This window comes from Faecalibacterium sp. OF03-6AC (assembly GCF_003478175.1).
Lineage (GTDB): Bacteria > Bacillota > Clostridia > Oscillospirales > Ruminococcaceae > Faecalibacterium > Faecalibacterium taiwanense.
In genome coordinates, this window is record NZ_QUEN01000002.1 from 53792 (window position 1) to 111462 (window position 57671).

53 protein-coding genes and 4 tRNA genes (1 of these 57 cut by a window edge) are annotated in these 57671 nt (G+C 58.5%); 45 read left to right on the top strand and 12 right to left on the bottom strand.

Annotated features, from left to right (window positions below; translation table 11 throughout):
* The 15 genes from rpsM to DXA66_RS02500 all read left to right on the top strand — a co-directional run.
* Window positions 1-360, top strand: the 3' portion of a protein-coding gene (gene rpsM, locus DXA66_RS02430; RefSeq protein ID WP_005937976.1) for a 30S ribosomal protein S13. The gene continues 12 nt to the left of window position 1, outside the view; only the last 360 of its 372 coding nucleotides appear in the window; its start codon lies beyond the left edge, outside the window; the stop codon is at window positions 358-360.
* Between the two features lie 14 nt (window positions 361-374).
* Window positions 375-785, top strand: coding sequence for a 30S ribosomal protein S11 (gene rpsK / locus DXA66_RS02435; RefSeq protein WP_005934894.1), 411 nt, complete (start codon window positions 375-377; stop codon window positions 783-785).
* Window positions 786-805: 20 nt separating this feature from the next.
* Window positions 806-1408, top strand: a complete 603-nt coding sequence (rpsD, locus tag DXA66_RS02440; protein ID WP_005937973.1) for a 30S ribosomal protein S4 — start codon at window positions 806-808, stop codon at window positions 1406-1408.
* A 113-nt stretch (window positions 1409-1521) separates the two neighbouring features.
* Entirely contained in the window at window positions 1522-2481 is a 960-nt protein-coding gene (locus DXA66_RS02445) for a DNA-directed RNA polymerase subunit alpha (RefSeq protein ID WP_044953267.1), read from the top strand.
* A 23-nt stretch (window positions 2482-2504) separates the two neighbouring features.
* The gene (gene rplQ / locus DXA66_RS02450) at window positions 2505-2846 is read left to right on the top strand and encodes a 50S ribosomal protein L17 (protein WP_005921819.1); all 342 of its coding nucleotides are present in this window, start codon (window positions 2505-2507) and stop codon (window positions 2844-2846) included.
* A 175-nt stretch (window positions 2847-3021) separates the two neighbouring features.
* Window positions 3022-4329 (top strand): hypothetical protein, encoded by a 1308-nt coding sequence (locus tag DXA66_RS02455; protein WP_223388546.1) that lies wholly within the window; start codon window positions 3022-3024, stop codon window positions 4327-4329.
* An 18-nt stretch (window positions 4330-4347) separates the two neighbouring features.
* Complete coding sequence (locus DXA66_RS02460; protein WP_005937958.1) at window positions 4348-5055, top strand: response regulator transcription factor; 708 nt, start codon at window positions 4348-4350, stop codon at window positions 5053-5055.
* Window positions 5052-6476: a HAMP domain-containing sensor histidine kinase gene (locus tag DXA66_RS02465; RefSeq protein WP_097777147.1), complete on the top strand. Its 1425-nt coding sequence runs from the start codon at window positions 5052-5054 to the stop codon at window positions 6474-6476. Before DXA66_RS02460 ends, DXA66_RS02465 begins: the two co-directional genes overlap by 4 nt.
* Before the next feature lie 62 nt (window positions 6477-6538).
* Window positions 6539-7486 carry a DUF1385 domain-containing protein gene (locus DXA66_RS02470; RefSeq protein ID WP_005937952.1) on the top strand — a complete coding sequence of 316 codons (948 nt, stop codon included), beginning with the start codon at window positions 6539-6541 and terminating at the stop codon, window positions 7484-7486.
* Complete coding sequence (locus DXA66_RS02475; protein ID WP_118526583.1) at window positions 7480-8454, top strand: HemK/PrmC family methyltransferase; 975 nt, start codon at window positions 7480-7482, stop codon at window positions 8452-8454. The genes DXA66_RS02470 and DXA66_RS02475 overlap by 7 nt, the downstream gene beginning before the upstream one ends.
* Window positions 8455-8571: 117 nt before the next feature.
* Window positions 8572-9753, top strand: coding sequence for a recombinase RecA (gene recA, locus DXA66_RS02480; protein WP_118526585.1), 1182 nt, complete (start codon window positions 8572-8574; stop codon window positions 9751-9753).
* The gene (locus DXA66_RS02485) at window positions 9754-10263 is read left to right on the top strand and encodes a regulatory protein RecX (protein WP_118526587.1); all 510 of its coding nucleotides are present in this window, start codon (window positions 9754-9756) and stop codon (window positions 10261-10263) included.
* Window positions 10264-10301: 38 nt separating this feature from the next.
* Window positions 10302-11627, top strand: a complete 1326-nt coding sequence (rimO, locus tag DXA66_RS02490) for a 30S ribosomal protein S12 methylthiotransferase RimO (protein WP_118526589.1) — start codon at window positions 10302-10304, stop codon at window positions 11625-11627.
* Between the two features lie 18 nt (window positions 11628-11645).
* Window positions 11646-12245 (top strand): CDP-diacylglycerol--glycerol-3-phosphate 3-phosphatidyltransferase, encoded by a 600-nt coding sequence (gene pgsA, locus DXA66_RS02495; RefSeq protein WP_118526591.1) that lies wholly within the window; start codon window positions 11646-11648, stop codon window positions 12243-12245.
* Between the two features lie 79 nt (window positions 12246-12324).
* Window positions 12325-12972: a hypothetical protein gene (locus DXA66_RS02500; RefSeq protein ID WP_118526593.1), complete on the top strand. Its 648-nt coding sequence runs from the start codon at window positions 12325-12327 to the stop codon at window positions 12970-12972.
* 272 nt (window positions 12973-13244) lie between these two features.
* Here the strand turns inward: DXA66_RS02500 and DXA66_RS02505 are convergent, their stop codons facing one another.
* Complete coding sequence (locus tag DXA66_RS02505; protein WP_243089014.1) at window positions 13245-14402, bottom strand: trigger factor; 1158 nt, start codon at window positions 14400-14402, stop codon at window positions 13245-13247.
* 354 nt (window positions 14403-14756) lie between these two features.
* Between DXA66_RS02505 and DXA66_RS02510 the strand changes: the two genes are divergently transcribed.
* From DXA66_RS02510 to DXA66_RS02545, 8 genes are all read left to right on the top strand, one after another.
* Complete coding sequence (locus tag DXA66_RS02510; protein ID WP_118526595.1) at window positions 14757-15929, top strand: NADP-dependent malic enzyme; 1173 nt, start codon at window positions 14757-14759, stop codon at window positions 15927-15929.
* A gap of 15 nt (window positions 15930-15944) precedes the next feature.
* Window positions 15945-16784 carry a fumarate hydratase gene (locus DXA66_RS02515; protein ID WP_005937916.1) on the top strand — a complete coding sequence of 280 codons (840 nt, stop codon included), beginning with the start codon at window positions 15945-15947 and terminating at the stop codon, window positions 16782-16784.
* Window positions 16785-16796: 12 nt separating this feature from the next.
* Window positions 16797-17351 carry a Fe-S-containing hydro-lyase gene (locus DXA66_RS02520; protein WP_118526597.1) on the top strand — a complete coding sequence of 185 codons (555 nt, stop codon included), beginning with the start codon at window positions 16797-16799 and terminating at the stop codon, window positions 17349-17351.
* 186 nt (window positions 17352-17537) lie between these two features.
* Window positions 17538-17930, top strand: a complete 393-nt coding sequence (locus DXA66_RS02525) for a metal-dependent transcriptional regulator (RefSeq protein ID WP_097774413.1) — start codon at window positions 17538-17540, stop codon at window positions 17928-17930.
* 161 nt (window positions 17931-18091) lie between these two features.
* Complete coding sequence (locus DXA66_RS02530; RefSeq protein WP_118526599.1) at window positions 18092-21394, top strand: DEAD/DEAH box helicase; 3303 nt, start codon at window positions 18092-18094, stop codon at window positions 21392-21394.
* Window positions 21395-21409: 15 nt separating this feature from the next.
* Window positions 21410-22399: a dipeptidase gene (locus tag DXA66_RS02535; RefSeq protein ID WP_118526601.1), complete on the top strand. Its 990-nt coding sequence runs from the start codon at window positions 21410-21412 to the stop codon at window positions 22397-22399.
* Window positions 22400-22421: 22 nt separating this feature from the next.
* Complete coding sequence (locus DXA66_RS02540; protein WP_118526603.1) at window positions 22422-23273, top strand: serine hydrolase; 852 nt, start codon at window positions 22422-22424, stop codon at window positions 23271-23273.
* Between the two features lie 57 nt (window positions 23274-23330).
* Window positions 23331-24104, top strand: a complete 774-nt coding sequence (locus DXA66_RS02545) for a TSUP family transporter (RefSeq protein WP_118526605.1) — start codon at window positions 23331-23333, stop codon at window positions 24102-24104.
* Between the two features lie 155 nt (window positions 24105-24259).
* Here the strand turns inward: DXA66_RS02545 and DXA66_RS02550 are convergent, their stop codons facing one another.
* Complete coding sequence (locus DXA66_RS02550) at window positions 24260-25117, bottom strand: DegV family protein (RefSeq protein WP_044953264.1); 858 nt, start codon at window positions 25115-25117, stop codon at window positions 24260-24262.
* 210 nt (window positions 25118-25327) lie between these two features.
* On the opposite strand from DXA66_RS02550, the gene DXA66_RS02555 reads away from it, so the two are divergent.
* The 7 genes from DXA66_RS02555 (at window position 25328) to DXA66_RS02585 (ending at window position 29562) form a co-directional block, all read left to right on the top strand.
* Window positions 25328-25717 (top strand): CPBP family intramembrane glutamic endopeptidase, encoded by a 390-nt coding sequence (locus tag DXA66_RS02555; protein WP_097777160.1) that lies wholly within the window; start codon window positions 25328-25330, stop codon window positions 25715-25717.
* Between the two features lie 10 nt (window positions 25718-25727).
* Window positions 25728-26210 (top strand): nucleoside deaminase, encoded by a 483-nt coding sequence (locus DXA66_RS02560; RefSeq protein WP_005937887.1) that lies wholly within the window; start codon window positions 25728-25730, stop codon window positions 26208-26210.
* A 262-nt stretch (window positions 26211-26472) separates the two neighbouring features.
* The gene (ymfI, locus tag DXA66_RS02565; protein WP_243089015.1) at window positions 26473-27432 is read left to right on the top strand and encodes an elongation factor P 5-aminopentanone reductase; all 960 of its coding nucleotides are present in this window, start codon (window positions 26473-26475) and stop codon (window positions 27430-27432) included.
* Between the two features lie 70 nt (window positions 27433-27502).
* The gene (locus tag DXA66_RS02570) at window positions 27503-28879 is read left to right on the top strand and encodes a sigma-70 family RNA polymerase sigma factor (RefSeq protein WP_118526607.1); all 1377 of its coding nucleotides are present in this window, start codon (window positions 27503-27505) and stop codon (window positions 28877-28879) included.
* 239 nt (window positions 28880-29118) lie between these two features.
* Window positions 29119-29194: transfer RNA gene (locus DXA66_RS02575), tRNA-Thr, on the top strand.
* 212 nt (window positions 29195-29406) lie between these two features.
* Window positions 29407-29483, top strand: a tRNA-Asp gene (locus DXA66_RS02580).
* Between the two features lie 3 nt (window positions 29484-29486).
* Window positions 29487-29562, top strand: a tRNA-Thr gene (locus tag DXA66_RS02585).
* Between the two features lie 132 nt (window positions 29563-29694).
* Here the strand turns inward: DXA66_RS02585 and DXA66_RS02590 are convergent.
* Both DXA66_RS02590 and DXA66_RS02595 read right to left on the bottom strand, forming a co-directional pair.
* Window positions 29695-29770, bottom strand: a tRNA-Trp gene (locus DXA66_RS02590).
* Between the two features lie 70 nt (window positions 29771-29840).
* On the bottom strand, window positions 29841-30299 hold the full coding sequence (locus DXA66_RS02595) for an Rrf2 family transcriptional regulator (protein WP_005937871.1): 459 nt from the start codon (window positions 30297-30299) through the stop codon (window positions 29841-29843).
* A 129-nt stretch (window positions 30300-30428) separates the two neighbouring features.
* Between DXA66_RS02595 and DXA66_RS02600 the strand changes: the two genes are divergently transcribed.
* From DXA66_RS02600 to DXA66_RS02635, 8 genes are all read left to right on the top strand, one after another.
* Window positions 30429-30752 carry a rhodanese-like domain-containing protein gene (locus DXA66_RS02600; RefSeq protein WP_097774419.1) on the top strand — a complete coding sequence of 108 codons (324 nt, stop codon included), beginning with the start codon at window positions 30429-30431 and terminating at the stop codon, window positions 30750-30752.
* 20 nt (window positions 30753-30772) lie between these two features.
* Window positions 30773-31213, top strand: a complete 441-nt coding sequence (locus DXA66_RS02605) for a hypothetical protein (RefSeq protein WP_097774420.1) — start codon at window positions 30773-30775, stop codon at window positions 31211-31213.
* A 133-nt stretch (window positions 31214-31346) separates the two neighbouring features.
* A complete protein-coding gene (locus DXA66_RS02610) occupies window positions 31347-32564 on the top strand; it encodes a cysteine desulfurase family protein (RefSeq protein ID WP_005937861.1) in 1218 nt (405 codons plus the stop codon).
* 2 nt (window positions 32565-32566) lie between these two features.
* Window positions 32567-33010: a Fe-S cluster assembly scaffold protein NifU gene (gene nifU / locus DXA66_RS02615; RefSeq protein WP_118526609.1), complete on the top strand. Its 444-nt coding sequence runs from the start codon at window positions 32567-32569 to the stop codon at window positions 33008-33010.
* 344 nt (window positions 33011-33354) lie between these two features.
* Complete coding sequence (locus DXA66_RS02620; protein WP_118526611.1) at window positions 33355-33936, top strand: twin-arginine translocase TatA/TatE family subunit; 582 nt, start codon at window positions 33355-33357, stop codon at window positions 33934-33936.
* Between the two features lie 91 nt (window positions 33937-34027).
* A complete protein-coding gene (gene tatA, locus DXA66_RS02625) occupies window positions 34028-34231 on the top strand; it encodes a twin-arginine translocase TatA/TatE family subunit (protein ID WP_097800908.1) in 204 nt (67 codons plus the stop codon).
* A gap of 2 nt (window positions 34232-34233) precedes the next feature.
* Window positions 34234-35034, top strand: a complete 801-nt coding sequence (tatC, locus tag DXA66_RS02630) for a twin-arginine translocase subunit TatC (RefSeq protein ID WP_118526613.1) — start codon at window positions 34234-34236, stop codon at window positions 35032-35034.
* 339 nt (window positions 35035-35373) lie between these two features.
* Window positions 35374-37143: a glycoside hydrolase family 2 protein gene (locus DXA66_RS02635; protein WP_118526615.1), complete on the top strand. Its 1770-nt coding sequence runs from the start codon at window positions 35374-35376 to the stop codon at window positions 37141-37143.
* 63 nt (window positions 37144-37206) lie between these two features.
* On the opposite strand, the gene DXA66_RS02640 is transcribed toward DXA66_RS02635, so the two are convergent.
* The 4 genes from DXA66_RS02640 to DXA66_RS02655 all read right to left on the bottom strand — a co-directional run bounded on the left by DXA66_RS02640 (window position 37207) and on the right by DXA66_RS02655 (window position 43635).
* On the bottom strand, window positions 37207-38328 hold the full coding sequence (locus DXA66_RS02640; RefSeq protein WP_118526617.1) for a foldase: 1122 nt from the start codon (window positions 38326-38328) through the stop codon (window positions 37207-37209).
* Window positions 38329-38347: 19 nt separating this feature from the next.
* On the bottom strand, window positions 38348-41821 hold the full coding sequence (mfd, locus tag DXA66_RS02645) for a transcription-repair coupling factor (RefSeq protein WP_118526619.1): 3474 nt from the start codon (window positions 41819-41821) through the stop codon (window positions 38348-38350).
* Window positions 41822-42130: 309 nt separating this feature from the next.
* Complete coding sequence (pth, locus tag DXA66_RS02650) at window positions 42131-42709, bottom strand: aminoacyl-tRNA hydrolase (protein ID WP_118526621.1); 579 nt, start codon at window positions 42707-42709, stop codon at window positions 42131-42133.
* A 167-nt stretch (window positions 42710-42876) separates the two neighbouring features.
* On the bottom strand, window positions 42877-43635 hold the full coding sequence (locus DXA66_RS02655; RefSeq protein ID WP_118526623.1) for a UDP-N-acetylglucosamine diphosphorylase: 759 nt from the start codon (window positions 43633-43635) through the stop codon (window positions 42877-42879).
* 420 nt (window positions 43636-44055) lie between these two features.
* Between DXA66_RS02655 and ppdK the strand changes: the two genes are divergently transcribed.
* From ppdK to DXA66_RS02695, 7 genes are all read left to right on the top strand, one after another.
* Entirely contained in the window at window positions 44056-46722 is a 2667-nt protein-coding gene (gene ppdK, locus DXA66_RS02665) for a pyruvate, phosphate dikinase (RefSeq protein ID WP_118526625.1), read from the top strand.
* Window positions 46723-46969: 247 nt separating this feature from the next.
* Window positions 46970-48868, top strand: coding sequence for a transcription antiterminator (locus tag DXA66_RS02670; RefSeq protein ID WP_118526627.1), 1899 nt, complete (start codon window positions 46970-46972; stop codon window positions 48866-48868).
* A complete protein-coding gene (locus DXA66_RS02675) occupies window positions 48861-49178 on the top strand; it encodes a PTS lactose/cellobiose transporter subunit IIA (RefSeq protein WP_097800916.1) in 318 nt (105 codons plus the stop codon). The genes DXA66_RS02670 and DXA66_RS02675 overlap by 8 nt, the downstream gene beginning before the upstream one ends.
* Before the next feature lie 29 nt (window positions 49179-49207).
* A complete protein-coding gene (locus DXA66_RS02680; protein ID WP_097777204.1) occupies window positions 49208-49513 on the top strand; it encodes a PTS sugar transporter subunit IIB in 306 nt (101 codons plus the stop codon).
* 35 nt (window positions 49514-49548) lie between these two features.
* A complete protein-coding gene (locus tag DXA66_RS02685; RefSeq protein WP_118526629.1) occupies window positions 49549-50841 on the top strand; it encodes a PTS sugar transporter subunit IIC in 1293 nt (430 codons plus the stop codon).
* A 16-nt stretch (window positions 50842-50857) separates the two neighbouring features.
* Complete coding sequence (locus DXA66_RS02690; RefSeq protein ID WP_118526631.1) at window positions 50858-52285, top strand: glycoside hydrolase family 1 protein; 1428 nt, start codon at window positions 50858-50860, stop codon at window positions 52283-52285.
* Window positions 52286-52398: 113 nt separating this feature from the next.
* The gene (locus DXA66_RS02695) at window positions 52399-53322 is read left to right on the top strand and encodes an AEC family transporter (protein ID WP_118526633.1); all 924 of its coding nucleotides are present in this window, start codon (window positions 52399-52401) and stop codon (window positions 53320-53322) included.
* Between the two features lie 246 nt (window positions 53323-53568).
* On the opposite strand, the gene DXA66_RS02700 is transcribed toward DXA66_RS02695, so the two are convergent.
* From DXA66_RS02700 to nagA, 4 genes are all read right to left on the bottom strand, one after another.
* Window positions 53569-54126: a LemA family protein gene (locus tag DXA66_RS02700; RefSeq protein ID WP_118526635.1), complete on the bottom strand. Its 558-nt coding sequence runs from the start codon at window positions 54124-54126 to the stop codon at window positions 53569-53571.
* A gap of 127 nt (window positions 54127-54253) precedes the next feature.
* Entirely contained in the window at window positions 54254-55543 is a 1290-nt protein-coding gene (locus tag DXA66_RS02705; RefSeq protein ID WP_118526637.1) for a sensor histidine kinase, read from the bottom strand.
* On the bottom strand, window positions 55540-56274 hold the full coding sequence (locus DXA66_RS02710; RefSeq protein WP_118526639.1) for a LytTR family DNA-binding domain-containing protein: 735 nt from the start codon (window positions 56272-56274) through the stop codon (window positions 55540-55542). Before DXA66_RS02710 ends, DXA66_RS02705 begins: the two co-directional genes overlap by 4 nt.
* A 39-nt stretch (window positions 56275-56313) precedes the next feature.
* A complete protein-coding gene (gene nagA / locus DXA66_RS02715; RefSeq protein ID WP_097777211.1) occupies window positions 56314-57450 on the bottom strand; it encodes an N-acetylglucosamine-6-phosphate deacetylase in 1137 nt (378 codons plus the stop codon).
* Between the last annotated feature and the right edge of the window lie 221 nt (window positions 57451-57671).

A 57671-nucleotide genomic window follows, 5' to 3' on the forward strand; every position in this document is an offset into this window, starting at 1 on the left:
GCCGGCGTTGACCTGCCCCGCGAGAAGCGCGTTCAGGTGGGTCTCACCTACGTTTATGGTATCGGCCAGACCACTGCTAACAAGATCCTGGAAGCAACTGGCATCAACCCCGATACCCGCGTCAAGGACCTGACTCTGGAAGAAGAGGCTAAGATCCGTGACTACATCGATCAGGCTAACATCATCGTTGAAGGCGACCTGCGCCGCAACGTTGCTCTGGACATCAAGCGCCTGGTTGAGATCCAGTCCTTCCGTGGCACCCGCCATCGCAAGAATCTGCCCTGCCGCGGCCAGCGTACCAAGACCAATGCACGTACCTGCAAGGGTCCCAAGCGCACTGTCGCTAACAAGAAGAAGTAAGGAGGATTTGAGAAATGGCAAGTGCAAATAATGCCAAGAAGGGCGCTAATGTCCGCATGAAGCGCAAAGAGCGCAAGAACATTGCTGCTGGTCAGGCTCATATCCAGTCTACCTTCAACAATACTGTTGTCACCATCACCGACCTGCAGGGTAATGCAGTGTCCTGGTGCTCCTCCGGCTCCCTGAACTTCCGCGGCAGCCGTAAGAGCACTCCGTTCGCAGCCCAGTCTGCTGCTGAGACCGCAGCCAAGGTTGCTATCGAGCATGGCATGAAGACCGTTGAGGTCTACGTCAAGGGCCCCGGCGCTGGCCGTGAGTCCGCTATTCGTGCGCTGCAGGCTACCGGCCTGGAAGTCACCCTGATCAAGGACGTGACTCCCATCCCCCACAATGGCTGCCGTCCCCCGAAGCGCCGTCGTGTCTGATCGAAGGAGGAAATTGAATTATGGCAAAGAATACGCAGCCTATCGCAAAGCGTTGCAAGGCCCTGGGCATTTCTCCTGCGGTCATGGGCTATGCAAAGAAGAATACCACCCGCAACTCCAATGGCAACATGCGCAAGAAGCAGTCTGAGTACGCATCTCAGCTGAAGGAGAAGCAGAAGGTCAAGTTTATCTACGGCGTTCTGGAAAAGCAGTTCCACAATGCTTACCTGCGTGCTGAGGCCCGCCCCGGCAAGACTGGTGAGAACCTGCTGCAGATCATGGAGTGCCGTCTGGACAACGTCGTGTTCCGTCTGGGCTTTGCTCAGACCCGCCGCGATGCTCGTCAGCTGGTGTCCCACGCTCACTTCACCGTCAACGGCAAGAAGGTCAACATTCCTTCTTATCAGGTGAAGGCTGGCGACGTGATCGAAGTGCGCGAGTCCAGCCGCAGCTCTGCAAAGTTTGCAAAGCTGACCGGCCCCGAGGCTCCCGTTGTTGCTCTGCCCGCATGGCTGAACCGTGAGACCGGTTCTCTGAAGGGTGTTGTCGCAAAGCTGCCCGAGCGCAGCGATATCGACTACGAAGTCGCAGAGCACCTCATCGTCGAGCTGTACTCCAAGTAATCCATTAAGAAGGCTGGGCCTTCCCCGTGGACGGCTCACTTTCGCATTCTTTTCTTTGAAAGAATTTAATAATGGGCCGGCGGCAGCGCCGGTTTGACAAGGAGGGCATAGATATGATGGAGATTGAACGTCCCAAAATCGAAACGGCAAGCCTGTCCCCGGACGGCCGCTACGGCAAATTCGTGGCAGAACCGCTGGAGCGTGGCTTTGGCATCACACTGGGCAATAGCCTGCGTCGTGTGCTTCTTTCCTCTCTGCCCGGTGTCGCCGTGACCAGCGTCAAGATTGATGGCGTGGTTCACGAGTTCTCCACCATTGAGGGCGTCAAGGAAGACGTTACCGAAATTGTCCTGAACCTGAAGGGTATTGCTGCAAAGCTGTACACCGATGGTCCGAAGACAGTGCGTGTTGAGGCAGTCGGCCCCTGTGAGGTCACCGCTGACAACATCAAGCAGGGCGACGACATCGAAATTCTGAACCCTGAGTGGCACATCGCAACCCTGGGCGAGGGCGGCAAGCTCGTCATGGAGCTGACCTTCGATAAGGGCCGCGGCTATGTGCCCGCAGAGCGCAACAAACAGGCTATCATCGAGAAGAACGATATCAACACTCTTCCCGTTGACAGCATTTACACCCCTGTGCTCAAGGTGAACTACAACGTCGAGAGCACCCGTGTTGGCCAGGCGATCGATTATGACAAGCTGACCATTGAGGTTTGGACCGATGGCACGATCAATGCGCAGGAAGCCGTTTCTCTGGCTGCCCGTGTGCTGACCGAGCACCTGAACCTGTTCGTCAACCTGTCCGATGAGGCAGCCGGCGCTGAGATCATGGTGGAGAAGACCAACGACGACAAGGAAAAGGCTCTGGAAATGACCATTGAAGAGCTGGATCTGAGCGTGCGTTCCTTCAACTGCCTGAAGCGCGCAGGCATCAACACGGTGGAAGATCTGGTCAGCAAGAGCGAGGACGAGATGATGAAGGTCCGCAACCTCGGTCGCAAGAGCCTGGAAGAGGTCATGGCAAAGCTGGACTCTTTGGGCTTCAAGCTGAACACGGATGACGATAACTAAAAATAATTAAGGAGTGAAACGGGATGCCCGGTACCAGAAAGCTCGGTAGAACCAGCGACAGCCGCAACGCTATGATGCGCGCTATGGTTACCTACCTGTTAGAGAATGGCAAGATTGAGACCACTGTCACTCGCGCTAAGGACGTTCGTTCCATGGCCGAGAAGATGATCAGCCTTGGCAAGGCAAGCGACCTGCACACCAAGCGTCAGGTTTATGCCTACATCACCAAGGAAGATGTTGCAAAGAAGCTGTTTGATGAGATCAGCCCCAAGTACGCTGACCGCAACGGCGGCTACACCCGCATCATCAAGATCGGCGCTCGCCGCGGCGACGCAGCTGAGATGGCAGTTCTGGAGCTGGTCTGATCTGCTCTGACTGTTTATAACAGTTTTTTAAGAGACTATCGTATTTTGTACGGTAGTCTCTTTTTTGCTTTCTCATTTTCAGGTGTTGGCATTGCGCCCGGCCCGTGGTATACTGACAATAGCATGTTTTCGGCCTTTGGCCGGACAAGTTTTCCACACAGAGGAGGCGCAGCGGTTGAAACATCCGAATCATTTTGGCCGGTGGTTGGCTTGCGTGCTGCTGTGCCTGCTTCTGGCAGGCTGCAGCATGCCCGGTGAACAGGTGCAGGTGGAAGAGCTTCTGCGTGCGCCCAAGCTTTCCGGTGATTACGGCGATGTGCAGACTGCCCTGAACGACTGGCTGGGGGAGAGCGCACAGCTCAAATATCCCATGCAGGGCGACCTGCTTTCGCCTTTCCTGCTGCAGGATCTGGACGGTGACGGCAGGCAGGATGCCGCCGTGCTTTACACCACCGCCCAAAGCTCCAACGTGTGCATTGCCATCCTGCAGAAGGATGATGCCGACATCTGGCATGTGCGCCAGAACGTAGAGGGCCTTGCAGACACGGTAGAGTCGGTGGGGCTGGCCCAGCTGCAGCCCGGCGATGCCACCCAACTGGTGGTGGGTTATACAGCGGCACAGGGCGACCATTATCTGGCTGTGTATTCCTACACCGACGGCGTGCTTTCCACGATCCTGGAGCAGCAGTACCAGCAGTATCTGGTGGAGGATATCACTGGCGGCGGCAATCAGGACCTGATCCTGATGTCTACGCTGGAGGACGGCGGCGTGCAGATCGAACTGCTGACCGTGGATAAAGAGGGCAGCTTCCAGCAGGTGGCTGTTATGGGCCTTTCCGCCAATCGGTTCGCCGGCTGCGCCTCGGTGGCGGCGGGTGTGGGTGCGGACGGCAGGCATTATCTGGTGCTGGATGGCTGGACCGGCATTTCCGGCAACAATCTGGCCAGCGTGCTGCTGCGTTTTGACGAGGACACGCAGCAGATGGTGCCTGCCGATCAGATCAGCACCGAAAAGCTTTACACCGCTTCCCTGCGCAATGTGCCCAGTCTGGTCAGTCAGGATCTGGACGGCGACGGCATCGTGGAGATCCCCACCCAGCCGGACGAAGCGGGCCTGCTGAACATGAGCCAGAGCCGCCGCATGGATTTTATCGTGTGGATGGACTATACCAGCCCGCACCCGGAAAAAAGCTTCGGGCTGCTGGACGAAGAGACCAACTGCTATATCGAGCTGCCCATGGAGTGGGAGGGCAACCTCAAACTGACCGACAGCGAACAATATGATGGCGCAGTGGAGCTGCGCACGGTGGACGAAGACCAGCTGGTAATGACCCTGCGTCTGGTGCGCACCACCTCCAGCCTGAAGGGCTGGACCCGCCTTGGCATCGTGGCATCCCGCCAGATGCAGGCGAAGCTTGCCCCGGATGTGGAGATCCGTGATAAAAATTACCGCCTGTCCAAGGCGCTGTATCTGCTCAACTAAAGAACGGAGGAACAGTTCATGGTACGAGTGCTTGTCGTTGAAGATGAAGCCAACATCCGCGAGATGATCGCGCTGAACCTGCGCCTTGCGGGCATGGAGGCTGTGGAGGCCGAAAGCGCCGAGGCGGCTCTGCCGCTGCTGGAGAAGAAGCCGGGCTGCGATGCGGCCATTCTGGATGTGATGCTGCCGGGCATGAACGGCTTCTCCCTGTGCGAGACCATCCGCCGCACCGATCAGAAGATCGGCATTATCATCCTCAGCGCCAAGGGACAGGAGCAGGACAAGATCCGCGGCCTTTCTATTGGTGCCGATGACTATATGACCAAGCCTTTCAGCGTAAGCGAACTGCTGGCCCGTGTGAAAGCGCTGTGCCGCCGCGTCGGCCGTACTGCAGGCGGGGACGAAAAAGAAAAGGAAAACCCGCTGGGGATGCTCACCAGCGGCGAATTTGTGCTGGACGAGAACCGCCGCGTGCTGCTCAAGGCAGGCCAGCCCATCGAGCTGACGCAGGTGGAATTCCAGATCATGGAGCTGTTCTTCCGCAACCCCGGCATTGCGCTGGTGCGCGAGAAGATCTTGAAGGGTGTCTGGGGCGAGAACTATTTTGGTGACGTGAAGATCGTGGATGTGAACATCCGCCGTCTGCGCATGAAGGTGGAGGATGAACCCAGCCATCCCACCCATATCCTTACTGTGTGGGGCTACGGCTACAGATGGGAAGAATGAGAAGCGGGATCACCCGCCGGTGGCTGCGGGGCAATCTGCTCATCACCGTGCTGCTGGTGCTGCTGGCCGAAACCATGTTCCTGTACAACTACACACGCAGCTATTATAACAGCGTGCAGCAGACCATGTACCGGCGGTTCTCTTCGGTGTCCGGCCAGCTGAAAATGTACACCGGCGATACGGTGCAGAGCACGGCGGCTACCCGCAGCGTGGCCCTGCGCCGCATGGTGGAGCAGTTTGCCGATAAGGACAAATACGAGTTCATGCTGCTGGACAGCTATGGCGGGGTCATTGCGTCCTCCAGCGGCACAAATGCGGACGGCATTGTGACCGGCACCGACTTTGAGCAGGCGCAGGAGGCTTCTGACGGCCTTGGTGTGGCGGTCTACCGCACCCAGTCCGGCGAGCTGGTGATGGCGGCCTGTTATCTGGTGCCCTATGCCGCCGAGGATGTGGCGGCGATGCGTCTTGTCACCAGCCTGACCCTTGTGGGAGCGCAGATCAAGAACGCCATCGCGGTAAGTGTTGTGATCGCGGCGGTGATCCTTGCTTTCACCGTGATGTCCGGCCTGTACTTCATCCGCAGCATCGTGGTGCCGCTGGGGCAGGTAGAGCGCACCGCAGCCAGCATCGCCCGGGGTGAGCTGGATGTGCGCCTGCCGGTCACTGGCAACGAGCACGACGAGGTGGACCGCCTGCGCGGCACCATCAACCAGATGGCCGAAGGGCTGGAAGAGACCGAGAAGATGAAGAACGAGTTCATCAGTTCCGTCTCTCACGAGCTGCGCACGCCGCTCACCTCCATCCGGGGCTGGGTGGAGACCCTGCGCACACTGGACGACCCGGCAGATGAGAACTACCGCAAGGGCCTTGAGATCATCAACAATGAGACGGGCCGCCTGTACAACATGGTGGAAGAGCTGCTGGATTTCAGCCGTCTGCAGAACGGCCGCATCCGTATGGACTGCCGCCCGCTGGACCTTGTGGCAGAGCTGACCGATGCGGTGCTGTTCTGTGAAGCACGCATCCAGCGCGAGGGCCTTGTGCTCAGCTACACCGAGCCGGAGGAGATGATCCCGGTCTATGCCGACCCGGACCGTCTGCGGCAGGTGTTCATCAATATCATGGACAACGCCATCAAGTACTCGGCCCCCGGCGGGCGCATCACGGTCAAACTGTGGGCGGGCGAATACAAGGCTTTTGCGGAGATCATCGATCAGGGCCGCGGCATCCCGCCGGAAGACCTTGAGAATGTCAAGACCAAGTTCTACAAGGGCAGTAATTCGGTGCGGGGCAGCGGCATCGGCCTTGCGCTGGTGGATTCCATCATGACTGCACTGGACGGCACCATGGACATCAAGAGCACGCTGGGCCGCGGCACAGTGGTCACACTGGGCTTGCCGCTGTACCATAAGGCGTGAAGATTTTGTCACAATTCTGTGGTAAAATAACCGGGAAAAATATGATCCGATAGGAGAACCCAATGAATCAACCCAAAAAGGAACGTTTCAAGACCAGCGTCGGCGGGCAGGCGCTGATGGAAGGCATCATGATGCGCGGCCCGAAGCTCATCTGCTGCGCCGTGCGCAAGCCGGACGGCACCATTGAGACCAAGATCGACCCTGTGAAGAACCACGGCATCTGGACAAAGATCCCGCTGGTGCGCGGTGCCATCTCCATGATCGAAAGCCTGATCGTGGGCTACCGCTACATGATGTACTCGGCTCAGGTGAGCATGGGTGACGACTACGACCCCGAAGAGGAAGAGACTGCCTTTGAAAAATGGGTGGGCGACCACTTGGGCAAAAAGGCAGAGGACGCACTGCTGGCCTGTGCTGCCGTACTGGGCGGCCTGCTGGCGATTTTGCTGTTCACCGTGCTGCCCACCCTCATCGTGGGCGGCGTGAACCACTTTGTGACATTGGGTCGCTGGGCCAAGGTGGTGCTGGAAGCGGTGCTGAAAGTTGGCATCTTCCTCACCTATATGGTGGCCATCTCCAAGATGAAGGAGATCCACCGCGTGTTTGAGTACCACGGTGCCGAGCACAAGACCATTGCCTGCTATGAGGCCGGTGATGAGCTGACCGTGGAGAATGTGCGCAAGTACACTCGGTTCCATCCGCGCTGCGGCACCAGTTTCCTCATTCTGGTGGTCATCGTCAGCGTGTTCCTCTACAGCGTGCTGCCGTGGGGCAGCATCGGTCTGCGGGTGCTGTTCAAGCTGCTGCTTCTGCCGCTGGTCATGGGCATCAGCTATGAGCTGCTCAAGTGGTGCGGCCGGTCGGACAACATCGCCACCCGCATCATCCGCCAGCCCGGTATCTGGGTGCAGCACCTGACCGTGTTTGAACCGGACGACAGCATGATCGAGGTGGCCATTGCCGCTGTGACCCCTGTGCTGCCCGAGGACCCGGAGGATGGAAGATGGTAATTGCTGGTTTGCCCCCGCGCGAAGCGGTGCGGGCCGTGGAAGCCCGGCTTTCCGCTGCAGGGTGTCCGGATGCCGATTACGATGCACGGGAGCTGTTCCGCGTGGCAGCCGGGCGGGATGCCCGCCTTTCCGACCGGGTGCTGACCACGGAGGAAGCGGAAAAGCTGGAAGCCCTCTGCACGCGCCGTGAGCAGCGGGAACCGCTGCAATACCTGTGCGGGATCTGGAGCTTTCTGGATTTTGACCTTGCCGTTGGCCCCGGTGTGCTTTGCCCCCGGGCAGACACTGAGGTGGTAGCGGAAGCGGCTGCCAATTCCCTGACGGGCATTGCCGCGCCCCGGGTGCTGGATCTCTGCGCGGGGACCGGCTGTCTGGGGCTGGGCGTCAAGCGCTTCTGCCCGGCGGCGCAGGTGACCTGCGTGGAAAAAAGCCCGGAAGCCTTTGTTTATCTGGAAAAGAACTGCCGCTGCGCCCTGAAAGGGCAGGGCGGGCAGACGGAGGACTTGCTGGAGCCTACCGCGTTTGAGCAGGCAGATGTCCCGGCCTTTGACTGGGGGCCGGCGCTGAACGCTCTGCGCGCAAAGGCAAAGCCAGCCTATGCGGTGCAGCCGGTGGAAGGCGACCTGTTCACCTACTGGCAGGGCCTGCCGGAAGGGCAGCTTGATCTGATCGTATCCAACCCGCCCTACCTCACCGCCGAGGAGATGCGGCATCTGCAGCCCGAGGTGGCGCAGGAACCGGCCATGGCGCTGGAAGCAGGAAAGGACGGCCTTGTGTTCTACCGTGCCCTTGCAGAGCATTACCAGAATGCACTGCGGCCCGGCGGCGCACTGGTGCTGGAGATCGGCTGGCAGCAGCGGCAGGCTGTGGCGGCACTGCTGGCTGCAAACGGCTGGGCAGACATTGAGTGCCGCAAGGATTTTGGCGGCAATGACCGGTGCATGATCGCCCACAGACCCGAAAAATAAAAGTGAAAACAGAAACAACTTCTCGTTGTAATATTTTGATTTTGTGGTATACTATACTGGAAAGTATACGGACAGCCCGCGCACGGCGGGCAGCAGGAAGAAAAGGAGCAGCACGCTATGGCAAAAAATCAGAACAACAACACCGTTGCCCCGGCGACCAAAAAGACCGAGCCGGAGGCCAAAAAGGATGCGCTGGCCACTGCGCTGGCCCAGATCGAAAAGCAGTTCGGCAAGGGTGCCGTGATGAAGCTGGGGGATAACGCCTCCATGCAGGTGGATGCCATTTCCACCGGCAGTCTGGGTCTGGATCTGGCTCTGGGCGTGGGCGGTGTGCCCCGCGGCCGCATCATTGAGGTGTACGGCCCGGAATCCAGTGGTAAGACCACGCTGGCTCTGCACATCCTGGCCGAAGCCCAGAAGCAGGGCGGCGAAGTGGCCTTCATTGACGTGGAGCACGCACTGGACCCCACCTATGCCGAAGCGCTGGGCGTGGATATCAACAATCTGCTGGTCAGCCAGCCGGACACCGGCGAGCAGGCCATGGAGATCTGCGAAGCACTGGTGCGCTCCGGTGCCATCGATGCCATCGTGGTGGACTCGGTTGCCGCCATGGTGCCGAGGGCTGAGATCGAGGGCGAAATGGGCGACAGCCATGTGGGCCTGCAGGCCCGCCTGATGAGTCAGGCCATGCGCAAGCTGACTTCGGTCATCGGCAAGACCAACACGGTCTGCGTCTTCATCAACCAGCTGCGTGAAAAAGTGGGCGTGATGTACGGCAACCCGGAGGTCACCACCGGCGGCCGCGCCCTGAAATATTACGCCTCGGTGCGCATCGACATCCGCCGCGTGGAGGGCCTGAAGGACTCCTCCGGCCAGTTCATCGGCAACCACACCCGCGCCAAGATCGTCAAGAACAAGGTGGCACCTCCGTTCCGTGAGGCAGAGTTCGATATCATGTTCGGCGAGGGCATTTCCAAGATGAGCGAACTCATTGATGTGGGTGTGAAGCTGGGCATCGTGCAGAAGAGCGGCGCATGGTTCAACTATGGCGATGTCCGTCTGGGTCAGGGCCGTGACAACGCAAAGCAGTTCCTGAAGGACAATCCCGAGATCGCAAACGACATCGAGGGCCAGATCCGCGCCAATGCCGATAAGCTGTACGCATCCCGCCGCCCGGCAGGCAAGGGCGCTGCGGCCAAGGCCGAGGAACCCGCCAAGGCTGCAGATGCCAAGGAGCCGGTGGTCAAGGCTCCTGCCCGCAGCAGCGAGAGCGAACTGGATATCATGGTGGAGGACTAAATGTCCTTTTATAAACGCCGCCGCCCGAAGCAGGAAGAAGAAAAGTGCGCCGACCCGGCCAAGGCCCGCGCCCGCGCACTGGATGCGCTGGCCTCGCGCGAGATGTCCTCGGCACAGCTGTATGAACGGCTGTGCTATGGCTTTACCGAGCAGGCTGCAGCGGCTGCTGTGGCTGAGATGGTGGAGCTGGATTACGTAAACGATGACCGCTATGCCGAAGCCCGGGCACACAGCCTGCTTGCCGCCCGCAAGAGCCGCCGTGCGGCGGCCCAGAACCTGCGGCAGAAGGGACTTTCCGGCGCGCAGATCGAGCAGGCGCTGGAAAGCGTCTATGCCCCGGACACAGACGGCGAAAGCCCGGAGCTGGAAGCTGCCGCCGCTCTGGTGCACAGCCGCTACATGAAAAAGCTGGCCGATGGCCGCCGCGACCTTGTGGTGGCCGCCCTGCAGCGCCGCGGCTTTGCGTATTCGGTCATAAAAGAAGCGATAAAAAGAGCGGAAGAAGAATAAAAAGCACCCCTCAAAAGAGAAAGAGAGTATCATCCCCTATGAAAATTGCGTGTATTTCCCTTGGCTGCCCCAAGAATCAGGTCGATCTGGATGTGATGGTGCACATCCTGCTGTCTGCCGGCCACGAGACCGTGGCCGATCTGGCCGAAGCAGATGTGATCCTTGTGAACACCTGCGGCTTCATCGAGAGCGCCAAGACCGAAGCCATTGAAAACATTCTGGAAGCCTGCTCCTACAAGCAGCAGAACCCGGAGCTGAAGGTCATCGTCACCGGCTGTCTTGCCGAGCGCTACCGCAGCCAGATCGAGGAAGAGATCCCCGAGGTGGACGCGGTGGTGGGCTGTGCCTCCAACAAGGCCATCGACACCATCGTGGACCGCCTGTTCCATGGTGAGGACCATCTGGAAAGCTACGGTGCCAAAAAGGACTTTCCGCTGGGCGGCAAGCGTGTCATCGGCACGCCTGCCCACTATGCGTACTTAAAGATCGCTGAAGGCTGCAACAACCGCTGCCACTACTGCGCCATCCCCGGCATCCGCGGCCCGCTGCACAGCCGCGATATGGCCGACTGCGTGGCCGAAGCCCGCTGGCTGGCCGGTGAGGGCGTGAAAGAGCTGATCGTGGTCGCACAGGACCCCACCGCTTACGGCGAGGACTGGGGCAAGCCTGGCAGCATCTGCGAGCTGCTGGATAAGCTGAACAAGGTGCCGGGCCTCGAGTGGATCCGCATTATGTACGCTTACCCGGAGCGCATCACGGATGAGTTCATTGCCGCCATGAAGCGCAATGAGAAGGTGGTGCCCTATCTCGATCTGCCCATCCAGCACTGCAATGACACCATCCTCAAGAATATGAACCGCCGCTCCAACCGCGCCGAGCTGCTGGAGGTGATCGGCAAGCTGCGCCGCGAGATCCCCGGCATCACCCTGCGCACCACTCTGATCGCAGGCTTCCCCGGCGAGACCGAGGAGCAGTTCGAGGATCTGTGCAATTTTGTCAAGGAAGTAAAGTTTGATCGTCTGGGCTGCTTTGCCTATTCTGCCGAGGAGAACACCGTTGCTGCCAAGATGGACGGCCAGATCGAGCAGGAAGTCAAGGACAAGCGCGCCGAACTGGTGATGCAGATCCAGACCGGCATCATGGCCCAGAAGCAGGCCGAAAAGGTGGGCCAGACCGTGCATGTACTTTGCGACGGCATCGACGAGGAGAGCGGTCTGTACCTGTGCCGCACCACTGGCGATGCTCCTGAGGTGGACGGCAATGTGTGCGTTTCCAGCGAGGAGCCGCTGTACCCCGGCCAGTTCTACGATGTTCTGGTGGACGACAGCGACCTTTACGATCTGTATGGCACTGTTGCAAAATAACAAATTGGAGGAATCTGTATGAATCTGCCCAATAAACTTACCCTGACCCGCATCCTGCTGGTGCCCGTGTTCATGATCTTTGCGTCCCTGACCGGTCTGAGCGGCATCGCGGATGGCTCCTTCCAGCCGACGTATTACCTGATCGCAGGCATCGTCTTTGCTGCCGCCAGCTTTACTGATTTTCTGGACGGCCATCTGGCCCGCAAGTGGAACATGGTGACCGATTTCGGCAAGTTTGCCGACCCGCTGGCCGACAAGCTGCTGACCACCGTGGCCTTCATCTACATGATGCGGGACGGCGTGTGCAGCCCGGTGGTGCTGTGCATCATTCTGGCCCGCGAATTTGCTGTGTCCGGCCTGCGCATGGTGGCTGCCGGCGCAAAGGACGGCAAGGTGATCGCCGCCAACATGTGGGGCAAGGTGAAGACCGTGCTGCAGATGCTGAGCATCATCTTCTACTTCTTTGGCATGGCGATTGCGGCGAATGTGTCCTGGGATGCCACGGTCATGGTTGTGGGAGCCTCGGTGGTGCTGTGCTGGCTGGTGGCTGCCGTGACGGCCATTTCCGGCATCAAATACCTGTGGGACAACCGCAGCTTCATCAACACCGCAAAATAAAGCGTTTTTTGAAAAAGGGCAGGGAGACCTGCCCTTTTTCAAATTTTCGAGGAAATATTACAAGACGGAAAGGCTTTCCATGAAAAAATTTGCTGATACGGCGCGCCGCCTGCTCTCCATCGTGCTGAACCTGTTCATCGTCTGGGCGGAGCCCATTGCCCTGCCCATGAGCTGGGATTGGGGCAAAGAGCAGATGTTCATTTTTTACACCGAGGATTCCAACATCCTTTCGGCCTGCATCTGCGCCATGGTGGCGGTGGGCCAGCTGGTGTGCATCTTTACCGGCAGGGAACTGCCGCGCTGGCTGCACACCCTCAAGTATATCGCCACCTGCTGCCTGACCATGACCTTTCTCACGGTGGTGTTCGTGCTGGGCCCCATGTATGAGGACGGAAACGGCTGGTACATCATGCTGTGCACCAGCTCCATGCTGTACCATCACCTGCTCAACCCGCTGGCGGCCATCTTCTCCTTTGTGCTGCTGGAGCGCTCACCGCGCCTGCCCCGCAGCACGGTCAAGTGGGCGCTGCTGCCCACGGTGCTGTATGGCGGCATCATTTTGTGGCTGAACATCCAGCGCGTGGTGGATGGGCCGTATCCCTTTATGAAGGTGTATGACCAGAGCGTGCAGGCATCGGTGCTGTGGTGCATCGCCATCCTGCTGATGAATTACTTCTATGCTTGGCTGCTCTGGAAGCTGAACGGCGGGAAGAAAGAAAAAGCCTGACGATCTGAAATGCCCTCCGCTTCGCTCTGGGCATAAATAGCGGAAATACTATTTTTTATTAGAGCAATACCGGACAGACTGCGGTCTGTCCGGTATTGCATTTTTCACAGAAGGGGCCGCAAAGAAAAACAGCATCTGAAAGCTCCGGCCCTTCCTGTGAAAAAGCAGCTCCGAAAAGCCCGCAGGCTTTTCGGAGCTGCAAATTAAAGATAAATTATCCTCTGAATATGCCCAGAGCAAAGCGGAGGGCATTCTAAATGGTTCTTGTGTTTTTACGCTACGGTGGAATTCTCTTCCAGCCAGTCCAGCACACAGGACTGCAGGGCGTTCAGGTGCGCACGGTTCTCACCGTAGGTGTCGGCATAGGTGCTCTCGGCATCGTCCAGTTCTTCCTGCGTGGGAGCAAGGCTCTTGGTCTCGGCCACGGCCTGAAAGATCAGGTCCTGCTTTGCCAGATGCTCAAAGTAAGCGTCGGATGCGGCCAGCATGGCATCGGCATCGGTGTAGCCCTGCGTCTGGGCAAAAGCATTCAGATCCATGCCGTAGGCGGTGGCGTACTGGTTGTAGTAGTTCAGGAACATGCGGATGTAATAGCTGGTGATCTCGCTGGGCAGCTCCTTGAAGGTGGAATTGGCCATCAGGTAGTCCACGATGGCGTTCTCATAGTTGGTGGCATACAGCGCATCGTTAAAGTAGCTGCGCAACTGGTCGGCGGTGTGCAGATCATCGCTGGTGCCAAAGTTGGAGTCCACCCACTCGTCGGTCAGCTCGGGGGTCACGCTTTCGGAAATGGAGTTCAGGGTCACGCTGAACACGGCTTCCTTGCCGCTGAGGGTGATCGTGTTGCCCTCGGCATCGGTGGAATCGCCGTAGCCGTCCGGGAAGGTGACGGTCACATCAAAGGTATCGCCCACATTGTGCCCGATGATCTGGTCCTCAAAGCCATCGATGAAGGAACCGCTGCCAAGGGTCAGGTCGTAGCCGGTGGCAGTGCCGCCGGTAAAGGCCACGCCGTCCACGGTGCCGGTGTAATCGATGTTGGCAACATCTCCGCTCTGGGCGGCACGGCCGGTAACGGGCTGGGAAGAGGTGTACTGGTTCAGCAGGTTGTCCACCTGCTGCTGCAGTTCATCTTCGGTGGGGGTCAGGTCGTTCTCCTTCAGGGCGATGGAGCCGAAGTCCTCCGGCAGGGTCACATAGTCCAGCGCTTTGATGCCGCTCCAATAGCCGTTTTCGTCCAGACCATCGCTGTAATCAAAGGCCTCGTAGTCGAAGTCGGCAACAGAGCCAAACTGCGAGACGGATGCGGCAGCCGAAGAAGCGCTGTCGGTCTGCTTGTGCTTTGTCAGCATGAAACAGGCAAAAATGACGCACACCACTGCGGCGATGGCCAGCAGGATGCACAGGAGTTTTTTGGTGTTGTTTTTCAAAAGAAATACCTCCATAAAAATCGGCCTGATGCACAGCAAAAGACCGGTACAGGCAGAACAGATACCCATTTATTATATACGTTCTGACGGCAAAAGGAAAGTTCTTTGCAAAATTTCCACAAATCCTGCGGCGGGTTTGTATCACTTTTGCCCGTCTGCAGACGCAAAAGTGACCAAAACCGGTGGAAATGGGCGGGCGGTTCTGTTACAATAAAAATAAGTGAGCCTTCCCGGAAACATAAGGCCCCTCCCTGAGGGGGCTGCCGAGCGTATGCGAGACTGGAGGAGTTCCTCCTTCTGTCATCGCTGTGCAATGGAGAGGGCGAGGACGGTAAGATATTGGAGGAAATTCAAATGGATTACAATAAAGCTGCTCTGGAAATGCACGAGACCCACAAGGGCAAGGTGGGCATCGTAAGCAAGGTGGAGGTCTCCACCCGCGATGACCTGTCCACCGCCTACACTCCCGGTGTGGCCGAACCCTGCCGCAAGATCAAGGAAAACCCCGACGACGTGTATAAGTACACCTTCAAGGGCAACATGGTGGCTGTCGTTTCCAACGGCACCGCCGTGCTGGGCTTGGGCGATATCGGCCCGGAAGCCGGTCTGCCGGTCATGGAGGGCAAGGCGGTGCTGTTCAAGGAGTTCGGCGGCGTGGATGCCTTCCCCATCTGCATCGATGCCCACGACGCAGCCAGCGTCATTGCTGCCTGCAAGGCCATTGCGCCCACCTTTGGCGGCATCAATCTGGAGGACATCAAGAGCCCCGAGTGCTTTGAGATCGAAGAAACGCTGGAGCGTGAGCTGGACATCCCTGTGTTTCACGATGACCAGCACGGCACCGCTATCGTCGTTACCGCTGCCCTCATCAACGCCTTGCGTGTGGTGGGCAAGAAGATGGAAGATGTGCACATCGTGCTGAACGGCCCCGGTGCTGCCGGTACTGCCATCATCAAGATGCTCATGACCGCCGGTGCAAAGGACATCATTGCAGTGGACCAGTTCGGCACCCTGTACAAGGGCTGCAACAGCGCCGAAGCCCACAAGAACTGGCTGGGTGAGGTGACCAATCCCCGTCAGGTCAAGGGCGGCCTGAAGGAAGCACTGGAAGGTGCCGATGTGTTCATCGGCGTTTCCAAGCCCGGCATCCTGACCACTGAGCTGTGCAGGACCATGAACAAGGATGCCATCGTTTTTGCCATGGCCAACCCCACCCCGGAGATCATGCCGGACGAGGCCAAGGCCGGCGGCGTGCGGGTGATGGCCACCGGCCGCAGCGACTTCCCCAATCAGGTGAACAACGTGCTGTGCTTCCCCGGCCTGTTCAAGGGCGCACTGAGCGTCCGCGCCCGTGACATCAACAATGAGATGAAGCTGGCCGCCGCCTACGCCATCGCCGACCTCATCACCGATGCCGACCGCAGCGAGGAGAACATCATCCCCGGCGCGTTCGATCCCCGCGTGGCCGAGGCAGTGGCAAACGCCGTGGCAAAGGCTGCCCGCGAGACCGGCGTGGCCCGTCTGTAAGCGGAGGACAGGGTTATGAGAACCATTTCCGCACAGGAGATCACAGATACCGTTGCACGGCTGTGCATCGAAGCCAACACCCGCCTGCCGCAGGACGTGCAGGCGGCGCTGGACAAGGCCCGGCAGGAAGAGCCGTGGCCGCTGGCAAAGAGCACTCTCGACCTTTTGTGGTCGAACCTTTCCGCCGCAAAAGAAGAAAACCTGCCCATCTGTCAGGATACCGGCATGGCCTGCGTGTTTGTGGAGCTTGGCACCGATGTGCACATTGACGGCAGCTTTGAAGCTGCCATCCATGAGGGCGTGCGCCGGGGTTACACCGACGGCTACCTGCGCAAGAGCATCGTGGCAGACCCTTTGCGCCGAGGCAATACCGGCGACAACACCCCGGCGGCCATCACAGTGCATCTGGTGGACGGCGAGGGCTGCCGCATCACGGTGGCACCCAAGGGCTTTGGCAGCGAGAACATGAGCCAGATCAAAATGCTCAAGCCCGCCGACGGCGTGGAGGGCTTCAAAAAGTTCGTGCTGGACACGGTGAAGCTGGCAGGCTCCAACCCCTGCCCGCCCATCGTGCTGGGCATCGGCGTGGGCGGCAGCTTTGACAAGGTGGCGTATCTGGCAAAGAAGGCCCTGCTGCGTCCGCTGGATGTGCCGAACCCCGACCCCTATTACGCACAGCTGGAGCAGGAGCTGCTTGCCGCCATCAACGAGCTGGGCATCGGCCCGCAGGGCTTTGGCGGCAGGACCACCTGTCTGGGCCTTGCCATTGAGCAGATGCCTACCCATGTGGCGGGCCTGCCTGCGGCGGTGAATGTTTCCTGCCATGTGACCCGCCGTGCAAGCGCGGAACTGTAAGGAGGGGCAAAGATGGAATACAGACTGACGACTCCCTGCACGGCCGAGGACCTTGCCCCGCTCAAGGCGGGCGACACCGTGCTGCTTTCCGGTGTGGTGTATACTGCCCGCGATCAGGCCCACAGGCGGATGACCGAAGCGCTGGAAAAAGGCGAACCGCTGCCCTTTGATCTGACCGGCAGCGCCATCTACTACGTTGGCCCCACGCCGGAACGCCCGGGCCAGGTGATCGGCTCGGCGGGACCCACCACCAGTGGCCGCATGGATGCCATGAGCCCGCGCCTGTTGGACCTTGGCAATAAGATCATGATCGGCAAGGGCAAGCGGGACGATGCCGTAAAGGCGGCTGTGGTGCGCAACGGGGCTGTGTATCTGGCAGCGCTTGGCGGGGCCGGTGCGCTGATGGCAAAAAGCGTGCAGACGCTGGAAGTGATCGCATGGCCGGACCTTGGCTGTGAAGCCGTGCGCCGCCTGACAGTGAAGGATATGCCGCTGACGGTGATCCTGGATGCCCACGGCGGCGACCTGTACCAGTCCGGCCCGGCGGCATATCTAGAAGCAAAATAATTGATCGCCTTTGCACAAAACGCGGCCGACTAAAAACCGGCAAAACAGCAGATTTGCGCAGGATAAATTTGGTTTGTTTTAACAAACTTCCGCGAATTGCTTGCACATCGGCAAAAAGTGTGATATCTTGTACTATATGAAACCGTGGTGCTTTGCATCCCGGCACAGACAGGAGGCAAACATACCATGCAGATCCACCAATCCGCAGAAGATTATCTTGAAACGATCCTGATGCTGAGTCAGCGTATGGGCAAAGTGCGCTCCATCGACGTTGTCAATGAGCTGGGCTTTACCAAAGCCAGCGTCAGCATTGCCATGAAGAAGCTGCGCGAGAACGGCTATATCGCGGTGGACGGCGAGGGCAACCTGACCCTGCTGGCACCGGGCCGCGAGATCGCAGAGCGCATCTATAGCCGTCACCGTCTGCTGACCCACTTCTTTATGCAGCTGGGTGTGGACGAAAAGACTGCCGCCGAAGATGCCTGCAAGGCAGAGCATATCCTCAGTGAGCAGACGCTGGAAAAGATCCGTGAGCGCGCTATTGAGACGGATGCTGAGCTTGGCAAGACTGTCAAGTGATCCCCACAGCATTCCAAGATCGTAAAATGATCCCGTTCCTGAAAAGGAGCGGGATTTTTTTGTATGGAAATTGGGCGGCAGATCCCTCTTGCATCCGGGGTGCGGGTGCGGTATTCTTATAAGATAAGAAGGTTTTACAGCCAAACCGGGAGGAAACAGCCATGGATGCAGACGAGATCCGCACGCTTTTGGGCGATAACATTTTTGAGCGGGCCAAGAAATACCGCAAGCGCATCCAGCAGAGCACCTGCACCGTGAACGCCGATGGCGTGCGGCATATTTCGGCCATGGTACAGGGCAGCGGCGGCAGCTATTACTATACGCAGGCATGGCTGCGGGAGAACGGCAGCTTTGTCAGTGCGTCCTGCAGCTGCCCGTATAACCAGAACGGCGAGGGTACCTACTGCAAGCATATCGGCGCATTGTTGCTGGACGATGCCGAAAAGAATGCCCCTGCACCGGCGGCAAAGCCGGATGCGATTCCCGGTGTTGTGCGCGGCGCGGCGGGCCTTGCCCCGGAACTGGCCCGGCGGGACAGCTATGCCTCCGGGCTGGAAATGCTGTTTGGCAAAAAGTGGCACGGCGAAACGCCGGTGTCGGATTACGAGGCCCGCAGGCTGCTGGATACCTACAAGGAAGCAGCCCTTGAAAACCTTGGCGTGGACGAGACCGCCCAGCGCACCGGCTTTGCCCATCTGGAACCGGAGCTGACCCTCGTGCCCGGCGCACAGCCATGGCTGCGGCTGCGCATCTCGGACGGCGGGCGGCAGTATGTGGTGAAAAGCATCCCGAACCTGATGGAAGCCGTCGAGATGGGCAAAAGCGTCAGCTACGGCAAGGCACTGGCTTTTGTGCACCGGTGGGATGCCTTTGATGAAGAGTCCCGTGCGCTTTTGCAGTTGCTGCGCCGTCAGGTGAACGCAAGGCAGAGCATGGACAAAGCCGCCGTGCGGGTGTACGGCGGGGCCGAACAAGGCCCGGCGGGAGGCATGATCCTGACCGGCGAGATCTTTGATGACCTTGTGCAGCTGTACGAGCATACCGGTTTTTTGGGCGGGTACGAGCTGCGGGAAGGTCTGCCCGTCATTACCATGACCGTGGAGCGCCGCCGCGGCGGTGTGCAGGTGGAAGGCGAACCCGCACTTTCCGCTGTGCAGGGTCTTGACTATGATTACCTGTTCAGCGAGGATACGCTCTGGCGGCTGCAGCGGCCCGGGTGCACCCGCATCCTGCCCGCATTGCAGGCGCTGGGCGGCAAAAGCCTGTTCTTTACCAGCGCAGATGCCACGGCCTTTTGCAGCTATGTGCTGCCGGAGCTGGGCAGCAAGCTGAACATCGTGGACCCGGAACGTCTGCTGCTGAACCAGATCCCGCTGGAACCGGTGGTGCAGTTTTATCTGGACGCACCGGACAGCTTCCGCATCGAAGCACACGCGGAGTTTTTGTACGGAGAGGATAAGGTCACGCCGTTCGTGCCGTCTCCGGCAGGGCTTTTGCGGGATGTGCGCGCCGAGAGCCGGGCAAAGCGGCTGCTGGCCTCTTATCTGCAGCCCGGTGTGGGCGGCAGAGAGGAAGTGTACGGCACCGCTGACGAGGACGAGATCTACCGCATGTTGGAGGAGGGCGTGCCGGCCCTGCTGGCCGAGGGTGAAGTATACCTGACGGATGCCTTCCGCAGACTGCAGGCCGCGCCGCCTCGCATCACGGTGGGCGTTTCGGTGCACGGCAGTGTGCTGGATCTGGAAGTGGATACCGGCGAGTTCCCGGTGGCAGAGCTGAAAGACCTGCTGCGCTCCCTGCACCAGAAAAAGCGCTACCACCGCCTGCGGGACGGCCGTCTGCTGCGGCTGGACGACAGTCTGGAAGGGCTGGACGAACTGAACGATACACTGGAACTTTCCGGGGCCAAGCTCAAGAGCGGCCACGCCGAGCTGCCGCTCTACCGTGCACCCAGTCTCGACTGGGCGCTCTCGGGCCAGAACGGCCTGCGTTTCAACCGCGACGATGCGTTCCGCCGCATCAGCCGCAGCTTTCACGCCGTGAAGGACAGCGAGTATACTCAGCCGGAAAGCCTGCACAATGTGCTGCGCAAGTACCAGCGGGATGGCTACCGCTGGCTGCGCACGCTGGACGGCTACGGCATGGGCGGCATTCTGGCCGACGATATGGGCCTTGGCAAGACCGTGCAGGTGCTCAGCTACCTGCTGGCCATGAAGGAAAGCGGCCAGCGCCTGCCCAGCCTCATCGTCTGCCCGGCATCGCTGGTGCTCAACTGGCAGGAGGAATGCCAGAAGTTCACGCCGCAGCTTTCCTGCGTGGCTGTGGACGGTGACGCTGCTCACCGGGCAGAGCTGGCAAAGCAGTGGGCGGAAGCCGACCTTGTGGTGACCAGCTATGACCTGATGCGCCGGGACGAGGAGCTTTACAGCGGGCAGCAATTCTACGCCTGCATTCTGGACGAAGCGCAGGCCATCAAGAACCACACGACCCAAAAGTACAAGGCGGTGTGCGGGGTGAACAGCAAAGTGCGGTTTGCCCTTACCGGCACCCCGGTGGAGAACCGCTTGGGCGAATTGTGGAGCATCTTCTCCTTCCTGATGCCGGGGTATCTGCCGCCCTACAAGACCTTCTGCGCCCGGTTTGAAAAGCCTATCGTGCAGGAGGACGACAAAGACGCACTGCGCCGTTTGAACCAGCTCACCGGGCCGTTCATCCTGCGGCGCATGAAGTCCGAGGTGCTCAAAGAGCTGCCCCCCAAGACCGAGAATCTCCACCGCATCGAGCTGGACGAGCAGCAGCGCAAGCTCTACCTTGCCGCTGTGGTGGACGCGCGGGAAAAGCTGCGCGCTGCAAAGCCGGAGGATAAAATGGCGGTGTTCGCGGTGCTCATGCGCCTGCGGGAGATCTGCTGCGACCCGCGCCTTGTGGCAGACAACTGGGACGGCGGCAGTGCCAAGCTGGATGCCTGCATGGAGCTGGTGACGGCTGCTGTGGAGGGCGGACACCGCATCCTGCTGTTCAGCCAGTTCACCTCCATGCTGGAACTGCTGGCAAAACGGCTGGACGAAGCGGGCGTGAGCCACTTTACCCTGCAGGGCTCCACCCCAAAGCCGGTGCGTGCGGAGCTTGTGCGCCGGTTCAACAGCGGCGAAGCGGACGTGTTCCTCATCTCGCTGCGGGCGGGCGGCACCGGCCTGAACCTGACGGCGGCAGATATCGTCATCCACTACGACCCGTGGTGGAACGTGGCTGCGCAGAATCAGGCCACCGACCGCGCCTACCGCATCGGCCAGCGCAACCCGGTGCAGGTGTACAAGCTCATTGCGCAGGACACCATTGAAGAAAAGATCGTGGAGCTGCAGCAGGCAAAGCAGGAACTTGCCGAGACGGTCACCGGCTCGGCAGATGGAGCGATCCTGTCCATGAAACCAGAGGAATTGCTGCAGCTGCTGCAAGAGGAATAAAGAGGAGAAAACATCATGAAAGTCTGGGATCTGCACTGCGATACCCTCAGCGAGCTGCGCAAAGCCGAACATGCGGGCCGGCCCAAGAGCTTTGCGCAGAACGATCTGCATATCGACCTTGAAAAATTACAGAAAGGCGACTATCTGCTGCAGTGCTTTGCAGCATTCGTCAATCTGGGTGATAAGACGCCCGGAGCGGACCCGCTGGTGACAGCGCTGGAAGAAATCGACCAGTTCAAGCGCATCATGGCGGCATACCCGGAAAAAATTGCTCCGGTGTACACGGCGGCGGACATCCGCCGGAATGCTGCGGCGGGAAAGATCAGCGGGATGCTCACCATCGAGGAAGGCGCCTGCTGCAAGGGCAGCGCGGGGGTGCTGCGCCGGATGTATGAGCTGGGCGTGCGCATGATGACCCTGACATGGAACCACGAAAACGAGCTGGCAAGCCCGCAGCGGAACCCCAGCGGGGTGCTGGTGCCCCAGACCGAAAAGGGCCTGACCGGGAAGGGCTTTGAATTTCTGGCCGAGATGGAACGGCTGCACATGATCGTGGATGTGAGCCACCTTTCGGACAAGGGCTTCTGGGATATCGCACGGCACGGCACCCGGCCTTTTGCGGCCAGCCACTCCAACTGCCGCGCACTGGCACCCCACACCCGCAACCTGACCGATGAGATGATCCGCGCCCTTTCGGAGCGCGGCGGCATTGCGGGCCTGAACTACTATGCGCCCTTTCTGGATGCCGACCCCACCCACCCGGAAAACTGCCGCAGCACGGCGGCGCTCATTGCGAAGCATGCAGCCCACTATAAGCAGGTAGGCGGTGCACAGATGATTGCCCTTGGCAGCGATTTTGATGGCATCGATGGCCCTCACCAGCTGGAAAATGCTGCGTTCCTGCCGCTGCTGGCGGATGCCCTGCGCAAAGAGGGCTTTACTGAGGACGAGGTGGAGGGGGTCTATTTCCGCAACGCCATGCGCTTTTTTGAGGAAAATTTGTAATAACAACGGAGAATATGCCGACATGGATAAAAACATGACGCTGGAAAAGCGCATTGCTGCGGAGCTGTACTGCTATCAGGGCAAAATGAGCGTGTTCGTGGACGACCTGCAGGGCCATACCGTGGAGGTGGGCGCGGACGAAGAATTTGAGACGGCATCCACCATCAAGGCGTTCATTCTCGCTGCATTGTATTTGCAGGCGCAGCGCGGCAAAGCAGACCTTGCCGAAGAGATCACCTATGAGCAGAGCCAGTTCGTGGACGGCAGCGGTATGCTGCGCGCGCTGGGCGTGGGCGCAAAGCTCAAGGTGAAGGACACCGCTACCATGATGATCATTTGCTCGGACAACATCGCCACCAATATGATTATCGACTATCTGGGACTGGATACCATCAACGCCTGCATCCGGGAGTTGGGCTTTGCGCATACTGTGCTGCACAATCCGCTGCACTTTGACCGCTACCGCCGGCTTGGCACCACCACGCCGCGCGACTACGCGGCGCTGTTCGCCCGCATTGCAAAAGGGGAGCTTGTCAGCCGGGAAGCCAGCGCAGAGATGCTTGCCATCCTGCGCCAGCAGCACTACAACACCATGCTGACCCACGATTTTCCCCAGTACTATCTGGACTGCGAGGAGACCGGCGCGCTGGAGCTGATCTGGGTAGCCAGCAAGAGCGGCAGCATGAACGCCTGCCGCAACGACGGCGGCATCGTCCACACCCCCTACGGCGAGTATGTCATCGTGCTGATGAACAAGGACTTTCACGATATCATCGAGTACAATGAACACCCCGCCATGGTGTATGGTGCCCGCGTCTCCCGCATGATCCTGGATCAGGTGCTGGCCTGTGAGGGCCGGCTGTCCCTGTCCTGAGGCACGTATCCGCGCCATAAATGGGAATAATTTGGAAAAACAAAAGGAATTATAACAATGGGTATCACGCTCTCGCCATGGATGATGGCGTTTCTCGTTCTGATGACGGGCTTTGCAGGCTTTGTGGATTCGGCAGCCGGAGGCGGCGGTCTTATCAGCCTGCCGGCCTATCTGTTTGCCGGGCTGCCGCCCCACTACACCTATGCTACCAACAAATTCAGCGCCGCCTGCGGTACCACTTTTGCCACCGCCAACTTTTTCAAAAACGGTGCAATGAACCTGAAGGTGGGCATCCTTGCAGCCATTGGCAGCTTTGCGGGCAGTGCACTGGGGGCGCATATCGTGCTGCTGCTCAGCGATGAGCTGCTGCGCACCATGATGTTCCTCATCCTGCCAGTGGCGGCGGTGGTCATTTTGTGGCAGCGCGACCTGCCGGACAAGAACCGGGACGACGGAACCCTGAACCTGAAAAAGATCCTGCTGGCGCTGGGCATCGGCTTGGGCATCGGCCTGTACGACGGCATCGTGGGGCCGGGCACCGGCACCTTTGCCATCATTGCCTTTACCACCCTGATGGGCTTTGACCTGCGTACGGCGGGCGGCAACGGCAAGGTGCTGAATCTTGCCAGCAACTGCGCCAGCCTGTTCACCTATCTGATGAACGGTCTGGTGGTGTTCCACATCGGCATCCCCTGCGCCGTCAGCAACATTCTGGGCAACCTGCTGGGGTCCCATTTCGCCCTGAAAAAGGGTGCACGCTTCATCCGTCCCATGATGCTGGTGGTGCTGGTGCTGCTGCTGGGCAAGCTCATCTCGGACGCAGTGCTGTGAGCGCCGGGCGCGCCAGAGACTCCCTCTCCGAGGGAGCTGGCAAAACCGTCAGGTTTTGACTGAGGGAGTTTGCGCCCGTTTTCCGCTGCAAAAAACAAGCCGGGCAGCCCGCAGGCTGCCCGACTTTGCTCGGATGATCTTTTTTCGGTGGTCGCTTATTCCAGCACCAGCCCTTTGTCAAAGAATGCCAGACCAAATGCACCGGGGCCTGCGTGGGTGCCGATGACGCAGCCGATCTGGCGTACCAGCGGTTCGCCCATGTGCAGATTTTCACGGAAGTAGTTCTCGATGGGCTGCACTTCCCGCAGGCTGGAAGAATAACCGGCAACAGCGGCAAAGTCCGGGCTGATGCCGCCCAGCTCTTCGATCTTCTTGAACAGGGCCACATAGGCACCGGGCAGGCCGCGGGCCTTACCGGCCATGGCTACCTTACCGTCCTTGATGGTGATGAGGGGCTTGATGCCCAGCATCCCGCCCGCGACGGCCACAGCGGCAGGCAGACGGCCGCCCTTGCGCAGATACTTCAGATCGTCGATGGCGGCAACCAGATGCAGATGCTCCTTGGCGTGCTCCAGATCGGTGGCGATCTGCACCAGCGTCTTGCCTGCGTCACGCAGCTGCACGGCCAGACGCACCAGCAGCGATTCGCCCAGACACACGGTGGCACTGTCCACAAACAGCACGTTGTCTACATTGGCGAGGTCTGCGGCCAGCTTTGCGCACTGCCATGTGCCGGACAGCTCGTGGGACAGGAAGATGCCCAGCACTTCGTCTCCGGCGGCAGCGGCTTCCAGATAGAACTTCTCGAACAGCTCCGGGCTGGGCTGGCTGGTGGTGGGCAGCTTGCGGCAGCTGGCCAGATGGGCATAGTACTCGGTGGGAGTCATGTCGATGCCATCCCGCAGGATGCTGCCATCCTCCAGCGTCACGTTTAGAGGGATCACGGTCACGCCCAGCTGCTCGGCTTCGGCGGGCAGGATGTCGGACGCAGAATCGGTGAGAATACGGATCATAAAATACCTCCGGATTTCCGGTAAAAACAAATTCAAGTCATGTTTCCCGACGCTTTGCGATAAAACGTCGGGAAACATTATACCAGAATCCACAGGGAAAAGTCAATTGCCTGAGCGAAAATTGCTTCGTCCCAGCGCAAAATACTTGCGTAAAAGCCGCTGCTTATGATAAGATAGGCGCTGAGAACCGCACGGCAGGGAGGGCAGGCCATGGAGCAAAAGGCAAAAACAAGGGCGCTGCTGGCTGCGTTCGGCTGCGCACTGGCCTACCTGCTGGCAGGCAAAGTGCTGGCATTTCTGCCTGCCCCGGCGTGGGATGTGCGGGCGCTGAGTTTTGTGCACCACTGCATCGCTGCACCTGTCGTGGAGGAACTGGTGTTCCGCGGTGCCATCCAGCAGCTGGCGCAGCCCTTGGGCAGATGGCAGGCCGCGGCGCTGCAGGCGGTACTGTTTGCAGTGCAGCACGGCACCCCGGCGGGCATGGCGTGGGCGCTTGGCTGCGGCCTTGTGCTGGGCGCACTTCGTGAACGCACCGGCAGGGTATGGCCGGGGATGCTTTTGCATACATTGAATAATCTGCTGGTTTTTGCAGCAGGATAAAGGGGAACCTATGACCGATTCTGAACTGATGGGCCTTGCGCTGGAAGAAGCCCGCAAGGCGGCTGCACTGGGCGAGGTGCCGGTGGGGGCCGTGGTGGCCCGCAACGGCGAAGTGGTAGCTGCCGCCCACAACACCCGCGAGACCGAAAAAAACGCCCTGCATCATGCAGAGCTGCTGGCCATTGATGCCGCCTGCAAAAAGCTGGGCGGCTGGCGGCTGTGGGAGTGCGAGCTGTTCGTCACGCTGGAGCCGTGCCCCATGTGCGCCGGGGCCATCATCAACAGCCGCATCCGGCGGGTGGTATACGGCGCGGCAGACACCAAGGCGGGCTGCTGCGGCAGTGTGACCGACCTGTTTGCAATGCCCTTCAACCACCACCCGGTGGTGGAGCAGGGGCTGCGCGCAGAGGAAGCACAGGAGCTGCTGCAGGCGTTTTTCAAGGATCTGCGGGCACGGCTTGCGGCCCGGCCGAAGTGGAAACCGCCTGTATGACCGGCATGGAATATGAAGAAACCGTAAAAAAGTGGAAGCTGCGTAAAAAGTAGGCGGCTTCCACTTTCTTTTTTCGGCAAATTGTGCTATATTATTTAATGGTGTTTTGTCGAAACCCATCTTATGCAGCTGTCTGCCGCGCCGAGCACCGGACTTTGACCGGATAAGAAATGGACGCTGAACGGACGGCGATGGGCCGCACAGACATCTCCTGCACGGCATACCTTTGCAGTGCAGAGATCACGACAGGAGGACTATACTCTTGTACGAAGATGAATTTGAACTGACGTTCAATCTGTCGGGTGAGGAGCCGCAGCCGGAACAGGCTGCACAGGAGCCGCCCGTACCGCCAAAGCCAAAGGCGGCAGCACCCGTGGTGGACGAACCCACCCGGGTGATGGTGCTGGAAAAGCCCCAGCCTGCGCCGCAGCCGGAAATGCCGGAGCCTGTGCAGGAAGAGCCGGAGAAAACACCTGCACCTACCGTGCAGGCAGCAGCCAATGGCCGCTGTGTGCTGATCTCCGGCGGCGACCGCGGCATTGGTGCCGCTGCGGCCCGGGCGTTCTATGCGGCGGGCTACCGCGTGGCGGTGCTGTACCACAGCAATGCCAAAGCCGCTGCAGAGCTGGAAAAACAGCTGCCCGGCATCACCGCTGTGCAGTGCGATGTGGCGTCCCGCGCCAGCTGCGAGCTTGCGTTCCGCACCGCAGAACAGGCACTGGGCCGTGTGGATGTGCTGGTGAGCAATGCGGGCATCGCCCAGCAGAAGCTGTTCACCGACATCACCCCGGAAGAGTGGCAGCATATGCTGGACGTGAACCTGACCGGTGCGTTCCACCTGTGTCAGCTGGCGCTGCCGGGTATGATCCGCCGCAAGGCCGGACGCATCCTGACCGTGAGCAGCATGTGGGGCCAGACCGGCGGCAGCTGCGAGGTGCATTACTCTGCAGCAAAGGCAGGCCTGATCGGCCTGACCAAGGCTTTGGCCAAAGAAGAAGGCCCAAGCGGCATCACAGTGAACTGTGTTGCGCCCGGGGTCATTGATACCGATATGATGGCAGCATTCACCGCCGAGGATAAGGAAGCGCTGGCCGAAGAGACCCCTGTGGGCCGTCTTGGCAGCGCAGACGAAGTGGCGCAGCTGCTGGTGTTCCTTGCCGGCGAGGGTGCGGGCTACATCACCGGTCAGGTGTTCGGCGTGAACGGAGGACTTGTGATCTGATGCGCAGGAACACTTTATTACAGGATTTCCCCCGGCGGGAGCATCCCCGGAGCAAGAAGGAGAGAGCAAAATGGGCATGACTTTAAAGGAACTGTTGACGAAAGGCGAAGGCACCATTTCGGCCAAGGAGGCCAAGGCGCTGGCTGCACAGTGCAGAATGGATGAGGAAACGCTCTACACCCTTCTGGAAGAACGCGGCATCAAGGTTCAGGAAGAGGATGCAGAGCCTACGCTGGATGTGGACAGCATCATGGCCGAGGTCGAGAATGCCGAGAACAACAACGATGATATGAGCATCAGCGAGGACGAGGAAGAGCAGAGCGAGGAGAACCCTGCAGACCTGAAGGCTGCCATGGACGAACTGCTGGACGACCCCGTTAAGAACTACCTCAAGCAGATCGGCCAGATCCCGCTGCTGAGCGCGGAGCAGGAGGTGGAGCTGAGCCGCCGCATCCATGCCGGTGCCGAGGCGGCGCACATCCTGCAGGCCGACCGCCAGAAGTACGGCGGGCCGGAGTACATCAAAAAGAACAGCGCCCGCTTCTCGTTTGAAGAGGATGAGAACAGCCGCAGCTATACCGAAGATCTGGACGAGGAGGGCAACGAGAAGCCCAGCGAGGATGCCGAGGAAAAGGCTGCCGAAGAGGAAGCTATGGAGGCTGTGGAGAACGGCCCCCTGAGCGACGAAAAGCGCGCTGAGCTGCTCAAGACCCGCCGCGATGGCCTGAACGCCCGCCGCAGCCTGAGCGAAGCGAACCTGCGTCTGGTGGTGTCCATTGCCAAAAAGCATGTGGGCCACAATCTGGCATTCCTGGATCTGATCCAGGAGGGCAACATCGGCCTGATCAAGGCTGCCGAGAAGTTCGACTGTGACCGCGGCTTCCGCTTCTCCACCTATGCAACCTGGTGGATCCGTCAGGCCATCACCCGTGCCATTGCGGATCAGGCCCGTACCATCCGCATTCCGGTGCACATGGTGGAGACCATCAACCGGATGCGTCAGGCCACCAACCAGCTGGTGTACCAGAACGGCCACGAGCCGACCCCGGAAGAGCTGGCAAAGGCCATGGATATGAGCGTGGAGCGTGTGCGCGAGATCCAGCGCATGGCACAGGAGCCGGCAAGTCTGGAAAGCCCCGTGGGTGAGGAAGAGGATTCCTCTCTGGGCGATTTCGTCGCAGACGAAAACGCCGAAGCCCCCGGCAAGGCCGCAGACCGCGCCATGGTGGCACAGCAGATCAATCTGGCTCTCAAGAGCCTGACCCCTCGTGAAGAGAAGGTCATCCGCCTGCGCTTTGGTCTGGACGATGGCCGTCCCCGTACGCTGGAAGAGGTTGGCCGTGACTTTGGCGTTACCCGTGAGCGTGTGCGCCAGATCGAGGCAAAGGCGATCCGCAAGCTGCACAGCCGCAAGTGCCTGTCCCTGCTGAACGGCCTGATCGAGTGATAAAGTAAGACTCCCTCAGTCATCGCTGCGCGATGCCAGCTCCCTCAGAGAGGGAGCCCTTGGCAAAACCGGAAAGTTGTCCGTACTGCCAAAGGCCCCATCTCCGAGGGGGCTGTCTGCGTAAGCAGACTGGGGGAGTTTTTGCGTAAAAAACGACTTTTTTGCAAAAATCCGGATTTTTTGCAAAAACCTCTTGCCAAACGATGGAAACTGTGGTATTATAACTGAGCTGTGATTGCGCTGCTATAGCTCAGTTGGTAGAGCGCATCCTTGGTAAGGATGAGGTCTCCAGTTCGAATCTGGATAGCAGCTCCAGCTCAGATGCCCTGAAGTCGAAAGATTTCGGGGCGTTTTTCTTTTGTAGATCGTTTCTGCTGTGCGGGTTCGGAACAGGGCAGAGCGGGCTTTGAACGGCTCTTTCAGGCTTTTTTTCGTTTTTCGTAAATTCATGCTTGACAAGCGGACGCTTTTTCGATATAATAAAGCACGTTCCGGCGGTAAGCGCCGCGCGAAACTTGAGCGATTATGGCCCGGTAGCTCAGTTGGTTAGAGCACCAGCCTGTCACGCTGGGGGTCGTCGGTTCGAGCCCGATCCGGGTCGCCATTTGCTGCTATAGCTCAGTTGGTAGAGCGCATCCTTGGTAAGGATGAGGTCTCCAGTTCGAATCTGGATAGCAGCTCCACAGCAGACACCTCGAAGCCTTAGGACTTCGGGGTGTTTTTTTGTTGTATGACTGCAAAAGCAGGCTGACGGAGTGCGGATTGCTTTGAGTACAAAAACAAAACGCACAGGCTCCGAAGAACCTGTGCGTTTATGGCAGGGGTAGTAAGTTTCGAACTCACGGCACGCGGTTTTGGAGACCGCTGCTCTACCAGCTGAGCTATACCCCTATGGGCATTCGCTGAATGCTTTGTTATTATAGCCGATGCAAAGGCGAATGTCAAGCATTTCTTTCAAGATTCAGGCATTTTTCGTGCCGCAGCTGCAACAGCCTTCTTTTTTATCGGATGCGGGCAGCTGGCTGGAAAGCTGTTCCAGCGTTACACTGTCGATATACTGGTTGATGACCTCGTCAAGGCCGGTCCAGAAGGGCAGGGTGAAGCACTGCTCCCACATGGGGCACTCGTTGGTCTCGCTGCCAAGGCAGGGAATGGGTGCCACGCTGCCCTCAATGGCGCGCAGGATCTCGCCGGCGGTGTAGTCGGCAGGGGCTTTGGTCAGGCGGTAGCCGCCCTGACTGCCGCGCTCGCTTTTTACAAGGCCCACACGGGCCAGCGGGGTCACGATCTGCTCCAAATATTTCAGGCTCAGGTTCTGCCGCTCACTGATCTCCTTCAGGCTCACGGTGGTGCCCGGCGCATAACGTGCCAGCTCGGCCATCAGGCGCAGGGCATAACGGCTTTTGGTCGAAAATTTCATGGCGATCCTCTCCTTATTGCTTCCTATAGTATAGCACGTTGCTCGGATTTTGCAAAGGTATCCTCTTGTGCAAACAAAAAAGGTCTGTTATCATAGGATGGATAAGAGGATACTATAAGGAGTGAGAGTATGAGTGAGAAGATCACGGCTGCCGATGCCATCCGTCTGCTGGATGCACACGAGGCGGCTGCTGTAGATGTCCGGGAGCCGGACGAGTTTGCCGTGGGCCACATCCCCGGCGCAAAGCTGCTGCCGCTGGGTCAGGTGCTGAGCCGTGCGGCTGAGGTGCTGCCGGATAAGAACGCTGTATGGCTGATCTACTGCCGCACCGGCCGCCGCAGTGCCGATGCCGTGCGCAAGCTGGAAAGCCTTGGCTACACCCGCCTGTACGATCTGGGCGGCATTCTGAGCTGGCCCTATGAGATCGAGGGCGACTTTGAAGGGCATTTTTAAAAAGAAAGAAGGATAACTCCATGTCGTTCCACGCAAAAGATTTTGCCGGCAGCCACTGCGGCTGCCGCTACCAGCAGGACTACCGCCCCACCTTGGGCCGCGACGGCAAAAAGGAATCCGGCACGCTGGAGGTCATCAAGTTCTATTACGATGGTGCCATCCGCTTTGAGCAGCACTGCTACGGCGAAGCCGCAACCTTCGTGTTCGGCGTATGGGCATCCGGCATGGACGAGGACGGCACCCTGCACTGGGTGCTGCCCGACCGCCGCAAGAGCTACTACGACGAGGCGTATCTGCCCAAAAAGCTGGACCGCGTGGACGAGGCAGGCAATCTTTACTTTGACGGCAGCAATTTTCCGTGGAAGCTGGCGGACGATTTTGCCGAGGATAAGCGCTGGGGCTACCCCAAGTGGAAGGTGGTACTGGGAAAACTGACCGGAAAGGGCAAAAAAGGTGACTGAATCACGAAAATCCAGTATTCATATTGACATACTAGGGAATGATATGGTATAACTTATCCGTTGAAAGGATTCCGCATCTGCACAGGGCATTCAAGGCTCCCGCAGACGCGTTCAATAAGAAAGGATCATTCCTATGGAAAACATGGAAAAAGTGGTTTATCTGGATAATGCTGCCACCACTCCCTGTGCTCCCGAGGCACTGGAAATGATGGTCAAAGCCCTGAGCGGTGCCTGCGGCAACCCCAGCAGCCATTACAGTGTGGGCTATGAGGCCAAGGAATTCGTGGACACCGGCCGTGCGCAGGTGGCAAAGGCCATCAATGCAAGTCCGGCTGAGCTCTTCTTTACCAGCTGCGGCTCCGAGGCTGACAACTGGGCCGTAAAGGGCACCGCCTTCACCAAGGCACGCCAGAACAAAAAGCACCTCATCACCAGCGCTTTTGAGCATCATGCCATCATGCACAGTATGGCTGCACTGGAGCGCATGGGCTTTGAAGTGACCTATATCAAGCCCACCGCCGAGGGCTACATCCGTCCCGAGGACGTGGAAGCTGCCATCCGTCCCGATACCGCGCTGGTCAGCATCATGATGGCCAACAACGAGATCGGCACCATCCAGCCCATCAAGGAGATCGCCGAGGTCGCTCACAAGCACGGTGTGTGGATGCACACCGACGCGGTGCAGGCTGTGGGTGCCATCCCCGTGGATGTGAAGGAGCTGGGCGTGGATATGCTGTCCATGAGCGCCCACAAGTTCAACGGCCCCAAGGGCATGGGTGCCCTGTACTGCCGCAAGGGCGTATGGCCCCAGAACCTGATCGATGGCGGCAGTCAGGAGGCCCGCCACCGTGCAGGCACCGAGAATGTGGCCGGCATTGCTGCCATGGGCAAGGCACTGGAGATCGCCACGGCGCATCTGGATGAGCGCATGGCCCACGAGAGCGAGCTGCGCGATTATGTCATCGACCGCGTCCTCAAGAACATCCCGGAAGCCCGCCTGAACGGCGGCCGCAGCCCTCGTCTGCCCAACAATGTGAACATCAGCTTCCCGGGTCTGGAAGGCGAGACCATCCTGCTGGATCTGGATATGCACGGCATCTGCGCCTCCACCGGCTCTGCCTGCAACTCCGACAGTCTGGACCCCAGCCACGTCCTGCTGAGCATCGGCGTGCCTGAGGAGATCGGCCACGGCTCCATGCGGTTCACCTTTGGCCCGCAGAACACCATGGAAGAAGCAAAATATCTGTGCGACGTGCTGGAGGAAGTGATCCCCCGCCGCCGTGCTATGAGTTGTATGTGGCTGCAGGGCCAGAACACGGCCCGCCAGTTCAGCCTGAAGGGAGAGCAGTAATTATGGCAAGCATGTATAGCGCAAAGGTCATGGAGCATTTTGCAAATCCGCACAATGTGGGTGAGATCCCCGACGCAAACGGCGTGGGCGAAGTGGGCAACCCCAAGTGCGGCGATATCATGCGCATGTACCTGAAGATCGAGAACAACGTGGTCGTGGATGTCAAATTCCTCACCTTCGGCTGCGGTGCCGCCATCGCCACCAGCAGCATGGCCACCGACCTCATCAAGGGCAAGACCATCGACGAGGCGCTCAAGCTGACCAACAAGGCCGTTGTGGAAGCTCTGGAAGGTCTGCCTCCCATCAAGGTGCACTGCTCTGTTCTGGCCGAGCAGGCCGTCAAGGCTGCTCTGTCCGACTACTACCGCCGTCAGGGCATCGATCCGGAACCCATCGTGGGTAAGCTCGAAGAGGACTGCGACCACTGCGAGAGCTGCGGCCACTGATCCCCGCAAAGGACGCTTCAGGGGACACCGTTTTGTGCGGTGTCCTCTTTTTTTGCAAAAGACTGCGTTGTTGTATCCTATCCAAAACGTAATAAAGCAAGTGTAAAATATTATTTGTTTACAAAAATACCCTGAATATGCACTCGTTCATGAAAAATTCATATATTGTTCAGAATGAGTTCACCACTTTTCGGTATAAGTAGGGCAACACAGGCGCAAAGAGCGCCGAACTCCCACGGAAGCGGACGAAGAACAGGGCAAAGAACGGTTCGCGGCACGCAATGCAATGCAGGTGCGTCGGCCCCGGAAAACGTCCCGCCGCACAGGAAAGGAAACGAGTTAGTATGAAAATTGGTTTTTGGGAACTTGTCGTCATCGTGATCGTGGCGTTCGTGTTCATCGGCCCGGATCAGCTGCCTGTCTACGCAAAGAAGATCGGCAAGATGCTGCGTGAATTGAAAAAGTACACCGGCGCTGCTTCTGAGGAGATCCAGAAGAACGTTGTGGAGCCGCTGAATGAGATCCAGGCTCCCCTGAAGGAAGCTGTTGCCCCGCTGACCGATATCAAGAAGGATATCGACAACAGCGTCAAGGATGTGACCAAGAGCTTTACCGGTATCGGCAAGACCAGCAAGGAGGAAGCTGCCAAGGCAGAAGCCGCCGAGGAAGTGACCGAGCTGACCGAGGAGCCGGTGGAAGAGCTGGAAGAGGACGCTGCACCTGCCGCCGCCAAGGCAGAGGAGAGCACTCCCGCTGAGGAGACCGCTGCACCTGCCGAGAAGGCCGAAGAACCCGCTGCACCCGCAGAGGAAAAGGCCGAGCCTGCTGCAGAAGCGGCTCCCGCACAGGAAGCTGCCGAGGCTGCTCCTGCGGCCGAGCCGGTGGAGGAAGACCCTCGTCAGAATGATGTTCTGCCGAAGGACTGATTACTTACTGGATGCACCCGCGCCCGCGGTTGCCTGATACATGCAATAAGCCCGCCACGCGGCGCGGCAAAGTAAAAAGGAGATTTTTATTATGCGTATTGGTACTAACGAACTGCTGATCATCCTGGTCGTCGCTCTGCTGATCTTTGGACCCAAGAACCTGCCGAAGCTGGGCAAGATGTTCGGCAAGACCATCAACGGCTTCAAGAAGGGCATGGAGGACGAGGAAGGCTCCGATGATTCCGAGGAGAAGACCGAGAAGAAGGTTTCCAAGAAGGACGAAGACGAGGAGTAATTGTGGCTACGAACGTTAAGCGCAAAAAGAAAAAAGCCGAAGTCATGGCAGAGGACGGCAGCATGACGCTGACCGGCCATCTGAAAGAACTGCGGAACAGGCTGATCATCTGCGCGGTGGTGTTCGTGGTGGGTGTTGTGGTCTCGCTGGCATACGCCGACCGTCTGATCGATCTGCTCACTGCCATGGGCCGCGACTATTACGAGTTTGTTTCCATTGCCCCGCAGGAAAAGCTGATGCAGTATTTCCGCGTCTCCATTCTGGCAGGCGTGGTGGTCACTGTGCCGGTGGCGTTCTACCACATTTATGCATTTGCAAAGCCCGGCCTGAAAAAGAGCGAGAGCTTCTTCTTCAAAATGGTCATGCTGCTGGGCCTGATCCTGTTCTGCGTAGGCGTGCTGTTCGCCTACAAGCTCATGATGCCGTTCATGCTGCGTTTCCTCAGCACCGGCATCGAGGGTGCAGAGTACATCCAGACTACTACCAGTATCGAAAGCTACGTCAACCTCTGCTTGACCATGTTCATCATTTTTGGCTGCGTGTTTGAGATGCCTCTGATCACCATCATCCTGTCCAAGATGGGCATTATCAACCCGCAGCTGCTCAAGCAGGTGCGCGGCGTTGCCATCGTGATCATCTTCTTCATCGCAGCCGTTGTCACCCCGCCGGATATCGTGTCTCAGTGCATGGTGGCCGGCCCCATGGTGCTGCTGTACTTCATCAGCATCTTCCTGAGCGGCATCTTCTATAAGCCGAAAGAGGACGATGATGACGAAGATGACGAGGATGAGGACGAAGAGTAAGCTCTGACTTCTGGTTTTCTGTTTTATCATTGCAAAAACAAAGGCTGCTGCGCCATTTGGTGCAGCGGCCTTTGTTGCGTAAAAAGCGCTTTTGCGCTATCTGCTGCGCGGCAGCCGCAGGCTGACAGCAGCAATATGCCGTTTGCTGCCGCGACCCTTCCCGTGAAAAAGCAGATCAGAAAAGCCCGCAGGCTTTTCTGATCTGCAGATATAAAAATAATTTTTCCGCTATGATTGCCAAAGCGAACGCGGCGGCAATTCCAAATCGTTGCTGCTCAGTCTATACAAGCCACCCGCCCTGTGCTAGAATGAAACCAACAAATCAAAGGCGGTGAAACCATGCATCCACTCCCGGAATACCCTCGCCCGGCCATGCGCCGGGACAGCTATGAGAACCTGAACGGCCTGTGGAAGTACGCCATTACCCAGACAGCTGAATACCCTGCTGCGTGGGACGGCAGCATTCTGGTGCCCTACTCGCCGGAAGCAAAGGCCTCCGGCGTGGGCCGCACCCTGCAGCCCGGCCAGTGGCTGCACTACCACTGCACCTTTGCTCCCCCTCCGGGAGAAGGGGGACGGGTGCTGCTGCACTTCGGCGCGGTGGACGATGCCTGTGCGGTGCAGGTGAACGGCCATCTGGTGGGCGGCCATCGGGGCGGCTACTGGCCCTTCACACTGGATGTCACCGCCCAGCTCAACGATACGGGCCGCAACAGCCTATGGGTGGCCGTGCAGGACCCCACGGACAGCGGCACGCAGGCCCGGGGCAAGCAGACCCTGAAGCCCGGCGGCATGTTCTATCCGGCCCAGAGCGGCATCTGGCAGACGGTCTGGATGGAGCGTGTACCGGAAAACTACATCCAGTCGCTCACGGTCACGCCGGACTACGATGCCCGCACCGTGACCGTGAAAGCCCATACCTCCATGCCCGGAGGTGCAGTGAACCTGTGGGCTGTGGTGCGGGCCGGGGGCGTGACCATTGCCGAGGACTGGGGCAGCGACGAAGCGGACCGGGACGGCGAGGTGACGCTGAACATCCCGGAGGAACATTTCTTTCCGTGGAGCCCGGATACCCCGTTTTTGTATGACCTGACCGTGGGCACCACGCAGGGAGAAGAGGAGCAGTTCGACACCGTGCACAGCTACTTTGCCCTGCGCAAGTGGAGCTGTGAGCCGGATGCGCGGGGCGTGCTGCGCTTCTGCCTGAACGGAAAGCCCATCCTGCTCAACGGCCTGCTGGATCAGGGCTACTGGCCTCAGGGCCTGTATACCCCGCCTTCCGATGCGGCGGTGGAGCGGGAGCTGAGCGAGGTGAAAGCGCTGGGATTCAACCTGCTGCGCAAGCACGCCAAGATCGAGCCGCAGCGCTGGTACTACCACTGCGACAGGCTGGGCCTTGTGGTCTGGCAGGACATGGTGAACGGCGGCGGCAGATACAATCTGTGGTTCGTCACCTACCTGACCAATGTGCTGCAGCCCCTTGTGCGCCGCCTGCCCGACGCAGAGCCGCTCTGGGGCCTGCTGAGCCGCGGAAAAGCATCCAGCCGGGAAACATACCGCGAAGAGCTGCAAGCCACCGTGGAAGCCCTGCGCTGCCATCCGTGCATCGGCTGCTGGGTGCCCTTCAACGAAGGCTGGGGCCAGTTTGATGCGGCCGGGGCCGTGCAGGCCATCCGCGCGCTGGACGATACCCGCCTTGTGGACGAGGCCAGCGGTTGGTATGATCAGGGCGGCGGAGATGTGTGCTCCATCCACAACTATTTCTATCCGCTGCATGTAAAGCCCGGAAGCCGTACCGTGGCCCTGAGTGAATACGGCGGTATTGCATGGCCCATGCCGGGGCACGAAGCACCGGGCAAAACCTACGGCTACGGCACAGCCAAGAGCCGCGCAGATCTGACCGCCCGCTGCAAAAAGCTGCAGTTGGGCACAGTGCTGCCGCAGCTGAAAAAAGGACTTTCGGCGCTGGTGTACACCCAGCTGACGGATGTGGAAGATGAGGTGAACGGTCTGTTCACCTATGACCGGGCCGAGATCAAGCCGGATGCCAATGCCGTCCGCTCGGTGAATGCTGCCCTTGCCGCAGAGTTCGCAAAAGTGACGCGATGAAAGAAAAAACTCCCTCAGTCATCACGCAGCGATGACTGAGGGAGTTTTATGTTACAGCAGCTCTCAGTTGTTGGCGCTGTTGTTCACGATCTTTTTGGCGGGCAGCTTGTTCATGGCAGAGCTGTCCAGATCGTGTGCCAGCTCTGCACCGCCTGCGGCCAGTGCGTCGTCCAGCTCGCCGCCCTTCATATCGCTCAGGATCTGGCTGCGCAGGTCGTCCAGCGAGGAAACGCTCAGCGGGTCTACACGCACCATCAGGAGCAGGGTGTAGCTGTTGATCTGCACGGCAGCGGCTTCGCCGTAGGAAAGGCTGCGCAGAGCATCGGCTGCGCCATCCTGCGTAAAGGCCGAAGCAACATCGCTCTCGGTCAGCAGCTCGGTCTGGACGCTGGCGCTGTCGTCGGAAGTTTCGCTGTCCAGCACAGCGTAGATGTCCGGCAGGGCATTCTGTGCGGCCTCATGCAGGACACTCACCTGATCCGAGACCGTCTCGCCGCCTGCGGCGTTGACGCTGTCGGCAGCGGCCTGTGCCAGCTTGAGCATCTCGGCCTTCTGGTCATCGTCCGCAAAGGCGTAGGTGCTGGTATTGTACAGCGGGATGCTGATGTAGCAGATCTCATACATGCTGTCGTCCAGATGGCTGGTCAGCTCGTCGTCCTCCACCGGGGCCTCGCCGTCCGGGCCGTAGACCATATCCAGCAGGGCGGTGTGCTCCACCTGCAGACGTTCATATGCCTTGACGGTCTCCAGGCCGATGCCGTTGGCGGTGTAGGTGTCGCCGTACTGGTCCACCATCTGCTGGGCATAACGGTCGGCAGTGGCGATCTGCTCGTCGGTCAGCTCACCGCCCAGTGCCTTGAAGCGGGCATCCACAGCAGCCAGCGTTTCCAATGTTTCCTGCGTTTTCTGGGCCACATAGTCGCTCACAACTGCGGTCTCGCCGCCGCTGTCAGAGTCGGTGGTGATGGTCTCTTTCAGGAAGGCTTTTACGTCGGTGGTGTCCTGATCGGTGCCGGCAAGCTGGGCGGCCTGCTGGTAAGCACCGTACTGTGCCAGCAGATACATGCCGGAGGTGATCTCAAAATCACCGATGCTGCCCACGGTGTCCGGGGCGGAAATGGTGCAGCCCACAAGGCTGAACACCAGTGCAAGTGCGCAGATCAGCGCGAGAAGTTTCTTTTTCATGGCAATGCTCCTATGATGTTTATTTTTGCTCGGCGGAGGCAAGGATCTCTGCCATCGCCTTGAGGATGCTTTGCAGCAGCTCCAGCGGCTTTTCGTCGGGCTGAAGCGTGACCAAGAGATAGGGCCGGTTGCCTGCACCGGCGGTGACGCGGCCATTGAAGGCCACCAGCAGGCCCCGGATCATGGGCAGCTCCAGACTTTCCAGCTGCAGGGTGAGGGTGTCCTTTTTCTGGGTCACTTCGGTCACGCCCACAGTGCTGGCCTGCACGCGTACCAGCGACACGTTGACCAGATCGCTCACCGAGGGCGGCGGGTCTCCGTAGCGGTCGATGAGCTCGTCCAGCACATCGGCGGCATCCTCTGCCGTCTGGATGGCGGCAATGCGCTTGTAAGCTTCAATGCGGCCCGGGCCGTCTGCGATATATTTCTCCGGGATGAAGGCATCCACCCGCAGGTCCACAAGGCATTCACTCTTGTCCCGCCGGACAGGTTCGCCCTTGGCCCGGGCGATGGCCTGCCCCAGCATCTTCACATAGAGGTCGTAGCCCACGGCCTCCATGTGGCCGTGCTGACTGTGGCCCAGAAGACTGCCCGCACCGCGGATTTGCAGGTCCCGCATGGCGATGCGGAAGCCGGAGCCGAAGGCCGTGAACTCCCGGATAGCGGAGAGCCGCTTCTGGGCGATATCGGTCAGGGTCTTGTCCCGCCGGAAGGTGAAGTAGGCATAGGCCTTGCGGCCGGAGCGGCCCACCCGGCCTCTTATCTGGTACAGCTGGGCAAGGCCCATGCGGTCGGCATCCTCGATGATGAGGGTGTTGCAGTTGCGCACGTCGATGCCGGTCTCGATGAGGGTGGTGCACACCAGAATATCGATCTCGCCGTTCAGCAGATGCTGCCACACGGGGTTCAGCTCTTCCTCGGTCATCTTGCCGTGGGCAATGCCGATGCGTGCGCCGGGCACCAGCTTGCTCACATGGGCGGCGCAGGCTTCGATGTTGTCCACCCGGTTGTGCAGGTAGTACACCTGCCCGCCCCGGGCAAGCTCCTTCTTCATGGCTTCGGCAAGGATCACGTCGTTGTATTCCAGCACAAAGGTCTCCACGGGCTGCCGCTCGATGGGCGGCTGCTCGATGGTGGAAAGGTCCCGGATTCCGCTCATGGCCATGTTCAGCGTGCGGGGGATGGGGGTAGCCGAAAGGGTGAGCATGTCCACCCCGATGAAGTTCTCCTTGAGCTTTTCCTTGTGCTTCACACCGAAGCGCTGCTCTTCATCGATGATGACAAGGCCGAGGTCATGGAACTTCACGTCCTTGGACAGCAGCCGGTGGGTGCCCACCACGATGTCCACACTGCCCGACTGCAGGCCCCGGAGGGTCTCCTTCTGCTGTTTTGCGGTGCGGAAGCGGGACATCATCTCCACCTTCACGGGAAAAGCTTCCATGCGGGAGAGGATGGTGTTGTAGTGCTGCCACGCCAGCAGGGTGGTGGGGGCAAGGATGGCGCACTGCTTGCCGCCCATCACGCACTTGAAGGCGGCGCGCAGGGCCACTTCGGTCTTGCCCACGCCTACGTCGCCGCACAGCAGGCGGTCCATGGGCCAGCCCTTTTCCATGTCCTGCTTGATCTCGGCAGTGGCGTTCAGCTGGTCGTCGGTCTCGTCGTAGTCAAAGCGGGTCTCAAAGTCCCGCTGCCAGTCGCCGTCCGGCGGGAAGGCGTAGCCCGTGGCCTGACGGCGGCGGGCGTAGAGCTCGATCAGTTCCTGCGCCATCTCCTCGGTGGCTTTTTTTACCTTGGCGCGGGTGCGCTGCCACTCGGCACCGCCCAGCTTTGCCAGCTTTACCTTTTCCTCGTCGCCGGGGGCGGTGTAGCGGCTCAGCAGGTCCAGCTGGGTCACCGGAACATACAGCACGTCCGAGCCGGAATACTGTACCTTGAGGTAATCTTTCGTGGCACCCTGCACTTCCAGCCGCTGGATGCCCGCATACATGCCGATGCCGTGGCTCTGGTGCACCACATAGTCCCCGGGCTTGATGTCCGAAAGGCTGGAAAGGGCGTTCTTGTTCTTTTTGCGCTTTTTGGTCTCGGCGGCGGTCTCTTCCTCCAGACCGTGCCTGCGGCTGGACAGCACTGCCGCATGGGCAAACGGAAAGGTGCACCCAGCGGTCAGATGGCCCGGCAGTACCTGTACGATGCCTTTTGTAGGCCGCACATCCCGGCTCATGCTCACGGAGTAGCCCTTGTCGGCAAGGTCGCGGGTGAGGGCAGCGGCACCCTTGGGCGTTCCGGAAAACAGGGTGACGGCATAGCCCTGCGCAATGAGCGGGTCAAGGTCTTCTCGCAGGGAGGCAAGGTCGCCGTTCCAGTTGGGGGCGGCAAAGGCCTCGGCGTTGATGAGGTCTTTCAGCTTGAATTCGTTCATGCCGCGCAGGAAGTTCTCGCACAGCAGGGTGCTCTGCTTCTGGGCGGCAGCGGCAAGGTCGTCCATGGTCTGGTAGAGTACATCCAGCCCGGGGCAGAGCACACCCTCTTCCAACAGGCCGGTCAGCTCTTCGCTGCGACGGAACTCGGTGGCCTTCTGGGCATCCCGGATGCCGCCCACCTCGTCCAGAATGAACAGCGGTGTGTCCAGATGATCCAGCAGGGTGGCCGGGCTCGGATAGCGCAGGCCGTAGTATTTATCCATGGCTTCCGGCATCAGTCCGGAGTCCAGCTGAGCAAGGTCGGCTTCCGTGGCCTTTTCCAGTGCGGTGCGGTGCCGGCCGCGTGCCTTTTTGATGGCGGCACGCAGGGCCTCGGCAGTCTCGGCGGTATCGCCGAACAGCACCTCGCGGGCAGGGGAAAGATAGATCTTTTCCAGTGCGCTGTCCCGCCGCTGGGTGAGCAGGTCGAAGGAGGAAATGGAATCGATCTCGTCGTCCCAGTACTCCACGCGGGCAGGCTGGCGCATATCCGGCGCATAGATATCCACGATATCGCCGCGCACACTGAACTGTCCCGGACCGTCTACCTGACTGCGCCGCACATACCCGGCGGCGAACAGCCGGGCCACAAGACCCTCGCGGTTGTACACCATGCCGGGTTTGAGGGTGAGGGTGTTTTTCAAAAATTCATCCCGGGGCACGGTGTACTGCAACAGCGCTTCGGCGGGCACGCAGACCGCGTTCAGCCGCCCGCCTGCGAGGGAACCCAGCACCGAAAGGCGGCGGTACTCGTACTCGCGGCCCGCGCCCTCCACTGGGCGCAGCATAAAGTCCCGGGGCGGGAACACGGCGGCAGAAAGGCCCAACGCCTTGAGGTCGTCCGCAAAGTGGGTGGCCTCGGCCTCGCCGGGGGTCACGATGCACAGCACCCGGCCAAGGTCTTTTTGCAGCGCGGCGTACAGCAGGGCACGGCCTGCGGGCGGCAGACCGAACAGCGCGGCAGGACCAGGCTTTGCAAAGCCGGCCGCGATCTTCTGATATTCCGGTGTGGCCTTGAGTAAGGCTTCGTACATGGAAAAACCTCCTTTCCTGTTGGGATGACCATTTGAAATTGCCGCCGCATTCGCTTTGGCAATGGCAGAGGAATGATTATTTTTATTTGCAGCAGAGAAAAGCCTGCGGGCTTTTCTCTGCTGCTTTTTCACGAGAGGAGTCGTGACCTCAAGATGCATCAAAGAACACAAATGCAGTTCGCCAGTGCTGCTCCACTCGGTGAAAATGTGTTTGGAGCGGCCCGCAGGCCGCGACAAACACGAACAATAAAAATAAAATTCCGCTGAAAATGCCCAGAGCGCAAGCGGAGGGCAGTTTAAATGAGGTCCTTACCCGTTATACTTGCTCTGTGCCAGCCCCAGCTTGCCGTCCATGATGAGCTTTGCGGCGGCTTCCAGATCAGGGTAGCGGCCGCTCAGAGCCTTGGCATCCTCTGCCGGGAACTTGCCCAGCACCCACGCGGCAAGGTCGTAGTCCGGGTGGGGCTTGGCACCCACGCCGATGCGGATGCGGGGGAAGTTCTCCCCGCCCAAGCGGGCGATGATGCTCTTCAGGCCGTTATGTCCGCCTGCGGAGCCGGAGGGCCGGATGCGCAGCTTGCCGGGGTTCTGGGTGATATCGTCGCACAGAACGATGACGTGGTCGGCAGGGATCTTGAAAAAGCCCGCCGTGGGGGCGATGGAGTCGCCCGAAAGGTTCATGTAGGTCAGGGGCTTGAGCAGCACCACCTTGTGGCCGTCCACTTCGCCCTGACCCCACAGGCCTTCAAATTTGGTTTTGCTGACCGAAATGCCCCACTTGTCGGCCAGATAGTCCAGCGCGGCATAGCCCGCATTGTGGCGGGTGCCGTCGTATTTTGTTTCCGGGTTGCCAAGACCGGCGATCAGCCAGATGTCATTTGTATTCATGAGTGTTATATTTTCCTTTTTGTGATAAATTGTCCGATGCAAGTCCTAAGTATAACATACGCGCGTGCAAAAAGATATACATTATAAGCGAAAAAGATGCACCTGCAAACAAAAACCGCCGCGCAGGGCCATCCTGTGCAGCGGTCTGTACGCGAAAAACGGACAGCTTACTTGCTCTGCTCGTCTTCCAGCTTCTTTTTTTTGGCAATGTAGGCTTCCATCTTGGGCTCTGCCCAGCCCTCCAGATTGGTCTGGCGGTCACGGGCAATGCCCAGTGCCTGTGCGGGCACGTCCTTGGTGATGGTGCTGCCGGCGGCGGTGTAGGCACCGTCGCCCACCTTCACGGGGGCAACAAGGTTCGTGTTGCAGCCGATAAAGCAGTAATCGCCAATCTGGGTGCGGAACTTATCCTTGCCGTCGTAGTTGCAGGTGACGGTGCCGCAGCCGAAGTTGCAGTACTTGCCCACATCGCTGTCGCCGATGTAGGTCAGGTGGCTCACCGTGTTGCCACGGGCAAAGTTGGAGTTCTTGGTCTCTACATAGGCACCCAGATGCACGCCGTAGTCGGTGACGGTGTTCACCCGCACATGGGTGAAGGGGCCGATGTTGTTGTGGGGGCCGATGTGGCTGCTGTACACCTGACTGGCGTTGACGGTGCTGCCCTCGTCTACGATGCTGTCCTCGATGAGGGTGTTGGGGCCGATGATGCAGCCTGCACCGATGACCGTCCTGCCGCGCAGGATAGTACCGGCCAGAATGACGGCACCCGGGGCGATGACCACGTCCGGTGCGATCTGCACGGTGCGGCTGTCGATGATCACGCCGTTTGCGATGTGCTGCAGCAGAATGACCTCGCGGGCGGCTTCGGCGGCATCCAGCTGCTCACGCGCTGCATTCAGCGCGGCAGAAGAAACAGAATTTTCCATACGATAGATCTCCCTTCCGGCACGGCGGCTCTCGGCGGGCGGATGATAAGGCCTGACCCGGAAAAATGATGCATCCATATCCAAAGATGGATACAACAGAAGCTTTGTGCCGACAAAAAAGAAAAAGCTGAAATTACAGGGATGGAAAGTTGTATCCAACAGACGGATAATCCGCGTCAGAAAACGAAAAACCTCTCGAACTTTTTCCCATTTTATATTACCGGAAAACTCGGCAAAATTCAAGTGATTTGCATAAAAAATATCAAACAAATTCGGTGTTTTGCACGGTGGAAACGGATGGATTTTCTGGTATAATAATTTAGCATTCACAAAACAATGTTCATCGATCAAATGAGACAAGGCAAGCGATGAGGCTGCGGCGCGGATGCTCCGCAGTCAAAAATGGGAGGTAAACAACGCATGAGCAAAAAGTATCTGTACTACTTCAGCGAAGGCAATGATGCTTTCGGCGGCGACAAAGTCACCATGAAGAACACTCTGGGCGGCAAGGGCGCCGGTCTGGCAGAAATGACCGCAGCCGGTATGCCGGTGCCGCAGGGTTTCACCATCACCACCGACGCCTGCACCCAGTATTATGCAGACGGCCGTCAGATCAATGACGAGATCACTGCTGATATCTTTGAGCATCTGAAGGGTCTGGAGCAGATCACCGGCAAGAAGTTCGGCGATAACCAGAACCCCCTGCTGGTCTCCGTCCGTTCCGGCGCACGTCAGTCCATGCCCGGCATGATGGACACCATCCTGAACCTGGGCCTGAACGACGAGGCTGTTGAAGGTCTGGCAAAGAAGACCGGCAACGCCCGTTTTGCATACGACTGCTACCGTCGCTTTGTGCAGATGTTCGCGGACGTCGTTATGATGGTCCCGAAGAGCCTGTTCGAGGTCGAGATCGACAAGATGAAGGAAGCCAAGGGCGTCAAGAACGACGTGGATCTGACTGCTGACGACCTGAAGGAACTGGTCGGCACCTTCAAGAAGATCTATGAGGAGAACGAAGGCCGTCCCTTCCCGCAGGATCCCCGTAATCAGCTGATCGAGGCTGTCAAGGCCGTCTTCCGCAGCTGGGACAACCCCCGCGCAAATGTCTATCGTAAGATGAACGAGATCCCCTACGAGTGGGGTACCGCAGTCAACGTTCAGCAGATGGCATTCGGCAACTCCGGCGACCGCTCCGGCACCGGCGTTGCATTCACCCGTGACCCCGCCACCGGCGCTAAGAAGCTGATGGGCGAGTACCTGATCAATGCACAGGGCGAGGACGTTGTGGCCGGCGTGCGCACTCCTTCTCCCATCAGCCACCTGAAGGATCAGATGCCTGAGGTGTACGATCAGTTCGTTGAGATCGCAACCCGTCTGGAGAACTACTTCCGCGATATGCAGGATATGGAGTTCACCATCGAGGACGGCCACCTGTACATGCTGCAGACCCGTAACGGCAAGCGTACCGCTCAGGCTGCTCTGCAGATCGCATGTGATCTGGTGGACGAGGGCATGATCACCGAGCAGGAAGCTGTCCTGCGCGTGGAGCCCAAGCAGCTGGATACCCTGCTGCATCCCCAGTTCGATGCCGCTGCCCTGAAGGCCGCCGAGGTCGTCGGCAAGGGTCTGGCAGCTTCTCCCGGTTCTGCCTGCGGCCAGATCGTCTTTACTGCTGAAGAGGCAGAGGAGATGGTCAAGTCCGGCAAGATGAAGAAGGTCGTTCTGGTCCGTCTGGAGACCAGCCCCGAGGATATCGTGGGCATGCAGGTCTCTCAGGGCATCCTGACCGTCCGCGGCGGCATGACCAGCCACGCAGCCGTTGTTGCCCGTGGTATGGGCACCTGCTGTGTCTCCGGCTGCGGCAATGACAACGACGTCAAGATCGACGAGGAAGCAAAGACCTTCGAGATCAATGGCCACAAGTTCGCCGAGGGCGACTGGATCTCCATCGATGGTTCCACCGGCAACATCTACGGCGAGCAGGTCGCTACCGTGGCCGCTACCGGCAATAAGAACTTCAACCGCTTCATGGGCTGGGCAGACGCTGCTCGTCAGCTGCTGGTCATGACCAACGCTGATAACCCGCGCGACGCACAGCAGGCAGTGGATCTGGGTGCTGAGGGCATCGGCCTGTGCCGTACCGAGCACATGTTCTTCGCAGAGGATCGCATCAAGGCTGTGCGTGAGATGATCTGCGCACGTACCGTGGAAGAGCGCGAAGCTGCTCTGGCCAAGGTCGAGCCGTTCCAGCAGGGTGACTTCGAGGCCATGTACCGCATCATGGGTGAGCGCCCGATGACCATTCGTTATCTGGATCCGCCTCTGCACGAGTTCCTGCCCACCAAGGACGAGGACATCAAGGAGCTGGCTGCCGATATGGGCATGACCTTCGATGACCTGAAGAACGTGGTTACTTCTCTGCACGAGTTCAACCCCATGATGGGTCACCGTGGCTGCCGTCTGGCTGTTACCTACCCTGAGATCGCTGCGATGCAGACCCGCGCTGTGATCAAGGCTGCTCTGAACGTCTCTGCTGAGACCGGCCATGTGATCACCCCGCACATCATGATCCCGCTGGTCGGCGAGGTCAAGGAGCTGAAGTTCGTCAAGGACGTTGTGGTCAAGGTCGCAGACGAACTGATCGCTGCTGCAGGCGTTGAGATGAAGTATCAGGTCGGTACCATGATCGAGATCCCCCGTGCAGCCCTGACTGCCGGCGAGATCGCCAAGGAAGCCGAGTTCTTCAGCTTCGGCACCAACGACCTGACCCAGATGACCTTCGGCTTCAGCCGTGATGATGCCGCCAAGTTCCTGGGCGCATACTACGAGAACAAGATCTACGAGAGCGATCCGTTCCAGCATCTGGATCAGATCGGCGTTGGCAAGCTGGTCAAGATGGCTGCCCACGACGGCCGCGAGACCCGTCCTGATCTGGGTCTGGGCATCTGCGGCGAGCACGGCGGCGACCCCACGAGCGTGGAGTTCTGCCACAATGTCGGTCTGGACTATGTCAGCTGCTCTCCCTTCCGTGTGCCTATCGCACGTCTGGCTGCCGCTCAGGCTGCCATCAAAAATCCCCGCAAGTGATGGTGTGGGCGCTTGAAAAGCGCGAATAAAAACCCATAAAGCAAACGAACCGCCCCGGTTTCCGCAACGGAAGCCGGGGCGGTTTTTGTGTTGACTGGCAGAATATCCAAACGGTAAAATATACATGCAACAATTTCCGGAGTGGATGTGGAAATTCTGGACGTGGAACGAATTGAGCAAAAATGCTATAATTTTAACAGCGATAAGAAAATAAATGTGCTAATCAACAGGCCGGGGAGGTGAAAAGATGGACGAGCGGATCTGGACGATCGCTGAAATACTGGACCAAAGTGGCCCTATGACGGCGGATGAACTGGCCGCACAACTGAAACTCAGCGGCAAAACAGTGCGGAGCCTGATTAAGACCTACGCAAAGGAAATGCAGGAAAATGGCTTTTGCATCACAGCCAAACCCGGCAGGGGGTTCGGCATTGAGATCACGGATGCACAGATGTATGTGTCGGGCAGCAAACCACAGCAGGGAGAACAGACCGGCATCCCGCAGGACGCGCAGGAGCGGATACAGCGGCTGAGACAGTATCTGCTGGAAAAGGATGGCTATTCCAAGCTGGATGATCTAAGCGAGCAGTTTTTTGTGTCGCGGCGGTCAATCTCCAACGATCTGCGCGAAGTGGAGCGGCAGCTGGCGGAATACGGGCTGAGCATCCGCCGCAAACCGGGCTACGGCATCTGCGTGGTAGGCCGTGAGACGAACCGTAGGATCTGCATTGCGGCGCAGCGGGACGAGAGCCGCCCGGTCGGGCAGCAGATACAGGAGCTGGTCAGCCGGGTGCTGGAAAAAGAAAAATTCGCCATGTCCACGATGGCGCTGGATAATCTGGCGGTCCACCTTGAGGTCGCAGTGGAGCGCATCCGCACAGGGCACGCGATAGAAAGCTCGGATGGTATGCAGGCGGACCTTCCGGAGCGGATCCTAGAAGTGGCCAGCCACATCGCCGTGCAGATCGAAAACATGACGGGCGTGGCTTTTCCACTGCCGGAGGTCTGCTACATTGCTATGCATCTGAACGGCAAACAGATGTACCGGGCAAACGCAATGACCTCGGATGAAAATTTGGTGATTCCGCAGGAGGTCAACCGCATCGTATCGGATATGATCGAGCAAATCTACGAGGCGTTCCGCATCGACTTCCGGGACAATCTGGAACTGCGCATGGGCCTGTGCATGCACATGGTGCCCTTGCTGGCGCGGATCAAGAGTGGGATGCGGATGAAGAACCCGATCCTGCAGGATATCAAGCGGGAGTATCCGCTGGCCTACGAGATGGCCACACAGGCGTGCAGCGTGTTGCAAGACATCAGCCCGAACCCCATCAAGGAGGACGAGATCGGTTATATCGCCGTCAGCTTTGCGCTGGCACTGGAACGGCAGAAGGCCAAAGAGTGGGCACCTAAAAACATCCTGATCGTCTGCGCCAGCGGCAAAGGCAGCGCCCAGCTGCTGGCTTACCGCTACCAGCAGAAATTCGGCAAGAATTTGGGCCGGGTACAGACCTGTGACGTGATCGGGCTGCGGAGCGTGAACTTCAGTAAGATCGACTATGTGTTTTCCACGGTGCCTATTCCCATTTATGTCCCGGTGCCCATCCGACAGATCCAGTTCTTCCCCACCGAAAAAGAACTGACCCAGATGAAAAAGCTCTTGATGCAGGGCAAAAAGGGGACTGTGGAAGAATATTTCAGCCCGGAGCTATTTCTGCCACATCTCAACTGCGAAACACGGGAGCAGGTACTGGAACAGATGTGCCGGTTCGTGTGCGGCAAAAAAAAGCTGCCGGATGATTTTTTACAGCTCGTGAAAAAGCGGGAATCGCTGGCCGCCACTTCGTTTGGTGGGCTGGTGGCAATGCCGCATCCGTGGAAGGCAGTCAGCAAAGATACCTTCGTCTGCCTTGCCATTCTGGACAAGCCCGTGCAGTGGGGCGAAGCAAAGGTACAGGTGGTATTTCTGGTGTCCATCGCGGACGATGCCACCGCAAAACTGCAAAAATTCTATCAGGTTGTTGCGCAGCTTATGGTCGATGAAGCCTGCATCTGCAAATTGATCGCAGAGCGCCGGTTCGAGGTCCTGTTGGGGCTGCTGAGACAAAAAGAACAAGGACTGGAGGAACAAGAAAATGGTTGATGACGAGAAGTACGAAGTTGCATTTGAAATTATCGCCTGCGCTGGTGATGCAAAATCGCTGGCACTGATGGCAATCGAGGAGGCCCGCAACGGCAATTTTGAACAGGCCGAAAAAAATCTGGCCGAAGCAAGAGAGCAGATGGCCAAGGCGCACGATGTACAGAACGATATGCTGCAGAGCGAAGCTCAGGGCAAGAGCGTGGAACTGAACATCGTGCTGATCCACGCAGAGGATCACCTGACCATGGCAATCATGTCCATCGATTTTGCAGAAGAGTTCATTGAACTCTATAAGCAGAATCATAAATAAACACGGAACACAAGAAAGGAAGAATCGTTATGAAAATCATGCTGGCTTGCTGTTTGGGAATGTCCACGAGCGTCGTCGTCCAGAAGATGAAGGACGCTGCAAAGGAGCAGGGCAAGGACTATGAGATCTGGGCTGTGGATCAGAACAAGATTGCGGAGAACGTTGGCAACTTTGATGTGCTGCTGCTGGGCCCGCAGGTGCGCCATCTGCAGCGCAAGGTCAAGGCAACTGTGGGTGACAGTGCACCGGTGGCGGTCATTGATGCACTGGCCTATGGCCGCTGCAACGGTGCTGCCATTCTGAAGCAGGCCGAGGATCTGGTGAACAACGGCTGAGTTGTTTGGAAAATCCCTTTTGGAGGAGAAAAAACATGAGTAAATTTAGCGACAAGTTCGTTGATGGCATGAGCCTGGTGGCCGAAAAAGTGGACGAAAACAAGTTCCTTGGTGCAATCAAGGATTCGTTCACCATCTACATGCCGTTCGTTATCGTTGGCTCGTTCATGAACCTGTTCAACACCATCCTGTGCAGCACCACTACCGGCCTTGCCAAGTGGGTTCCCGCACTGGAAGCACTGAAGCCTATCTTTGCCGCTGCAAACTTTGCAACGCTGTCTTGCATGACCCTGCCCATCGTGTTCCTGATCGGTCTCAAGCTGGGCAAGAAGAACAATGTGCCGGAGCACATCTCCGCTATTATGGCGCTGGCTTCCTATCTGACCATCTGCCCGCAGATCGTCTCTGTAGTGGTGGACGACAAGACTGGCACCGCCAGTGGCCTGCCCGGTGCAGCATTGGGTTCTCAGGGTCTGTTCGTGGGTATGCTGATCGCCATTCTGGCAAGCCAGCTGTTCGCCTTCCTGATGACCTTCGATAAGCTCAAGATCAAGATGCCGGCATCTGTTCCCGCTGCTATCACTACTTCTTTCAACGCTCTGATCCCCATCGTGCTCACCCTGTTGGGTGTTTCCGTTGGCGGTTACGCATTCCGTCAAATCAGCGGCCAGTACCTGACCGACTGGATCTACACCACCATCCAGCATCCTCTGGAGAATGCATTCCAGAGTCCTGCCGGTCTGTTCATCATCATTCTGGTCTGCCGTGCATTCTGGTTCCTGGGTATCCATGGTGACCTGATCATCAAGCCTGTGCGTGACCCGTTCTTAGCTGCTGCTCTGGCTGCAAACGTTGCCGCTGTTGCTGCTGGTCAGACTCCGTCCTCTCCCATCACCTACGGCTTCTGGGTCGCATTTGTGGCTCTGCCGGTTTCTCTGCCCGTCTGTCTGGCCATCTTCCTGGTGTCTAAGCGTGAAGATTATCGCGCTGTTGCCAAAGTTGCCATTGGCCCCGCACTGTTCGGCATCAGCGAGCCCATGGTCTTTGGCCTGCCTCTGGTTTTGAACACCACCATGCTGATTCCCTCCATCCTCTCTGTGATGCTGTGCTCCGGTACTGCACTGTTTGCAAGCACGATTGGCTTTATGCCCTGCAACACCGTTGACGTTGCCTTTGGTACGCCCGTGCTGCTGAGTGCACTGATTGGCCACGGCTGGCAGGGTGTTGTGGTGCAGATTATTGGTCTGGCACTGGCAACGCTGGTGTATATCCCCTTCATGATCGTTGCCAATAAGCAGGCAGAAGTAGAGCAGGCCGCTCAGAACTGATAAAAGGAGAACTGCTGTGAAAACCTTTGCAAAAAACTTCTTATGGGGCGGCGCACTGGCGGCAAACCAGTGCGAGGGCGCTTATCTGGAAGATGGAAAGGGCTTAGAGATCTGCGACCTGCTGGAGACCGGCAAAGATCGTTTCATCAAGCTGGATCCGGCGCTGGAACTGCATGAGGGGCACGTCTATCCCTCTCATGAAGCGATCGATTTCTATCATCACTACAAAGAAGATATTGCCATGTTTGGCGAGATGGGCATGAAATGCCTGCGCACCTCCATTGCATGGAGTCGCATTTTCCCGAACGGCGACGATGCCGAGCCAAACGAGAAGGGTCTGACCTACTACGAGGATATGTTCCGGGAATTGCACCGCTGGGGCATTGAACCGGTGATCACGATCTCTCACTTTGAGACTCCGCTGGCGCTGGTCAAAAAGTACGGCGGCTGGGACAACCGCAAGCTGGTCGGCTTTTTTGAGCGCTACTGCAAGGTGCTGTTTGAGCGCTACAAGGATCAGGTCAAGTACTGGATGACTTTCAATGAAATCAACAACACCCTCAAGCTGCCTTATCTGGCAGCCGGCATGGTGGTGGCAGATGATGCCAATGCACCGCAGCGGCAGTATCAGGCTGCACACAATATGTTTGTGGCCAATGCACTGGCTGTCAAATCCTGCCATGAGATGATACCGGGTGCAAAGATCGGCTGCATGCTGTCTTTGAGCACGGCATATCCCAACACCTGCCGCCCGGAGGATGTGATGGAAACCTATCAGCTTCGTCAGCGTTCGCTGTTCTTCTCGGATGTGATGCTGCGCGGCCGTTACCCCTCTTACATCGATCGCAAGTGGGAAGAGCTGGGCGTACAGGTGCAGATGGAGCCGGGCGATTCTGAGCTGATTGCACAGAACACCAACGACTATCTGGCTTTCAGTTACTACATGACCTCTACCCACATTGCCGGCATGAAGATCCGCTCCAATACGGGCGGTCACGTAGGTGCGGACAATCCCTATCTGGAAAAATCCAAGTGGGGCTGGCCTATCGACCCGGTGGGTCTTCGATTCGTCTGCAACGAACTGTATGACCGCTACCAGAAGCCCATGTTCATTGCTGAAAACGGCCTTGGAACGGCAGACACCATTGACCCGGATGGCCGCATCCGCGATACTGCCCGCATGGAGTACCTCAAAAAGCACATCGAAGCTTTGCAGCAGGCTGTGGCTGACGGCTGTGATATCTTCGGCTACACTTGGTGGGGACCCATCGATATCGTGAGTGCCGGCACTGGCGAGATGGAAAAACGGTATGGCTTTATCTATGTGGATAAGGATAATCAGGGCAACGGAACCCTGCAGCGTCGGAAGAAAGATTCCTTCGAGTATTACAAAAAGGTGATCGCTTCCAACGGACAGGATCTGGAACTTCCCGCCGAGGACTAATCAAATAAAAAAGATCGGTGCAGTATTTTTCAAAACAACAAGAAAAATACTGCACTTGATTTTTTTGTGTGAGAGTGCAGCACGTACAACAGCTGCCGCAAAGGAATATCGATATGATAAGCTTGATTCTGGCAAAAAAGATCCTTTCGCTGTTTTTGGTCATGGCTCTGGGCATTGTGCTGGTGCGCTGCGGCATCGTCCGTAGTCAGGACAGCAAGGTGCTCTCCATGATCTCACTGTATCTGGTCATGCCATGTGTGATCATCTCGTCGTTTCAGGTGGAGTATCAGCCCGAGATTCTGAACGGTCTGCTGCTGGCACTGGCTGCGTCAGCGCTGCTGCATCTGGTGCTGATCGTGGTGGTTGGCTTTCTGGGCAAGGTGCTGAAACTGGATGGTGTAGAGGAGACCTCGCTGATCTATTCCAACGCAGGGAACCTTATTATTCCCATTGTGACGGCCATTCTGGGCAAGGAATGGGTCATTTACACCAGCGCATTTCTTTCGGTGCAGCTTTTTCTGCTGTGGAGCCATGCTAAAATGAAGCTCTGCGGAGAAAAAGGAATCGACCTGAAAAAGATTCTGACCAATATCAACATGATCGCCATTTTTGCTGGGGTGCTGCTGTTCCTGCTGCGGATCCAGTTGCCTGCACCTGTGCAGGATGCGGTGGATTCAATCAGCAGTATGGTTGGTCCAATGGGGATGCTGATACTCGGTATGCTGATCGCAGAAATGGACCTGAAAAAACTGCTAAGCTATCACAGACTATGGTGGATCACGCTGCTGCGTCTGGTGGGCATCCCGCTGATAGGAATCGTACTGTTGAAATACAGCGGCCTTGCAGCACTAGTGCCGGAGGGCAGAACAATATTGCTGGTTACACTGCTTGCCATCTGCACGCCGTCCGCGTCCACACTGACCCAGATGGCGCAGGTGTACGGCAAAGATGCAGACTACGCCAGCGCGATCAATGTGGTAACGACACTGCTGTGTATCGTCACGATGCCGCTGATGGTGGCATTGTACCAGATGTAAGTACGTGCGAACGCTCTGCAATTTTATCACCCGCCCAGGGCTGCCATCAAGAATCCCCGCAAGTGATCGCGTAAGGGCTTGAACCGACACAAATAACACAAATAAAGCATAACAAATACCCCTCGGTTTCCTGCTGCGGAAGCCGAGGGGCATTTTGCGTATTAAGGACGGAACGAATGCGCCCTGTGATTTTATTCCGCCTTCAGGCGGACCGAGGTGCCGGGCTTTTACGATGAAGAAGAAGTTTTATGCGGGTTCCCGCCGAAAAGGCTGCGAGTGCTGGACAGGACAGGCCACCGGTGCATCCGGTGCAAACTGCAGGTATTCCCGCGGGGCAATGCCCAGCAGACCGGCCAGCAGGCCAAAGCGCTTTTGCTCCAGTGCACAGTTGAGCCGGGTGACGGAATCGTTGTAGATCAGGCTGCTGGTATAGACCATCCGACTGTAGCAGTTGGCCGCTTCCATGCAGCGCTGGTAGGCGGGGTCTGCTTTCAGGGAAGGGTGGTTCTCGGCCGCAATGGTGATGTAGGACATGGCCTGTGCAAGATGCTGCTCCTGTTCCAGCACCTGCGCCGGTGTGGACAGGGCATTGATGGAGGGCGGCAGCAGCACCAGCTGGGCCGAAAGGCCGTGGGTGCGGGCCAGTTCCAGCAGGGCTTCCAAAGCACGGAAGCGGGAAGAAAGCTGCAGGCCGATCTGGTTCATGGCAGTGTTGACATTCTCGTTCAGCTCGCTGAGACGGCGGCGGATGTAGCTGAGCCAGACCACGGCCAGCAAAATGACCGGGATGAGCAGAAATGCCATAGAAGACCCTCCCTGAAAAAAATAAGCTTAGACGGCAGTAGAACCGTCTGAGCTTACTATAGCGCAAAAGCAGTGCCGACTGGTGCAATTGGCACGAGTCGCCCATAAAATGCATTGAATCGACCTTTTACAGAGAGATGCGCAGCACAAACTGGTCCTGCTGCTGCGAAAAGCTGTACATGCCGCCATACTGCTCCACAATGGCGCAGATGCTGCGCACGCCAAGGCCGTGGCCGGGCTGGCTGGTGGTGGGGATGCCCTCGGCACGGAACTGCACCGGGAAGCTGCAGGAGTTTGCGATCTGTAAAAACAGTCTGCCGTCCTTTTGGTAGGCGGTGGTCTCCACAACAGCGGGCTTTCCGGCCTCGCGCTGGCGCTGCCCGGCGTGCAGGGCATTTTCCAGCGCGTTGGAAAGCAGCACACACAGGTCGCTGTCCGGCAAAGGCAGCACCAGCGGGATGGCGGCATGCACCCGGAAGTCGATGCCGCTGTTCTGCGCGCGGGTTGCAAAGGCCGAGAGAATGAGGTTTGCGGCCTCATTTTCACAGTAGACGTTCACCTTGCTGGCTTCGATCTCTGCGCACACGCTGTGGATGTATTCCTGCGCGGCTTCGGCACGGCCATTTTCGATGCAGGCGGAAATGTACTGTAAATGATGGCGCAGATCGTGGCGGTAGGTGCTGGCCTTGCGCTGGCTTTCCCGCAGGGCATCGATCTCGCGCACAGCCTGCGCTACCTGCAGGTTCAGGCTGTTCTGGGTCTGCTCCAGCTGGCTGCGCCGCTTCTGCTCCTGCGTGGTCTGCAGCACAAAGGCCAGATAGGCCAGACTACACACAAAGGGCATGAACTCCACTGCAGCCTGATTGCCGCTGGAGAGCAGATCGGTATAAATGCGGGTAAAGTAGTCAAAGACATAGCTCAGCAGCGGGATCACGCCGAACTGCAGCTGCAGCTTGAGCGAAGAGTGCGACAGCGCGCGCACTGAAGGCGCGATCCAGTGCACCAGTGCCAGCAGCAGCGGCAGGGTGACGACCAGCTCGGTGGCATCCTGCAGCGCGGTACCGCCTGTCGGGAACAGCGCAATGACCAGCAGTGCGGCCCAGCGCCGCAGCTGGCAGCACAGGTAGGCTGTCAGCACGGCGATCAGTGACCAGAGCACCTTGCGGGTCATGGCGACCAGCAGTATGACCAGCGGCAGGTGGGTAATGACCGGGTAGAGATACCGGGCAAAGCTGGTGCTCCACCGCAGGCTCACAACGCCCTGCAGCGCCAGCATCAGCACGGTGCATCCCGCAAGCAGGAGCTTGCGCTGGCGGGTCCATTCCAGCTCACAGAACGCGGCGGACAGCACGATGCCGAAAATACCCACCGAGGCAAGGTTGCACAGCGAAAGCGCATCTGCAAAGGGTGTGCTCATATCATCACCTGCTTTCGGCGGAAGGCATATTCCAGATACTGCTGCCGGATCTCAGCAGACTTTCCGTGCGGAATGGGGATCTGCGCAAGGTTTGTCAGGGTAACGGCGCGGGTGGAGATGTTCTGGATATACTCCATATTTACAAGGAAAGAGCGGTGCGTGCGCAGAAAGCTCTCGTGAGGGGTCAGCTGGCGGGCCAGTTCGTCCATGCTGCCGGTGCTTTCCAGCACGGTGCCGTCCACCAGATGGAACAGCAGGGTACGGCCCAGCACTTCACAGTAGAGCAGCTGGTCCAGATCGATGCGGGAGATGCCGGTCTTGCAGCGCAGGATCAGGCTGCGCTGGTCGGCGCGGCGGCACTCGGCGATCACCGAATCCGTCAGACGGAAAAAGCTGTCCTCCCAGATGGGCTTGATCTGGTAGAAATAGGCACCCACCACATAGGATTCCACTGCAAACTCGGCGGAAGAAGTGAGAAAGATGATCTTGACGACATTATCGTACTGCCGGATCTCCTTGGCGGCGGTAATGCCGTTTTCGGCCGGCATGATGACATCCAGAAACAGGATATCGTACCGGGTGCCCTTTTCGATCTCGGCCAGCAGATCCAGCGGGCTGTGAAAGGCTGTGCACTGGATCTGGACACAGCGCTGGGCGCGATATTTTTCCAGCAGGGCAGAGAGCTGGTCCAGAACTGTCTGGTCATCGTCGCAGAAGGCGATCTGGATCATAACGGGTTTACCACATCCTTTGTTCGCGTCAGCCAGAAATTACAGCTGGGCCTTGCCCATGCAGTAGGTCTGCAGCACATCGTAGTTGTCGTCCAGCACCACAAGGTCGGCATCCTTGCCGATCTGGATGGAACCCTTGCGGTCGTCCAGATGCAGGCAGCGTGCCGGGTTGATGGTGCAGGCGTTCAGTGCATAGTTGAAGGGCACCATGGCCTCCTCCACCAGAATGCGCAGGCCCTTGTTGATGTTCAAAGTGGAACCGGCCAGCGTGCCGTTGTCCAGATGGGCGCTGCCGTCCGGGTAGATGGTGATATGGTTGCCGCCAAAGATGTACTCGCTGCCAATGGGGGTGCCCTTGGCCATCAGTGCATCCGAGATCATGATGGCGTAATCCGGGCCTTTGCTCATGAAGTAGTTGTTCAGGGCAGCAGGGGTGGAGTGGCAGCCGTCGCAGATGATCTCGCCGTACATGGTGCGGATGCGGTAGGCTGCGCCCACCAGACCGTTGGCGCGGTGGGCGAAGGGGGACATGCCGTTGTACACGTGGGTCATGGAGCGGGCACCGTTGGCATAGGCCATCACGGCCTGCTCATAGGTGGCGGCACTATGGCCGATGCTGACCACCACGCCGTGCTCGGTCAGGTAATGGGTCAGTGCAAACCCTTCGTCGTGTTCCGGCGCAAGGGTCACATAGCGGATGTGGCCGCGTGCTGCCTGCTGGTAGTGCTTGAACTGCTCCACGCTGGGCTTTGCGATGTACTCCGGAGGCTGTGCGCCCTTGTACTTCATATCGAGGTAGGGGCCTTCAAAGTGGATGCCAAGGATCTCGGCACCTTCGTAGCTGCCCTCCATCACGTCGGCCACATTGGCCACGGCGTTGGTCAACACCTCCACGCTCTGGGTGACGGTAGTGGCCAGAAAGCTGGTCACACCCTCAGAGACGATATGCTTTGCCCAGTAGCGCAGGCCCTCCGGCTTTGCGTCGTTGGTGTCGAACTCGTAGGCACCATGGCAGTGGATATCCATAAAACCGGGCACGATGCGTTTGGAGCCATAGTCCACATCGGCCTGCTTTTCACCATAGGGGAAGATGCCGGTGATCTTGCCCTGCTCCAGCTCGACTGCGGCAGAAATAAACTGGTCGGCGATCCATACTTTTTTGCTCTGGATGATCATATAATCAGCCCTCCGATATCATCATAAAACCTGCATATGCTGCACACGACAGCACAACCATTCTACAGAAAAGTATAGCATTTTCTGGCGGGAATAACCAGCCTTCGCGCGCCTTTTCAAAAAAATTAAGCTGGAAAATGAAAAAACGATCGCAGCTTGCACAAAGAAACAGCGTAAAATCAGAAACCCGGAGCCTTTTTGAGCCGTTTTGGCCGAAAAAA

Bases quoted from the DNA above. Each gene is read 5' to 3' on its own strand.
- rpsK (WP_005934894.1), top strand. From the start codon at position 375: ATGGCAAGTGCAAATAATGCCAAGAAGGGCGCTAATGTCCGCATGAAG.
- rpsD (WP_005937973.1), top strand. From the start codon at position 806: ATGGCAAAGAATACGCAGCCTATCGCAAAGCGTTGCAAGGCCCTGGGC.
- DXA66_RS02445 (WP_044953267.1), top strand. From the start codon at position 1,522: ATGATGGAGATTGAACGTCCCAAAATCGAAACGGCAAGCCTGTCCCCG.
- rplQ (WP_005921819.1), top strand. From the start codon at position 2,505: ATGCCCGGTACCAGAAAGCTCGGTAGAACCAGCGACAGCCGCAACGCT.
- DXA66_RS02460 (WP_005937958.1), top strand. From the start codon at position 4,348: ATGGTACGAGTGCTTGTCGTTGAAGATGAAGCCAACATCCGCGAGATG.
- DXA66_RS02465 (WP_097777147.1), top strand. From the start codon at position 5,052: ATGAGAAGCGGGATCACCCGCCGGTGGCTGCGGGGCAATCTGCTCATC.
- DXA66_RS02470 (WP_005937952.1), top strand. From the start codon at position 6,539: ATGAATCAACCCAAAAAGGAACGTTTCAAGACCAGCGTCGGCGGGCAG.
- DXA66_RS02475 (WP_118526583.1), top strand. From the start codon at position 7,480: ATGGTAATTGCTGGTTTGCCCCCGCGCGAAGCGGTGCGGGCCGTGGAA.
- recA (WP_118526585.1), top strand. From the start codon at position 8,572: ATGGCAAAAAATCAGAACAACAACACCGTTGCCCCGGCGACCAAAAAG.
- DXA66_RS02485 (WP_118526587.1), top strand. From the start codon at position 9,754: ATGTCCTTTTATAAACGCCGCCGCCCGAAGCAGGAAGAAGAAAAGTGC.
- rimO (WP_118526589.1), top strand. From the start codon at position 10,302: ATGAAAATTGCGTGTATTTCCCTTGGCTGCCCCAAGAATCAGGTCGAT.
- pgsA (WP_118526591.1), top strand. From the start codon at position 11,646: ATGAATCTGCCCAATAAACTTACCCTGACCCGCATCCTGCTGGTGCCC.
- DXA66_RS02500 (WP_118526593.1), top strand. From the start codon at position 12,325: ATGAAAAAATTTGCTGATACGGCGCGCCGCCTGCTCTCCATCGTGCTG.
- DXA66_RS02510 (WP_118526595.1), top strand. From the start codon at position 14,757: ATGGATTACAATAAAGCTGCTCTGGAAATGCACGAGACCCACAAGGGC.
- DXA66_RS02515 (WP_005937916.1), top strand. From the start codon at position 15,945: ATGAGAACCATTTCCGCACAGGAGATCACAGATACCGTTGCACGGCTG.
- DXA66_RS02520 (WP_118526597.1), top strand. From the start codon at position 16,797: ATGGAATACAGACTGACGACTCCCTGCACGGCCGAGGACCTTGCCCCG.
- DXA66_RS02525 (WP_097774413.1), top strand. From the start codon at position 17,538: ATGCAGATCCACCAATCCGCAGAAGATTATCTTGAAACGATCCTGATG.
- DXA66_RS02530 (WP_118526599.1), top strand. From the start codon at position 18,092: ATGGATGCAGACGAGATCCGCACGCTTTTGGGCGATAACATTTTTGAG.
- DXA66_RS02535 (WP_118526601.1), top strand. From the start codon at position 21,410: ATGAAAGTCTGGGATCTGCACTGCGATACCCTCAGCGAGCTGCGCAAA.
- DXA66_RS02540 (WP_118526603.1), top strand. From the start codon at position 22,422: ATGGATAAAAACATGACGCTGGAAAAGCGCATTGCTGCGGAGCTGTAC.
- DXA66_RS02545 (WP_118526605.1), top strand. From the start codon at position 23,331: ATGGGTATCACGCTCTCGCCATGGATGATGGCGTTTCTCGTTCTGATG.
- DXA66_RS02550 (WP_044953264.1), bottom strand. From the start codon at position 25,117: ATGATCCGTATTCTCACCGATTCTGCGTCCGACATCCTGCCCGCCGAA.
- DXA66_RS02555 (WP_097777160.1), top strand. From the start codon at position 25,328: ATGGAGCAAAAGGCAAAAACAAGGGCGCTGCTGGCTGCGTTCGGCTGC.
- DXA66_RS02560 (WP_005937887.1), top strand. From the start codon at position 25,728: ATGACCGATTCTGAACTGATGGGCCTTGCGCTGGAAGAAGCCCGCAAG.
- DXA66_RS02570 (WP_118526607.1), top strand. From the start codon at position 27,503: ATGGGCATGACTTTAAAGGAACTGTTGACGAAAGGCGAAGGCACCATT.
- DXA66_RS02595 (WP_005937871.1), bottom strand. From the start codon at position 30,299: ATGAAATTTTCGACCAAAAGCCGTTATGCCCTGCGCCTGATGGCCGAG.
- DXA66_RS02600 (WP_097774419.1), top strand. From the start codon at position 30,429: ATGAGTGAGAAGATCACGGCTGCCGATGCCATCCGTCTGCTGGATGCA.
- DXA66_RS02605 (WP_097774420.1), top strand. From the start codon at position 30,773: ATGTCGTTCCACGCAAAAGATTTTGCCGGCAGCCACTGCGGCTGCCGC.
- DXA66_RS02610 (WP_005937861.1), top strand. From the start codon at position 31,347: ATGGAAAACATGGAAAAAGTGGTTTATCTGGATAATGCTGCCACCACT.
- nifU (WP_118526609.1), top strand. From the start codon at position 32,567: ATGGCAAGCATGTATAGCGCAAAGGTCATGGAGCATTTTGCAAATCCG.
- DXA66_RS02620 (WP_118526611.1), top strand. From the start codon at position 33,355: ATGAAAATTGGTTTTTGGGAACTTGTCGTCATCGTGATCGTGGCGTTC.
- tatA (WP_097800908.1), top strand. From the start codon at position 34,028: ATGCGTATTGGTACTAACGAACTGCTGATCATCCTGGTCGTCGCTCTG.
- DXA66_RS02635 (WP_118526615.1), top strand. From the start codon at position 35,374: ATGCATCCACTCCCGGAATACCCTCGCCCGGCCATGCGCCGGGACAGC.
- DXA66_RS02640 (WP_118526617.1), bottom strand. From the start codon at position 38,328: ATGAAAAAGAAACTTCTCGCGCTGATCTGCGCACTTGCACTGGTGTTC.
- mfd (WP_118526619.1), bottom strand. From the start codon at position 41,821: ATGTACGAAGCCTTACTCAAGGCCACACCGGAATATCAGAAGATCGCG.
- pth (WP_118526621.1), bottom strand. From the start codon at position 42,709: ATGAATACAAATGACATCTGGCTGATCGCCGGTCTTGGCAACCCGGAA.
- DXA66_RS02655 (WP_118526623.1), bottom strand. From the start codon at position 43,635: ATGGAAAATTCTGTTTCTTCTGCCGCGCTGAATGCAGCGCGTGAGCAG.
- ppdK (WP_118526625.1), top strand. From the start codon at position 44,056: ATGAGCAAAAAGTATCTGTACTACTTCAGCGAAGGCAATGATGCTTTC.
- DXA66_RS02670 (WP_118526627.1), top strand. From the start codon at position 46,970: ATGGACGAGCGGATCTGGACGATCGCTGAAATACTGGACCAAAGTGGC.
- DXA66_RS02675 (WP_097800916.1), top strand. From the start codon at position 48,861: ATGGTTGATGACGAGAAGTACGAAGTTGCATTTGAAATTATCGCCTGC.
- DXA66_RS02680 (WP_097777204.1), top strand. From the start codon at position 49,208: ATGAAAATCATGCTGGCTTGCTGTTTGGGAATGTCCACGAGCGTCGTC.
- DXA66_RS02685 (WP_118526629.1), top strand. From the start codon at position 49,549: ATGAGTAAATTTAGCGACAAGTTCGTTGATGGCATGAGCCTGGTGGCC.
- DXA66_RS02695 (WP_118526633.1), top strand. From the start codon at position 52,399: ATGATAAGCTTGATTCTGGCAAAAAAGATCCTTTCGCTGTTTTTGGTC.
- DXA66_RS02700 (WP_118526635.1), bottom strand. From the start codon at position 54,126: ATGGCATTTCTGCTCATCCCGGTCATTTTGCTGGCCGTGGTCTGGCTC.
- DXA66_RS02705 (WP_118526637.1), bottom strand. From the start codon at position 55,543: ATGAGCACACCCTTTGCAGATGCGCTTTCGCTGTGCAACCTTGCCTCG.
- DXA66_RS02710 (WP_118526639.1), bottom strand. From the start codon at position 56,274: ATGATCCAGATCGCCTTCTGCGACGATGACCAGACAGTTCTGGACCAG.
- nagA (WP_097777211.1), bottom strand. From the start codon at position 57,450: ATGATCATCCAGAGCAAAAAAGTATGGATCGCCGACCAGTTTATTTCT.